This is a genomic window from Hydrogenophaga sp., assembly GCF_019264445.1.
In the GTDB taxonomy this organism is placed as follows: Bacteria; Pseudomonadota; Gammaproteobacteria; order Burkholderiales; family Burkholderiaceae_C; genus Hydrogenophaga.
The window spans coordinates 53,520-108,819 of sequence record NZ_JAHVAB010000069.1; the positions used below are offsets into that span (position 1 = coordinate 53,520).

Annotated in this window: 52 protein-coding genes and 1 pseudogene (2 of these 53 only partly in view); 23 read left to right on the top strand and 30 right to left on the bottom strand. The window is 68.8% G+C overall.

Annotated features, from left to right (window positions below; genetic code table 11):
* The 3 genes from KXJ60_RS15245 to KXJ60_RS15255 form a co-directional block, all read right to left on the bottom strand.
* Positions 1-235 carry the 5' portion of an AMP-binding protein gene (locus KXJ60_RS15245; RefSeq protein WP_291129713.1) on the bottom strand. Its footprint begins 1,211 nt before the window's first position, so the window shows 235 of its 1,446 coding nt (coding positions 1-235); its start codon is at positions 233-235; its stop codon lies beyond the left edge, outside the window.
* Complete coding sequence (locus tag KXJ60_RS15250; RefSeq protein WP_291129868.1) at positions 232-879, bottom strand: thermostable hemolysin; 648 nt, start codon at positions 877-879, stop codon at positions 232-234. The genes KXJ60_RS15245 and KXJ60_RS15250 overlap by 4 nt, the downstream gene beginning before the upstream one ends.
* A 151-nt stretch (positions 880-1,030) precedes the next feature.
* A complete protein-coding gene (locus tag KXJ60_RS15255; RefSeq protein ID WP_291129716.1) occupies positions 1,031-2,230 on the bottom strand; it encodes a Bcr/CflA family efflux MFS transporter in 1,200 nt (399 codons plus the stop codon).
* 118 nt (positions 2,231-2,348) lie between these two features.
* Here KXJ60_RS15255 and KXJ60_RS15260 point away from each other — a divergent pair, with 118 nt between their 5' ends.
* The 6 genes from KXJ60_RS15260 to KXJ60_RS15285 are packed head-to-tail and all read left to right on the top strand — an operon-like array spanning position 2,349 to position 8,520.
* Complete coding sequence (locus KXJ60_RS15260; protein WP_291129871.1) at positions 2,349-5,291, top strand: monovalent cation/H+ antiporter subunit A; 2,943 nt, start codon at positions 2,349-2,351, stop codon at positions 5,289-5,291.
* Entirely contained in the window at positions 5,291-5,635 is a 345-nt protein-coding gene (locus KXJ60_RS15265) for a Na+/H+ antiporter subunit C (protein ID WP_291129718.1), read from the top strand. Before KXJ60_RS15260 ends, KXJ60_RS15265 begins: the two co-directional genes overlap by 1 nt.
* Positions 5,636-5,646: 11 nt before the next feature.
* Complete coding sequence (locus KXJ60_RS15270; protein WP_291129719.1) at positions 5,647-7,353, top strand: monovalent cation/H+ antiporter subunit D; 1,707 nt, start codon at positions 5,647-5,649, stop codon at positions 7,351-7,353.
* Positions 7,350-7,841 carry a Na+/H+ antiporter subunit E gene (locus KXJ60_RS15275; RefSeq protein WP_291129721.1) on the top strand — a complete coding sequence of 164 codons (492 nt, stop codon included), beginning with the start codon at positions 7,350-7,352 and terminating at the stop codon, positions 7,839-7,841. The genes KXJ60_RS15270 and KXJ60_RS15275 overlap by 4 nt, the downstream gene beginning before the upstream one ends.
* Entirely contained in the window at positions 7,838-8,116 is a 279-nt protein-coding gene (locus KXJ60_RS15280) for a K+/H+ antiporter subunit F (protein ID WP_291129723.1), read from the top strand. Before KXJ60_RS15275 ends, KXJ60_RS15280 begins: the two co-directional genes overlap by 4 nt.
* Positions 8,113-8,520, top strand: a complete 408-nt coding sequence (locus tag KXJ60_RS15285; protein ID WP_291129726.1) for a Na+/H+ antiporter subunit G — start codon at positions 8,113-8,115, stop codon at positions 8,518-8,520. Before KXJ60_RS15280 ends, KXJ60_RS15285 begins: the two co-directional genes overlap by 4 nt.
* 39 nt (positions 8,521-8,559) lie before the next feature.
* On the opposite strand, the gene KXJ60_RS15290 is transcribed toward KXJ60_RS15285, so the two are convergent.
* Both KXJ60_RS15290 and KXJ60_RS15295 read right to left on the bottom strand, forming a co-directional pair.
* The gene (locus KXJ60_RS15290) at positions 8,560-9,330 is read right to left on the bottom strand and encodes an alpha/beta fold hydrolase (RefSeq protein WP_291129728.1); all 771 of its coding nucleotides are present in this window, start codon (positions 9,328-9,330) and stop codon (positions 8,560-8,562) included.
* Between the two features lie 10 nt (positions 9,331-9,340).
* Positions 9,341-10,264 (bottom strand): LysR family transcriptional regulator, encoded by a 924-nt coding sequence (locus tag KXJ60_RS15295; protein ID WP_291129731.1) that lies wholly within the window; start codon positions 10,262-10,264, stop codon positions 9,341-9,343.
* A gap of 109 nt (positions 10,265-10,373) precedes the next feature.
* On the opposite strand from KXJ60_RS15295, the gene KXJ60_RS15300 reads away from it, so the two are divergent.
* The 4 genes from KXJ60_RS15300 (at position 10,374) to KXJ60_RS15315 (ending at position 14,938) form a co-directional block, all read left to right on the top strand.
* Positions 10,374-11,600, top strand: a complete 1,227-nt coding sequence (locus KXJ60_RS15300) for an FAD-dependent monooxygenase (RefSeq protein ID WP_291129732.1) — start codon at positions 10,374-10,376, stop codon at positions 11,598-11,600.
* 181 nt (positions 11,601-11,781) lie between these two features.
* Positions 11,782-12,831 carry a TRAP transporter substrate-binding protein gene (locus KXJ60_RS15305; RefSeq protein WP_291129735.1) on the top strand — a complete coding sequence of 350 codons (1,050 nt, stop codon included), beginning with the start codon at positions 11,782-11,784 and terminating at the stop codon, positions 12,829-12,831.
* Positions 12,832-12,867: 36 nt separating this feature from the next.
* On the top strand, positions 12,868-13,959 hold the full coding sequence (locus KXJ60_RS15310) for an aromatic ring-hydroxylating dioxygenase subunit alpha (protein WP_291129738.1): 1,092 nt from the start codon (positions 12,868-12,870) through the stop codon (positions 13,957-13,959).
* Positions 13,960-13,990: 31 nt separating this feature from the next.
* Positions 13,991-14,938 (top strand): PDR/VanB family oxidoreductase, encoded by a 948-nt coding sequence (locus KXJ60_RS15315; RefSeq protein ID WP_291129741.1) that lies wholly within the window; start codon positions 13,991-13,993, stop codon positions 14,936-14,938.
* A gap of 36 nt (positions 14,939-14,974) precedes the next feature.
* Here the strand turns inward: KXJ60_RS15315 and KXJ60_RS15320 are convergent, their stop codons facing one another.
* Both KXJ60_RS15320 and KXJ60_RS15325 read right to left on the bottom strand, forming a co-directional pair.
* Positions 14,975-15,508, bottom strand: coding sequence for a MarR family transcriptional regulator (locus KXJ60_RS15320; RefSeq protein ID WP_291129750.1), 534 nt, complete (start codon positions 15,506-15,508; stop codon positions 14,975-14,977).
* A gap of 78 nt (positions 15,509-15,586) precedes the next feature.
* Positions 15,587-16,714: an epoxide hydrolase family protein gene (locus KXJ60_RS15325; RefSeq protein WP_291129753.1), complete on the bottom strand. Its 1,128-nt coding sequence runs from the start codon at positions 16,712-16,714 to the stop codon at positions 15,587-15,589.
* A gap of 171 nt (positions 16,715-16,885) precedes the next feature.
* On the opposite strand from KXJ60_RS15325, the gene gloA reads away from it, so the two are divergent.
* Complete coding sequence (gene gloA / locus KXJ60_RS15330) at positions 16,886-17,305, top strand: lactoylglutathione lyase (protein WP_291129760.1); 420 nt, start codon at positions 16,886-16,888, stop codon at positions 17,303-17,305.
* Between the two features lie 11 nt (positions 17,306-17,316).
* Positions 17,317-17,937 carry a glutathione S-transferase N-terminal domain-containing protein gene (locus KXJ60_RS15335; RefSeq protein WP_291129763.1) on the top strand — a complete coding sequence of 207 codons (621 nt, stop codon included), beginning with the start codon at positions 17,317-17,319 and terminating at the stop codon, positions 17,935-17,937.
* A gap of 16 nt (positions 17,938-17,953) precedes the next feature.
* Here the strand turns inward: KXJ60_RS15335 and KXJ60_RS15340 are convergent, their stop codons facing one another.
* Positions 17,954-18,670 (bottom strand): hypothetical protein, encoded by a 717-nt coding sequence (locus tag KXJ60_RS15340; protein WP_291129765.1) that lies wholly within the window; start codon positions 18,668-18,670, stop codon positions 17,954-17,956.
* A gap of 190 nt (positions 18,671-18,860) precedes the next feature.
* Between KXJ60_RS15340 and KXJ60_RS15345 the strand changes: the two genes are divergently transcribed.
* A complete protein-coding gene (locus KXJ60_RS15345) occupies positions 18,861-19,820 on the top strand; it encodes an aldo/keto reductase (RefSeq protein ID WP_291129768.1) in 960 nt (319 codons plus the stop codon).
* Positions 19,821-19,829: 9 nt separating this feature from the next.
* Entirely contained in the window at positions 19,830-20,501 is a 672-nt protein-coding gene (locus KXJ60_RS15350) for a DUF6064 family protein (RefSeq protein WP_291129771.1), read from the top strand.
* On the opposite strand, the pseudogene KXJ60_RS15355 reads toward KXJ60_RS15350, so the two are convergent.
* The 7 genes and pseudogenes from KXJ60_RS15355 to glgB form a co-directional block, all read right to left on the bottom strand.
* Positions 20,495-21,202, bottom strand: a pseudogene (locus KXJ60_RS15355) (ABC transporter ATP-binding protein); the annotation flags it as partial. The gene KXJ60_RS15350 and the pseudogene KXJ60_RS15355 sit on opposite strands and share 7 nt — an antisense overlap.
* A gap of 205 nt (positions 21,203-21,407) precedes the next feature.
* Positions 21,408-23,876, bottom strand: coding sequence for a glycogen/starch/alpha-glucan phosphorylase (locus tag KXJ60_RS15360; RefSeq protein ID WP_291129773.1), 2,469 nt, complete (start codon positions 23,874-23,876; stop codon positions 21,408-21,410).
* A gap of 55 nt (positions 23,877-23,931) precedes the next feature.
* Positions 23,932-25,452: a glycogen synthase GlgA gene (gene glgA / locus KXJ60_RS15365; protein ID WP_291129775.1), complete on the bottom strand. Its 1,521-nt coding sequence runs from the start codon at positions 25,450-25,452 to the stop codon at positions 23,932-23,934.
* Positions 25,449-26,708, bottom strand: a complete 1,260-nt coding sequence (glgC, locus tag KXJ60_RS15370; protein ID WP_291129778.1) for a glucose-1-phosphate adenylyltransferase — start codon at positions 26,706-26,708, stop codon at positions 25,449-25,451. The genes glgA and glgC overlap by 4 nt, the downstream gene beginning before the upstream one ends.
* A gap of 72 nt (positions 26,709-26,780) precedes the next feature.
* Positions 26,781-28,286, bottom strand: coding sequence for a 4-alpha-glucanotransferase (gene malQ / locus KXJ60_RS15375; RefSeq protein ID WP_291129780.1), 1,506 nt, complete (start codon positions 28,284-28,286; stop codon positions 26,781-26,783).
* Positions 28,283-30,460 carry a glycogen debranching protein GlgX gene (gene glgX, locus KXJ60_RS15380; protein WP_291129783.1) on the bottom strand — a complete coding sequence of 726 codons (2,178 nt, stop codon included), beginning with the start codon at positions 30,458-30,460 and terminating at the stop codon, positions 28,283-28,285. The genes malQ and glgX overlap by 4 nt, the downstream gene beginning before the upstream one ends.
* Positions 30,457-32,370: a 1,4-alpha-glucan branching protein GlgB gene (gene glgB / locus KXJ60_RS15385; protein WP_291129873.1), complete on the bottom strand. Its 1,914-nt coding sequence runs from the start codon at positions 32,368-32,370 to the stop codon at positions 30,457-30,459. The genes glgX and glgB overlap by 4 nt, the downstream gene beginning before the upstream one ends.
* A gap of 92 nt (positions 32,371-32,462) precedes the next feature.
* Between glgB and KXJ60_RS15390 the strand changes: the two genes are divergently transcribed.
* Both KXJ60_RS15390 and dtd read left to right on the top strand, forming a co-directional pair.
* On the top strand, positions 32,463-33,392 hold the full coding sequence (locus KXJ60_RS15390) for a cation diffusion facilitator family transporter (RefSeq protein WP_291129794.1): 930 nt from the start codon (positions 32,463-32,465) through the stop codon (positions 33,390-33,392).
* Positions 33,389-33,832 (top strand): D-aminoacyl-tRNA deacylase, encoded by a 444-nt coding sequence (gene dtd, locus KXJ60_RS15395; RefSeq protein WP_291129804.1) that lies wholly within the window; start codon positions 33,389-33,391, stop codon positions 33,830-33,832. The genes KXJ60_RS15390 and dtd overlap by 4 nt, the downstream gene beginning before the upstream one ends.
* Positions 33,833-33,848: 16 nt before the next feature.
* Here the strand turns inward: dtd and ybeY are convergent, their stop codons facing one another.
* The 3 genes from ybeY to KXJ60_RS15410 are packed head-to-tail and all read right to left on the bottom strand — an operon-like array spanning position 33,849 to position 35,711.
* Positions 33,849-34,304, bottom strand: coding sequence for an rRNA maturation RNase YbeY (gene ybeY / locus KXJ60_RS15400; protein WP_291129807.1), 456 nt, complete (start codon positions 34,302-34,304; stop codon positions 33,849-33,851).
* Entirely contained in the window at positions 34,304-34,714 is a 411-nt protein-coding gene (locus KXJ60_RS15405) for an MliC family protein (protein WP_291129810.1), read from the bottom strand. Before KXJ60_RS15405 ends, ybeY begins: the two co-directional genes overlap by 1 nt.
* A gap of 13 nt (positions 34,715-34,727) precedes the next feature.
* Positions 34,728-35,711 (bottom strand): PhoH family protein, encoded by a 984-nt coding sequence (locus tag KXJ60_RS15410; RefSeq protein WP_291129812.1) that lies wholly within the window; start codon positions 35,709-35,711, stop codon positions 34,728-34,730.
* Between the two features lie 29 nt (positions 35,712-35,740).
* Here KXJ60_RS15410 and ruvA point away from each other — a divergent pair, with 29 nt between their 5' ends.
* Positions 35,741-36,319 carry a Holliday junction branch migration protein RuvA gene (ruvA, locus tag KXJ60_RS15415; RefSeq protein ID WP_291129815.1) on the top strand — a complete coding sequence of 193 codons (579 nt, stop codon included), beginning with the start codon at positions 35,741-35,743 and terminating at the stop codon, positions 36,317-36,319.
* A complete protein-coding gene (gene ruvB / locus KXJ60_RS15420; RefSeq protein ID WP_291129818.1) occupies positions 36,320-37,372 on the top strand; it encodes a Holliday junction branch migration DNA helicase RuvB in 1,053 nt (350 codons plus the stop codon). It abuts the gene before it with no gap.
* Here ruvB and KXJ60_RS15425 read toward each other — a convergent pair.
* A complete protein-coding gene (locus tag KXJ60_RS15425; protein ID WP_291129821.1) occupies positions 37,315-39,075 on the bottom strand; it encodes a lysoplasmalogenase family protein in 1,761 nt (586 codons plus the stop codon). The two genes, ruvB and KXJ60_RS15425, sit on opposite strands and share 58 nt — an antisense overlap.
* 102 nt (positions 39,076-39,177) lie before the next feature.
* Here KXJ60_RS15425 and KXJ60_RS15430 point away from each other — a divergent pair, with 102 nt between their 5' ends.
* On the top strand, positions 39,178-40,314 hold the full coding sequence (locus KXJ60_RS15430; protein ID WP_291129824.1) for an SPOR domain-containing protein: 1,137 nt from the start codon (positions 39,178-39,180) through the stop codon (positions 40,312-40,314).
* A gap of 12 nt (positions 40,315-40,326) precedes the next feature.
* Here KXJ60_RS15430 and KXJ60_RS15435 read toward each other — a convergent pair whose 3' ends face one another.
* Both KXJ60_RS15435 and KXJ60_RS15440 read right to left on the bottom strand, forming a co-directional pair.
* The gene (locus KXJ60_RS15435) at positions 40,327-41,511 is read right to left on the bottom strand and encodes a DSD1 family PLP-dependent enzyme (RefSeq protein ID WP_291129826.1); all 1,185 of its coding nucleotides are present in this window, start codon (positions 41,509-41,511) and stop codon (positions 40,327-40,329) included.
* Complete coding sequence (locus tag KXJ60_RS15440; protein ID WP_291129829.1) at positions 41,495-42,136, bottom strand: histidine phosphatase family protein; 642 nt, start codon at positions 42,134-42,136, stop codon at positions 41,495-41,497. The genes KXJ60_RS15435 and KXJ60_RS15440 overlap by 17 nt, the downstream gene beginning before the upstream one ends.
* Positions 42,137-42,241: 105 nt before the next feature.
* On the opposite strand from KXJ60_RS15440, the gene KXJ60_RS15445 reads away from it, so the two are divergent.
* Positions 42,242-44,605: a PAS domain-containing protein gene (locus tag KXJ60_RS15445; RefSeq protein WP_291129831.1), complete on the top strand. Its 2,364-nt coding sequence runs from the start codon at positions 42,242-42,244 to the stop codon at positions 44,603-44,605.
* Positions 44,606-44,618: 13 nt separating this feature from the next.
* Here the strand turns inward: KXJ60_RS15445 and KXJ60_RS15450 are convergent, their stop codons facing one another.
* Genes KXJ60_RS15450 through KXJ60_RS15465 form a run of 4 tightly spaced genes read right to left on the bottom strand, consistent with a single transcriptional unit; the run spans position 44,619 to position 47,482 of the window.
* The gene (locus tag KXJ60_RS15450; protein WP_291129834.1) at positions 44,619-45,317 is read right to left on the bottom strand and encodes a hypothetical protein; all 699 of its coding nucleotides are present in this window, start codon (positions 45,315-45,317) and stop codon (positions 44,619-44,621) included.
* A gap of 41 nt (positions 45,318-45,358) precedes the next feature.
* Positions 45,359-46,288, bottom strand: coding sequence for a tRNA 2-thiocytidine(32) synthetase TtcA (gene ttcA / locus KXJ60_RS15455; protein ID WP_291129837.1), 930 nt, complete (start codon positions 46,286-46,288; stop codon positions 45,359-45,361).
* A 10-nt stretch (positions 46,289-46,298) separates the two neighbouring features.
* Complete coding sequence (locus KXJ60_RS15460; RefSeq protein WP_291129841.1) at positions 46,299-46,673, bottom strand: dihydroneopterin aldolase; 375 nt, start codon at positions 46,671-46,673, stop codon at positions 46,299-46,301.
* 17 nt (positions 46,674-46,690) lie between these two features.
* A complete protein-coding gene (locus KXJ60_RS15465; protein ID WP_291129844.1) occupies positions 46,691-47,482 on the bottom strand; it encodes an SDR family oxidoreductase in 792 nt (263 codons plus the stop codon).
* A 28-nt stretch (positions 47,483-47,510) separates the two neighbouring features.
* Between KXJ60_RS15465 and KXJ60_RS15470 the strand changes: the two genes are divergently transcribed.
* From KXJ60_RS15470 to glk, 3 genes are read left to right on the top strand one after another with little or no spacing between them, the layout of a single operon-like run.
* The gene (locus KXJ60_RS15470) at positions 47,511-48,623 is read left to right on the top strand and encodes an SAM-dependent methyltransferase (RefSeq protein ID WP_291129846.1); all 1,113 of its coding nucleotides are present in this window, start codon (positions 47,511-47,513) and stop codon (positions 48,621-48,623) included.
* Positions 48,624-48,631: 8 nt separating this feature from the next.
* Positions 48,632-48,826: a DUF2905 domain-containing protein gene (locus KXJ60_RS15475; protein ID WP_291129848.1), complete on the top strand. Its 195-nt coding sequence runs from the start codon at positions 48,632-48,634 to the stop codon at positions 48,824-48,826.
* 39 nt (positions 48,827-48,865) lie between these two features.
* Positions 48,866-49,858, top strand: a complete 993-nt coding sequence (gene glk / locus KXJ60_RS15480) for a glucokinase (RefSeq protein WP_291129849.1) — start codon at positions 48,866-48,868, stop codon at positions 49,856-49,858.
* Here the strand turns inward: glk and KXJ60_RS15485 are convergent, their stop codons facing one another.
* The 5 genes from KXJ60_RS15485 to otsB form a co-directional block, all read right to left on the bottom strand.
* Positions 49,859-50,269 carry a hypothetical protein gene (locus KXJ60_RS15485; RefSeq protein WP_291129851.1) on the bottom strand — a complete coding sequence of 137 codons (411 nt, stop codon included), beginning with the start codon at positions 50,267-50,269 and terminating at the stop codon, positions 49,859-49,861.
* Positions 50,270-50,360: 91 nt separating this feature from the next.
* Positions 50,361-51,266 (bottom strand): mechanosensitive ion channel family protein, encoded by a 906-nt coding sequence (locus tag KXJ60_RS15490; protein ID WP_291129853.1) that lies wholly within the window; start codon positions 51,264-51,266, stop codon positions 50,361-50,363.
* Positions 51,267-51,332: 66 nt separating this feature from the next.
* Positions 51,333-52,715 (bottom strand): alpha,alpha-trehalose-phosphate synthase (UDP-forming), encoded by a 1,383-nt coding sequence (otsA, locus tag KXJ60_RS15495; protein ID WP_291129856.1) that lies wholly within the window; start codon positions 52,713-52,715, stop codon positions 51,333-51,335.
* A gap of 112 nt (positions 52,716-52,827) precedes the next feature.
* A complete protein-coding gene (locus KXJ60_RS15500) occupies positions 52,828-54,645 on the bottom strand; it encodes a glycoside hydrolase family 15 protein (RefSeq protein ID WP_291129859.1) in 1,818 nt (605 codons plus the stop codon).
* Positions 54,642-55,300, bottom strand: the 3' portion of a protein-coding gene (gene otsB / locus KXJ60_RS15505) for a trehalose-phosphatase (RefSeq protein WP_291129862.1). It continues 85 nt past the right edge of the window; 659 of the gene's 744 nt are visible here — the last part of the coding sequence; its start codon lies beyond the right edge, outside the window; it ends in the stop codon at positions 54,642-54,644. The genes KXJ60_RS15500 and otsB overlap by 4 nt, the downstream gene beginning before the upstream one ends.

The window sequence follows — 55,300 nt, forward strand, 5'->3', positions numbered from 1 at the left end:
CGTGACCGATCTGCTGGGCCGTGAAAAAGACGGGCAGTGGCACATGCACGAGGCCGGCCTGCGCAGCGGCGAGATCGGCCATCACCCAGGCGGGGCCGTTGTCCATCAGGGTGGCGATCACCCGCGTGCCCTGCGCGCGCAGCACATCGGCCAGGGCATTCACCTCGGCATCGAGTTCAGCGCGGCTGAACGATTGCCGCCCGTTGGAGAGCAGCGGGGCTGGTGCGGCGTTCATGGCAGGGTCTCCCGACGCGGCTGGCGCCGTGCCAGCAGGCGAAGCGCCTGCCGCAGATGGCCCGCGAGCACCACAGGGCGGTGGTCGTAGTAGCTGCCCCACTGCGCCACGTCGGTGCCGAGCACGGCGGGGTCGGCGCGGCCCAGCGCCAGCGGCGCGATGCCCAGGCGCACAAAGAGGTGGCGCAGCTCTTCGGTGAGCGTGCTCACCACCCACTGCGCGCCTTCGGCGGCCAGGTGGGGGCCGAGCAGGAAGATGAGGCGCCGGCCCTCGCCCGCGCGGTCGGCCGCCAGGTGGCCCACTTCAAAGATGCCGTCGCGGCGGGCCATCGGTGCGCCCGACTGTGCCGCGAGCAGCGTCTCCACCGGTGCATCGAGGTAACGCTCCAGAAAGAGCGGACTCTGCCGGGCCGAGCGGTACCCCGCTGCGGCGAGGATGCTGCCGTCCAGCGGGTCGCGCAGGCTCACCAGCGTGGGCGCGAAAGACCGCACCTGGGCGCCAAACCGGCGCGCATACACGCGGCCGATGAACGCCTCCACCTCGGCGCGCTGCGCGTCGTCTTCGTCGTGCACAACCAGGCGGGGGCCTGGCCATGGCTCGTTGTTCGGCAGGGGGCTTTGGCCCTGCACATATCGGGTCACCATCAAGATGCTCACTCCTTGCAGAAGCTCCTCGCCACGTGGGGGAGCTCATCTGGGGCGGATGTTGATGGCCGTGGATTAACGGCAAATTAACCCGGACACCGCTCATCGGCGGACACGGGCGACCAGCGGAAATGGCCTGAAAACACCAGCCTTACAAGGCCTTCGGGCGTGGCGCAGGGCGCTGCAGCAGGGCCATCGAGACCGCCGCGCTCGCCGAGAGCGCGAGCATCAGCCAGCCCAGGTTCACCGCGCCGTCGTGCGGCACCAGCCCCACCACGAAGCCGCCCACCGCACCCATGAGCTGCTGCATGAGCCCCGCCACGGCGGCGGCCGCGCCGGCCAGCGCGGGCAGCAGGCCCACCGTGCCGATCAGCGTGGGCGGCACCAGCAGGCCATGCCCCAGGCCCAGCAACAGCAGTGGCAGCGACAGCGCCAGCGCGGTGTCCACACCCGCCAGCGCGAGCGCGAGCATGAGCGCAATGCCCACCAGCGCACAGGCCTGCCCCACGCGCATCACCCGGCGCTCGCCCACGCGGTGCACCAGGTGCGTGGTGAGGTAGTTGCCCACGATGTAGGACAGCGGCACCACCATGATGTGGTACCCGATGCCTGCCGGCCCCACGCCATAGCTGCCCAGCACGATGGGTGCACCGGCCAGGAAGGCATAGAAGGTGGCGGTGGTCATGGAGAGCAGCGCCACGTACAGCAGGAAGCTGGGCTCGCGCGCCAGTCGCGCATACGACGAGGCCATGTCGCGCAGCCAGTGCGTCTGTTGCGGCTCGGTGCGTGCGGGGTGATCGGGCAGGCCGCGCCAGGCCGCCACGAACATCACCACCGACAACACCGTGAGCAACACGAAGTTGGCCTGCCAGCCCACGCGCACATGCAGCTGCCCGCCCAGGATGGTGGCCAGCGGCGGCACCAGCCCCATGGCCATGCCGATGTAGGCCATCACGCGGGTGCGCTCGGGGCCATCGAAGAGGTCCTGCACCATCGCGCGGCCCACCACCATGCCGGCCGCGCAGCCTGCGCCCTGCAGCACGCGCGCGGCGGTGAGCAGGGTGAGGTCGGTGGCCAGCGCGGCCAGCAGAGAGCCCAGGCCACCCAGCGCGATGCCCAGCAACAGGATCTTCTTGCGCCCGAGCCGGTCCGACAGCGGCCCGTACAGCAGCTGCAACCCGCCATACGCCACCACATAGCCGCTGAAGGTGAGCTGCACCGCCGCCTGCGTGGAACCGAAGATCGCGCCCCATTCCTGCATCGACGGAATGCAGATGGTCATGGCGAGCAAGCCGAAGGCGAGCTGGGCAACGAGGTTGGCGATCAGGGGTCCGTGGCGGGGCGATGACATGGGGCGTGAGGTGAAAGCGAGCGGCGCATCCTGCCACAGATGACGCCCTTCGAACCATCGCTGCGGAACCCCCGGGGGGTATGCGCACTCATGCCACTAAACTCGAACGCCCATGCATGTGTCCCTGATCTTCCTTGTCGCCCTGCCTTTCGTGGGCAGCCTGCTTGCAGCGCTGCTGCCCGCGAACGCGCGCAACACCGAATCCACACTCGCTGGCGCCATCGCACTGTTCTGCGCCGTGCAGGCCGCGATGTACTTCCCCGAAGTGGCCAACGGTGGCGTGATCCGGCAGGAATTCGTCTGGCTGCCTTCGCTCGGTTTGAACTTCGTGCTGCGCATGGACGGCTTTGCGTGGATGTTCTCCATGCTGGTGCTGGGCATCGGTTCGCTGGTGGTGCTGTACGCGCGCTACTACATGTCGCCCGACGACCCGGTGCCGCGCTTCTTCTCGTTCCTGCTGGCCTTCATGGGCGCCATGAGCGGCGTGGTGCTCTCGGGCAACCTCGTGCAGCTGGTGCTGTTCTGGGAGCTCACCAGCCTGTTCTCGTTCCTGCTGATCGGCTACTGGCACCACCGGCGCGACGCGCGCCGCGGTGCGCGCATGGCGCTGACCGTGACCGGCGCGGGCGGCCTGTGCCTGCTGGCCGGCGTGCTGGTGCTCGGGCACATCGTGGGCAGCTACGACCTGGACGTGGTGCTGCGGGCGGGCGATGTGGTGCGCGCCCATCCGCTCTACAGCACGGCGCTGATCCTCATCCTGCTGGGTGCACTCACCAAGAGCGCGCAGTTCCCGTTCCACTTCTGGCTGCCACACGCCATGGCCGCGCCCACACCGGTCTCGGCCTACCTGCACTCGGCCACCATGGTGAAGGCGGGCGTGTTCCTGCTCGCGCGGCTGTGGCCCGTGCTCGCCGGCACAGACGAGTGGTTCTGGATCGTCACCTGCTCGGGCCTGGTCACGCTGCTCATTGGCGGCTTCGCGGCGATCTTCCAGAACGACCTCAAGGGCCTGCTGGCGTACTCCACCATTTCGCACCTCGGCCTGATCACCACCCTGCTGGGCATGAACAGCCCGCTGGCCGCCGTGGCCGCCGTCTTCCACATCATCAACCACGCCACCTTCAAGGCCTCGCTGTTCATGGCCGTGGGCATCATCGACCACGAGGCCGGTACGCGCGACATCCGGCGCCTCTCGGGTCTGGCGCGCTACATGCCCGTGACGGCCACGCTCACCATGGTGGCCGGTGCCGCCATGGCCGGCGTGCCGCTGCTCAACGGCTTCATCTCCAAGGAGATGTTCTTCACCGAAGCGGTGTTCGTGAGCGCGGCGCCCTGGTTCCAGAAAGTGCTGCCCACGGCAGCGGTGGTGGCGGGCATGTTCAGCGTGGCGTACTCGCTGCGCTTCACCGCGCGCGTGTTCTTCGGCCCCGACACCTGCGCCAGCCTGCCGCGCGTGCCCCACGAGCCGCCGCACTGGATGCGCGTGCCCATCGAGGTGCTGGTGCTGGCCTGCCTGGTGGTGGGCATCGTGCCGCAGTGGTCGATCCAGCACATCCTGGGCACGGCGGCACTGCCGGTGGTGGGTGGCGCACTGCCCGAGTTCGACCTCGCGGTGTGGCACGGCTTCAACCTCCCGCTGTGGATGAGCTTTCTCGCGCTGGCCGGCGGCATCGTGCTGTACCTGATGCTGCGCCGCCCGATCCAGAGCGGGCGCATCCAGCGCACGCCGCTGGTGGGCCTGCTCAATGGCAAGCGCATGTTCCTGCACACCATGGCCCGCCTGACGGCCGCCAGCCGCAGCGCCCTGCGTCTGCTGGGCACGCGGCGCCTGCAGCCCCAGCTCTTCCTGCTGGTGCTGGTGACGGTGGTGGCCGCCGTGGTGGCCTTCCGCACGGCCGTGCCCGACCCCGCGCTCACGCTGGGAGACCGCACGCTGCTGACGTTCTCGCCGATGTTCGCGCTGCTGTGGGTGGTGGGCGTGGGCGCGGCGGTGGGCGCGGTGTGGCAGGCCAAGTACCACCGGCTCACGGCGCTGGCGCTCATGAGCGTGTCGGGCCTCACCACCGTGATCACCTTTGCCTGGTTCTCCGCACCCGACCTGGCGCTCACGCAGCTTTCGGTGGAGGCCGTGACCACCGTGCTCATCCTGCTGGGCCTGCGCTGGCTGCCCAAGCGGCTCGAAGTGCAGGACCAGCGTGAACCGCTGTGGGAGCGTGCGAAAGCGCGCACACGGCGCACCCGCGACCTGCTGCTGGCGCTGGGCGCCGGTGGCGGCATGGCCCTGCTGTCGTATGCCGTGATGACGCGCAACTTCCCGCAGAGCATCTCGCCGTTTTTCCTCGAGCGCGCACTGCCCGAGGGCGGTGGCACCAACGTGGTCAACGTGATGCTGGTGGACTTCCGCGGCTTTGACACGCTGGGCGAAATCACCGTGCTGGGCATCGTGGCGCTCACGGTGTATGCGCTGCTGCGCCGCTTCCGCCCCGCGCCCGAAAGCGCGGAGCTCACCGCCCAGCAAAAGGCCCTGCCGGCCGACCTGGACACCGACCTGGTGAACCCGCAGCTGGCCGAAGACACCGCCATGGGCTACCTCATGGTGCCCGCCGTGCTGGTGCGCCTGCTGCTGCCCATTGCCGCCGTGATCGCGGTGTACCTGTTCATGCGCGGCCACAACGAACCCGGCGGCGGCTTCGTGGCCGGTCTGGTGCTCTCCACCGCCTTCATCCTGCAGTACATTGTCTCGGGCACGCAGTGGGTCGAGGCCCACATGCAGCTCATGCCGCAGCGCTGGATTGCCGCAGGCCTGCTGATCGCCACCGCCACCGGCCTGGGGGCGTTCTGGTTCGGTTATCCGTTCCTCACCACCCACACAGCCCACCTGGACCTGCCGCTGCTCGGCGAGATTCACGTGGCCAGCGCGCTGTTCTACGACATCGGCGTCTTCACCCTGGTGGTGGGCGCCACCCTGCTCATCCTCACTGCGCTGGGCCACCAGTCGGTGCGCGGCCACCGCCGTGCCAAGGCGGCCGAGCAGGACACCGCACAAGAAGGAGCTGCCTGATGGAACTCGTCATGGCCCTGGCCATCGGGGCCCTCACCGCCTGCGGCGTGTGGCTGATGCTGCGCCCGCGCACCTACCAGGTCATCATGGGCCTGTGCCTGCTGAGCTACGGCGTCAACCTGTTCATCTTCAGCATGGGCCGCCTCTCGGTCGACAGCGAGCCGGTGCTCACCCCGGGCCTGGAAGCCACGCTCATGCAGTACGACGACCCGATGCCGCAGGCGCTGGTGCTCACCGCCATCGTCATCGGCTTTGCCATGACGGCACTCTTCCTCGTCGTGCTGCTCGCGCAGCGCGGCTTCTTCGGCAATGACCATGTGGACGGACAGGGGGACGCCGAGTGAGTGGAGGACCGATGCAGTCGATCACCGCGGCGCTCATGCCGCACCTGATGATCGCCCCCATCCTGGTGCCGCTGATCACGGCCTGCCTGATGCTGTTCCTGCGCGAAGGCAAGCACCGCACCAAGGCCACGCTGAGTCTGTCGGCCGCGGTGCTCAACCTCGTGATCGCGGTGGCGCTGCTGCTGTGGGGCAAGCAAAGCGATGGCCCCAGTGCGTTTGGCGTGTACCTGCCCTCGAACTGGGACGTGCCCTACGGCATCGTGCTGGTGCTGGACCGCTTCTCGGCGCTGATGCTGCTGGTGGCCGCCATCGTCACCCTCATGGCATTGCTGTTTGCGCTGGCGCGCTGGCACAAGGCCGGTGCGCACTTTCACCCGCTCATCCAGATCCAGATCATGGGCCTGAACGGTGCTTTCCTCACCGGGGACCTGTTCAACCTGTTCGTGTTCTTCGAGGTCATGCTGGCCGCCTCCTATGGCCTGCTGCTGCATGGCTCGGGCCCTTCGCGCGTCAAGTCGGGCCTGCAGTACATCGCGATCAACCTCGCGGCGTCCTCGCTGTTCCTGGTGGGCGCGTCCATGATCTACGGCGTCACGGGCACGCTCAACATGGCCGACCTCGCCGCGCGCATTCCGCAGGTGGCCGCGGCCGACCGCGCGCTGCTGCACACGGCCTGCGCCATCCTGGCCGTGGCTTTCCTGGCCAAGGCCGCCATGTGGCCGCTCAACTTCTGGCTGGTGCCCGCCTACTCGAGCGCGAGCGCGCCTTCGGCCGCGGTGTTTGCGTTGCTCACCAAGGTCGGCGTGTATGTGCTGCTGCGGCTCTCCACCCTGCTCTTTCCGCCCGAGGCCGGCAGCTCCGCCGGCTTTGGCAGCCAGTGGCTGCTGTGGGGCGGCATGGCCACGCTCGCCTTTGGCGCCATCGGGCTGCTGGCCTCGCAGCGGCCGGCGCGCCTGGCGGGCTACGCGGTCATCGTGTCTTCGGGCACGCTGCTGGCGGTGGTGGGCTTTGCACGGCCCGAGCTCACGGCGGCCGCGCTGTATTACCTGCCCAGCTCCACGCTGGCGGTGGCGGCGTTCTTCCTGCTGGGCGAGATCATGGAACGCTCGCGCACCGATCCCCACAGCCAGCGCGCACCGGAAGACGAAGAAGACCACCTGCCGTTCGCCCTGGCCGATCTGGAGATCGCCCGCACCGCCAACCTCGATGAAGACGAAGAGGTGCTGATCGGCCGCGCCATCCCCGCCTCCACCGCGCTGCTGGGCCTGGCCTTCATCTGCTGCACCGTGCTGGTGGCAGGCCTGCCGCCGCTCTCGGGCTTCATTGGCAAGTTCGCCATGCTCTCGGCCCTGCTGCCGCTGCCTGTGGAAGCCCCGCGTGTCGGCCTGGCCAGCTGGACCCTGCTGGTGCTGGTGATCGTCTCCGGCCTGTTTGCACTGGTCGCGCTCTCGCGCACCGGCATCCGCTTTTTCTGGGCCCCCATGGAGCGCGGCGGCCACCTGCTGCGCGTGGCCGAGTTCGTGCCGATCGCCGTGCTGATCGCCGCCTGTGTGCTGTTCACCGTGCGGGGCGAGGCCCTGATGCGCTACGCACAGGCCACCGCCACGTCGCTCTACCAGCCGCGCGGCTACATCGACGCGGTGTTCTCCACCAAACCCCTGCCCACCCCCACCAACGCCGAGCGCCTGGGCGTGCCGGTTTCGGAGACACGGCCATGATGCGGCGCCTCTTCCCTGCCCCGCTGCTGTCGCTGGCGCTGGTCGCGCTGTGGCTGGTGCTCAACAACCCCTACAGCCTGGGCCAGTGGCTCATGGCGCTGCTGCTGGGCGTGGTGGTGCCCTTGCTCACGCAATCGCTGCGCCCCACCCGCGCGCGCTTTCGCCATCCCTGGGTGGCCTTCAAGCTGTTCATGCACGTGGGTATGGACGTGATCGTGTGGAACTGGCGCGTGCTGCGCGGCACGCTGGGCCGGGGCCAGCGCATGCCCCAGGGTGGGTTCGTCACCGTGCCGCTGGACCTGCGCGACCCCAGCGGCCTGGCGGTGCTCGCCGCGATCATGTGCGTGATCCCGGGCACCATCTGGTCGGAACTCGCGCTCGACCGCAGCGCGCTGCTGGTGCACATGTTCGACCTCGAAGACGCGCAAGGCGAAATCGAGCTCATCAAGCACCGCTACGAGCGCCCTTTGATGGAGATCTTCGAATGAGCCCCTTCCTGTTCGGCGCCATCGTCTTCACGCTGGCCTGCTATGTGCTCGCCATGGCGCTGGCGCTCCTGCGCCTGTACCGCGGCCCGTCGGCCCAGGACCGCGTGCTGGCCATGGACCTGATCTACACCATCGGCATGCTCGTGCTGATGGTGCTGGCCATCCGCTACCGCAGTGCGATGTATTTCGAGGCCGCACTGCTGATTTCCGTCTTCGGCTTCGTGAGCTCGGCGGCCATGGCCAAATTCCTGCTGCGCGGCGAGGTGATCGAATGATGATGCCCGCCGGCGTGTCCCTCTGGGCCGAGATTCCCGTGGCGCTGCTGCTGGTGCTCAGCGGCCTGTTCACGCTCACCGCCGCCATTGGCGTGGTGCGCTTCAAGACCTTCTTCCAGCGCATGCACCCGCCGGCGCTGGCCTTCAGCTTCTCGGCCTGGTGCGTCACGCTGGCCAGCATCATTTACTTTTCGGCGCAAGACGAGCGGCTCTCGCTGCACGCCTGGCTGATCATCATCTTCCTCGCGCTGACGGTGCCCGTCACCACCATCCTGCTGGCGCGCACCGAGCTGTTCCGCCGCCGCAATGGCCACCCCGGCACGGACGACATCCCGCCCTCGATCACCCAGGTGAAGCCGCCGCCGGCCCGCGCCGCCGACGACGCCACGCCGGAGACACGCTGAGGCCGCACCACCCCGCTGGCCGGGGCGGCGCCGAACGGCTCAGCGAGCCAGGTGCGCCAGGAGCAGGCGCGCGAATTCGGCCGGCCGTTCCACCGGGGGAAAGTGCCCGCAGTCCAGCAGCACCGCTTGGGCCGACGGCAGCGCATCGGCCAGTGCGTGCTGTTTCTCGGGTGGGCACAGCGGGTCGTCCTGCCCGGCCACCACCATGGTGGGGGCGCGCACATGCGCCAGCCGGTCTGTCAGGTCCGCATCGCGCAGCACGGCCACCGCACCCGCGTAGCCCACCGGGCTCATGGTCTCGAACACCTCGCGCAGCGTCGCCACCATCGGGTCGGCGCGCTCGCGGAAGGCCGCACTGAACATGCGCTCGACCATGGGCCCGGCCAGCGGCGCCATGCCCGACTGCAGCGCGGCCTGACGCCGCCCGTCCCAGCCGTTGGGCGGCGGCGCCACGCGCGGCGCACTTGAGCTCACCACGACGCGGTTCACGCGCTCGCCCGCACGCGCCGCCACCGCCAGGGCCACCATGCCGCCCAGCGACACCCCGCACAGGTCAAAACTCGCCAGGCCGTGGGCATCGGCCACGGCCAGCAGATCGTCGGCGAGCTGATCGATGTCGTAGTCCCCGGGCGTCACCGCGCTGGCGCCGTGGCCCCGCAGGTCGCAGCGCAGCACCGGCATGCGCCCTTGCAGGTGCGGCAGCAGCGGGTCCCAGAAGCGCAGCGAGGCGCCAATGGGGTGCACCAGCACGAGTGCGCGGCCCGGGCCAGGCGTGGTTTCGCTGTGCAGGTGGGGGGTCGGGTCGGTCACGGGGGTCTCCTCAGTGTTGAAGTTGGGGGTATTCGCGAAGCTGCGCGGTGAACGCCGCCAGAAAGGTGCGGGCCGCTTCGGTGGTGTGTGTGCCTTTGCGGGACAGCGCGTAGAAGTCCAGCGGCACTTCGGGATCGGTCATCACGGACACATGCACCGCATAACGGCTGCAGGCACCCTGCACAAAGGCGGGCATCACCGCAGCGCCATAGCCGGCCTCGACCATCGCCACCACGCTGTGCAGGTGGTTGAAGGTGGTGCGCGCTTCGTTGGCCCGGCCCATCTCGCGCAGCCGCAGGTCGATCAGTTGCTGGATCGGGTTGCCCACGGGCAGCCCGATCAGGGGCACCTCGGCCAGGTCGGACCAGCTCACGCGGCTGCGCTGAAGGCGCCTGGGCGCACCGCCTGCGACAGGCCATTCGCGCGGGCTCACGCACACCAGCGGCAACGAGAGCAGCCGCTGCCGCCGCATGCCCGAGCCCGCCTTGAACTGGATGCCCAGCGCCATGTCGACCTCGCCCGAGAGCACCAGCGCCTCGATCTGGCTTCGGTCCACATCGCGCACCTGCACCCGAATGCCGGGCTGCGAGGCTTGCAGGTTGCCGAGCACCACCGGCATGACGCTGGAGCACACCAGGGGCGTGGCCGCCACCGTGAGCGAGCGCGCCACATCCACCGAAAGCTTGTCGAGCCGGCCGGCGATGTCGGACCACTCGCGCAGCATGCGCTCGGCCACCGGTACCAGCTGGCGACCGCCTTCGGTGAGCGTCACCGAGCGGGTAGTGCGGTCAAACAGACGCAACCCCAGCTGCGTTTCCATTTCGCGCAGCAGCAGGCTCAGCCCGGCCTGCGACAGGTGGACCTGCTCGGCCGCTCGGGTCACGCTTTGCAGGCGCGCCACGGCCAGAAACGCCTGCAGTTGTCGGGTGCTCACATTCATAAGCGATGCAAATCAATCCATTTCATAAACCAACTTCCCCTATGGACGTCATGGTGGTGCAATTCGGTTGATGTTGCAACCATATCAAGAAAGTTCAGGAACCATGGACCGAAAGACCCGCATCGCCATCTCCGGCGCCGGCATCGGCGGGCTCACCGCAGCGCTGGCCCTGCTGCAGCGCGGCTTCGAGGTGGAGGTGTTTGAACAGGCGCGCGCGTTTGGCGAGGTGGGTGCAGGCATCCAGATCAGCGCCAACGGCACGCGCTGCCTGTTTGCGCTCGGCCTGCAGCAGGACATCCTGCGGTGCGCGAGCCAGCCCAGCGCCAAAGAAATCCGGCACTGGAACAGCGGCAACACCTGGCGCCTGTTCGACCTGGGTGCCGAGTCGGTCGAGCGCTACGGCTCGCCCTACCTCATGATGCACCGCGCCGACCTGCACAGCGTGCTGGTGCGCGCCATCCAGGCCCTGCGGCCCGAGGCGCTGCACCTGGGCGCGCGCCTCACCGACTTCACACAAGACGCCGACGGCGTGGCCCTGCGCTTTGAAGACGGATCGGCACGCCGGGCGCACGCCCTGATCGGTGCCGACGGTGTGCACTCGCGCGTGCGCCAGCGGCTGCACGGCGACGACGACCCGCAGTACACCGGCTGCATGGCCTGGCGCGGCGTGATCCCGGCCGAGGCATTGCCCGCACACCTGCGGCGCCCGGTCGGCACCAACTGGGTCGGGCCGGGCGCGCACGTCATCACCTACCCGCTGCGCAACGGCGAGCTGATGAACTTTGTGGGCATCGTCGAGCGCGCGGCCTGGCAAAAGGAGTCGTGGACCGAGCAGGGCACGATGGACGAATGCCTGGCCGACTTCAATGGCTGGCACGCCGATGTGCTGGGCATGATCGAGCGCCTGGGCCGGCCCTTCAAATGGGCGCTGATGGGCCGCGATCCCCTGCCCCGCTGGGGAATGGCGCGCGTCACGCTGCTGGGGGATGCCTGCCACCCCACCCTGCCCTTCCTGGCGCAGGGCGCCATGATGGCCATCGAGGACGGCGTGGTGCTGGCGCGCTGCATCGACGGCTGCCCCGATGACGTGGCCACGGCGCTGCAGCGCTACGAACGGCTGCGCCAGACCCGCACCGCCGCCATCGTGCTGAAGTCCGCCGAGAACGCGCGGCGATTCCACAACCCCGCGCTCGCCTCCACGCAGGGTGCGGACACCTACATCGAGACCGAATGGGCACCCGAGAAGGTGCGTGCCCGCTACGACTGGCTGTTCGAGTACGACGCGCTGTCGGTGGATGTGGGCGCACAGGCGCTGGCAGAGGCGGCATGACAAATAGCACCTGTCCGCCACCTCGTCAAGGGAGCTTCCGCTAAGTTGCAACGTCAACTCAATACTGGCATCGTTCCCATCTGAGTTGCTATTGCAACCAAATTGACTGAAGGCCGACCCAGAATCGACCGCAGTGCGACCGGTACCGAAGACACCGTTTCATCCACCACAGGAGACAGACATGATTCAACGACGCACCCTGCTCAAGACGGGCACGGCCATCGCCCTGGGCACCCCCGCCTTTCTTTCCCACGCGCAGCAGGTCGTGACGCTGAAGTTCCACACCTTCATGGCGCCCACGTCCAACGTCTGGCTGCTCATGCTCAAGCCCTGGATGGAGAAGGTGGAGAAGGAGTCGGGCGGCCGCATCAAGTTCGAGGGCTACCCGGCCATGCAGCTGGGCGGCACGCCACCCCAGCTCTACGACCAGGCCCGCGATGGCGTGGCCGACATCATCTGGACCCTGCCCGGCTACTCGGCAGGCCGCTTCCCGCGCGGCGAGGTGTTCGAAATGCCGTTCATGATGACCGAGGCCAAAGCCACCTCGCGCGCCTACTGGGAGTACATCCAGACCAACGCGCCCGACGAGTTCAAGGACACCAAGGTGCTGGCGTTGCATGTGCACGGGCGGGGGGTGTTCCACAGTGCCGACAAGCTCATCAAGTCGCCCGCCGACCTCAAGGGCATGAAGGTGCGTGCGCCCAGCCGCCCGGTGACCAGCATGCTCGCTTCGCTGGGCGCCACACCCGTGCCGCTGCCGCTGCCCGCCACCCCGGATGCGCTGTCCAAAGGCGTGATCACCGGCCTGGCCATGCCGTGGGACGTGGTGCCATCGGTCAAGGTGCACGAGCTCACCAAGTTCCACAGCGAGTTCCCGGCCAGCAGCCCCGCGCTCTACACCGGCACCTTCGTGATGGCCATGAACCGGGCGAAGTACGACAGCCTGCCGCCCGATCTGAAGCAGGTGATCGACGCGAACTCCGGTATCGAAACCTCGGCACTGTTTGGCAAGACCACGCAGGACAGCGACGCGATCGGCCTCAAGGCCGCGAAGGACCGGGGCAACACGATCATCACCATCGGCGCGGCCGAGACGCAGGAGTTCATCAAGCTGTCGTCGCACGTGGAAGAAGCGTGGGTGGCCGACATGAACAAGCGCGGCTTTGACGGCCCCAAGCTGCTGGCCTCGGCCAAGTCGCTGATCGCCAAGCATTCCAAGAGCGGCGCGTAACACGCCGCGGCATCCCAAGAGAGACAGGAGACCCCCATGTTCGTCCTCAACACCTGGTACATCGCCGCCTGGAGCGAAGATGTGGCCGACAAGCCTTTCCCGCGCCGCATCTGCAACGAGGCCATCGTGTTCTTCCGCGACAAGCACAGCGGCAAGATCGCCGCGCTGGCCGACATGTGCTGCCACCGCGGCGCCCCGCTCTCGCTGGGCACGGTGGTCGAGGAGGGCCTGGAGTGCGGCTACCACGGCGTGGTGCACGACTGCTCGGGCAAATGTGTGCACATCCCGGGGCAGGACCGCATTCCCGAGAAGGCCCGCGTGCGCGCCTACCCGGTGGTGGAGAAGAACGAGTTCATCTGGATCTGGATGGGCGACCCGGCACTGGCCGACGAGAGCCTGATCGTCGACTACCCGTACAACGACGACCACAAGAACTGGCCCCACAAGCACGGCTTCTATCACATCAAGTCGGGCTACATGCTGATGGTCGACAACCTGATGGACCTCACCCACCTGGGCTATGTGCACAAGACCACCATCGGCGGCAACCCGATGACGCACGTGAAGGCCGAGATGGACGTCACACGCGACGAGAAGAGCCTGAAGTACGTGCGCTGGATGATCAACTCCGTGCCGCCACCCACCTACACCAAGGCGGTGGACTTCGGCGGCAGCAACGTCGACCGCTGGCAGGAGTTCGCGTTCTCCGCGCCGAGCAACATCCTGCAGTGGAGCGGCGCGGTCAAGACCGGCACCGGCGCGCGCGAGCACAACCGCCGCGAGGGCGGCTTCTCGCTGCGCATCTTCCACGGCCTCACGCCCGAGACCGAGAACACCTGCTTCTACTTCTTCACGCCGGCCAACGGCTACAAGCAGGACGATCCGCAGGCCACCGAGCTGCTGTTCGACCACATCGCCGAAGCGTTCATGGAAGACAAGATCTTCTGCGAGGGGCAGCAGGCGAACATCGACGAGAAGGGCGAGGCCCACTTGGTCGACATGGTGTGCGATGCCACGCGCGTGCAGCTGCGCCGCATCATCAAGCGCATGTTCGACGAAGAACAGACCCAGGCCGTGCCCGTGAGCGCCCCCACGCGCCACGAGATTCCCATCAGCGTGGCCAAGTGATCCGGCGGGCCTGGATGCCCGCCCACCCTTCATGACGCTTCTTGACCTTCAGATCACCGAGCGGCGCGTGGTGGCGCAGGGCATCGTGAGCCTGGAGCTGCGCGACCCGCAGCGCCGGCCGCTGCCCGCGTTCACCGCAGGCGCGCACATCGACGTGCACATCACCCCCGTGATCACGCGCCAGTACTCGCTGTGCAACGCGCCCACCGACACCGACCGCTATGTGCTGGGCATCCTGCTGGAGCCCAACTCCCGCGGCGGCTCGGCGGCCATGCACCAGCGCTTTGCGCAGGGCGACACGATCACCGTGGGCACACCGCGCAACCTCTTTGCGCTCGCCCCGGCCCGGCGCACGCTGCTGTTTGCCGGGGGCATCGGCATCACGCCCATGCTGAGCATGGCCGAGGCGCTGTGGCAGACGCACGAGGACTTCGAGCTCATCTACTGCGCGCGCTCGGCCCGCCACGCCGCCTTTCTGGACCAGCTCACCGTGGCGCCGTACGCCGCACGCACGCGGCTGCACCTGGACGACGGCGCCCCCGAACAACGCCTGCAGATGGACCGCCTCGCGCAGGAAGACCCGGCCGGCACGCACCTGTATGTGTGCGGCCCCAAGGGCTTCATCGAGCATGTCTGCCAGGCCGCCCGCGCACACGGCTGGCCCGAAGCCCACCTCCACGTCGAGCACTTCTCGGCTGTGTCTGCGGCCTCGGGCCAAGCCTTTTGCGTGGAGATTGCCTCGACCGGTCAGCGCATCGAGATCGGCCCGCAGGCGTCGATCACCAGCGCGCTGGAGCGCCATGGCGTTTGCATTCCCGTGTCGTGTGAACAAGGCATCTGCGGCACCTGTGTCACGCGCGTGGTCTCGGGGGACATCGAGCACCGCGACAGTTTCCTCACAGCTTCCGAGCGCAGCCGGGGTGACCAGATCACGCCGTGCTGTTCGCGCGGTCGCGGCACGCTGGTGCTGGACCTCTGACCACAGGGCAGCGCCTTGAAAGCCGGCGGGCGCTCCTCAGGCCTTCTTCTTGCGCGCGACGGGGCTCTGCGCCTCGGCAGGTGGCTCGTACTCGTTGACGAAGGGGATGTTGGCCGTCGTGCGCACCAGCAGGTTCAGCAGCGTCTCGACTTCTTCGGCCGACAAGCCCTTGAGCAGGCGGCGCTCGCGCTCCAGCGCCGTGCGGATGATTTCGTCGTGAATCGCATAACCCTGCGGCGTGAGCTCCAGCGTGCGCCGGCGGGTGCTCTCGGGGTCTTCGTCGATGGAGAGGTAGCCCTTGGCTTCGAGCTTGCGCATCTCGCGGCTCACCGCCCCTTTGTCCAGGCCAATGATCTGGCAGATGCGCACTGGCGAGATGCGGGGCTCCACCGCCAGCATGGCCATGACGCGCCACTCGATGATGCCGATGTCGTAACGCTTGAGGTACAGGCGGGACGCCCCACTGGAGAGCTTGTTGGCCAGCACCGTGAAATAGAAGGTGACGTACCCCGAGAGGTTGAGCACCTTGCGCCCTTGTCGCACCGCCGTGTTGCCGCGCCGTGTCGCCATCGTGAATCCACTTTCCGGGAGATTGAAACAGGCCGCTACTTTACCTGTTGCCACTGCAACCCGGGCTCCTCCAGCGCCTTACAACGCCTGCGCGAAGGCCCGCAGATCGGCGCCCAGCAGGTCGGGCGCTTCGTACCCGGGAAAGTGCCCGCCGTGCGCGTAGTCGCTCCAGCGCTCCACGCGGTACACGCGCTCCACCAGCGAGCGCGGCGGCGCGGGAAAGGCCGGGTCGCGCATGGCGGCAATGGCCACCGGCACGTTCACCCGCCCGCCCTGCGGAAAGCCCGGTGCGCCCTCCACCGCCAGCCCCCGGTAGATCAGCGTGGCGGACGCTGCGGTACCGCTCACCAGCTGCAGCCAGGTGTTGAGCACGAGGCGGTCTTTCCAGGCGGGCTGGGCGATCTTCTCGCTGGCGCTGCCCAGGGCCGGGTCGGACCAGGCCATGAACTTCTCGGCCTGCCAGGCCATCAAGCCCACCGGACTGTCGGCCAGCAAGAAGGCCAGCGTGTGCGGCCGCGACGTCTGCTGGCGGAAGTACGCGCCGTCGTCCTCGAAGCGTTCACGAAAGCCGGCCAGCCATTGCTGCTCCTCGGGGCCCTGCACCGCGCCCGCCACGAAGCGCGGGCTGATCATGCTCATGTGAATGCCCGCCACCTCGGCCGGGAAGTCGTTGCCCAGCCAGCTCGCGAGGATGGACCCCCAGTCGGAGCCGTGCGCCACATAGCGGGTGTAGCCCAGCACCCCGGTCATGAGCGCGTGCACCGCGTGCGCCATCGCGCGCGGGCCCATCAGCGTGGCGGTCTGTTCAGAAAACCCCGTGTTGGGCAACGACACCACCACCACGTCGTGGTCCCGCGCGAGCGCTTCGGCCACGTCCAGGTACTCCAGGTAGCTGCTGGGCCAGCCGTGCAGCAGCACCAGCGGAAGCCCCCGGTCGCCCTGGCCCCGGTGGTGCACAAAGTGCAGGCCGACGCCGCCGGCCTGCGCGCGGTACTGCGGCTGGCGGTTGAGCCGCTGCAGCTGGGCGGCGGCGTCAAAGCCATGCAGCCAATGGTCCACCAGCCCACGCAGGCCGGCCTCGTCCATGCCCATCTTCCAGGGCTCACCGCCCGGCAGGCGCGGCCATTCGTAGCCTTCAAGCCGCTGGGTGATGCGGTCGGTCATGGCCTGCGGCACGTCTATCTGAAATGCATCGGCTTGCGTCATGGTGTCTCCTCGGTCTTTGGCGGAAATGCCCACATTGTTGACATGACAACCCGTGAACACAAGTCAGTCAAAACACGGTTGACATGGCAACTCACAATCGTTAGGCTTTGAGTTGATACTGCAACTCAAAGGCAGAAATCGAACCACGATGAACCCCGACGGAGACGACACATGACCTCTTCCACCACCCCGCACCGCGTGATGCACACCATGATCCGCGTGCGCGACCTCGACGCCTCGCTCGACTTCTACACGCGCCTGCTCGGCATGAAGCTGCTGCGCCGCAAGGACTACCCCGAGGGCCGTTTCTCGCTGGCCTTCGTGGGCTACGGCGCCGAGATCGACCACGCCGTGATCGAGCTCACCCACAACTGGGACCAGCCCACCGACTACGACCTGGGCAACGGCTACGGCCACATCGCCATCGCCGTGGAAGACATCTACAAGGTGTGCGACGAGCTCAAGGCCAAAGGCGCCAAGGTCATCCGCGAGGCGGGCCCCATGAAGAACGACACCCTGGTGCTGGCCTTTCTGCAAGACCCTGATGGCTACAAGATCGAGCTGATCGACGCCAAGACCGTGGCCGCCTGAGGAGCCCCGACATGATCGACTTCTACACCTGGCCAGGCCCCAACAGCCGCAAGGCGCAGATCATGCTGGAGGAAGCCGGCGCCGAGTACACGGTGCGCACCGTGGACATCACGAAGGGCGAGCAGTTCGCGCCCGCCTTCCTGAAGATCTCGCCCAACAACAAGATCCCGGCCATCGTCGACCACACGCCCACCGGGCCGGTGGCGGTGTTCGAAACCGCCGCCATCCTGCTCTACCTGGCCGAGGCATCGGGGCGCCTGCTGCCCACCGAGCCCGCCGCGCGCGCCAACACCATGGCGTGGCTCATCTGGGGCACCAGCAGCCTGGGCGGTGCGCTGCCACAGCTGCACCACTTTGTGGACGCACCCGAGCAGCTGCCCTCGGCCATCGAGCGCTTCACCAGCGACTGCGTGCGCATGTTCAAGGTGCAGGAAAAGCGCCTGTCGGAAGTCGAATTCCTGGCGGGCAACTACTCCGTGGCCGACATCCCGTCGTTCTGCTCCACCGCCGGTTGGCTCAAACGCGTGAAAGACCTCTCCCGAGGCGCGCTGGGCGACACCCCTGCCACCGACCGCTGGCTCAAGGCCGTGGGCGAGCGCGCGGCGGTGCGCAAGGTGATGGCAGGCGGCTGAGCAAGGCAGCGCCGCGTTATCTGGCGCACTGCTTCAGTTTCTCGATCACCGGCGCGGCGCTGTGCCATTGGAGGTCCAACAGCAGTTTCCCGTTGTCGGACAACCTGAATCTTTGCGTGTCGCTCATGCCATTGAGCATGGCGATCAGCCCGGGCACAGCAAACATGATCGTGCCCACCTCCCTGGACTCCCGGTAATTGAACACCTGCAGGGTCTGGGCAGGTTCCTCGTCCTGCTGAAGGGTGATCCGGATCTTCTCGACTTGGGGTGACTTGGGCAGCCCCACACCATGAAAAATCAGCCATGCATCGGGCTTGGGGTTCTGGAATCCCATGATGGTTACGAGCCCGCCATGCTCCGGCTTGTACTCCCGGTATTCGAAGGTGTATTTGGAGAACACCGCCGCGCACAGATTCCCTTCTGGTGTGGGCAGGGATTCGACCGCCCAGACGCCCTGCGCAAGCACCTTCCTTTTTTCCTCTTTTTCTTTTTCCCGCTGCTTCATGTTCTCGTCGAGTTTGCGCGCCTGCTCGGCGGTGAGCGGCGGGCCGGAAGGCTGACGATGGGACCCAATGGCCTCGATGGCCGCCCGCCGGTCGCGCATCAAGTCCCAGCCGGTGTACTCGTACGGGGGGCTGCAGCCGTTTCCGTTGAACTGCATGCCGATGGGGCACGCGACGGCGGCCAGCGGCCAGCACAGGCCCGCCAAAGACAGCGTTACTGGACATTTCATGTGGCGTGTTCCTGAAGGGCTCGGCTCATCCGCGTTTCTGGTGGGACGGCCTCGCTGCTGTCTGATCAACGCAGTATAAAAACCGGGGGCAACGGCAGGACCCGACTCAAGTCGGGTGTGCCAGCGGCGAGAAGCCTGACCATGAGACCCCGGCGGCGGAACTTCGGGGCCCACATCACGTCCGATCGGCATGAAGACACCCCCCACCTGCGCACCTGCGCTTTTCGCACCCGGCCGACGGCACTGGCTGGGCGGCGCACTCGGTGCCGCTGCACTGACCATCGCTTGGCCGATGGTGTCGAACGCGCAAGCCACCGCGGGTGGCCTGATCACCCGCCGCATCCCCTCCAGCGGCGAAGCCCTGCCGGTGGTGGGCCTGGGCAGCTGGATCACCTTCAACGTGGGCAACGACGCGCGGGCGCGCGATGCCTGCGCGGAGGTGGTGCGCGCCTTCTTCGAGGCGGGTGGGCGTCTCATCGACAGCTCGCCCATGTACGGCTCGTCGCAACCGACCATCGGCCACGCGCTGGCCAAACTGCAGCAGCCCGCCACGCTGTTTTCCGCCGAGAAGGTCTGGGTGGGCGACGCGGCGCGCGGTGCCGCGCAGATGGAAGCCTCGCGCGGCTTCTGGGGCGTGCCCCGGTTCGACCTGATGCAGGTGCACAACCTGCTGGCCTGGGAGGCGCACCTGCCGCGCCTGTTCGACATGAAGGCCCGTGGCCGCCTGCGGTATGTGGGCATCAGCACCTCAGAGGGGCGGCGCCATGCCGAGCTCGAACGCATCATGCGCACGCAGCCCATCGACTTCGTGCAGCTCTCCTACAACCTGCTGGACCGCGAGGCCGAGCAGCGCCTGCTGCCGCTGGCGCAGGAGCGCGGCATCGCGGTGCTGGTGAACCGCCCGTTTCGCGAAGGCGCCCTGCTCGACCAGCTGGCGCGCCACCCGCTGCCGGGCTGGGCGAAAAACCTCGGCTGCGAACACTGGGCGCAGGTGGCGCTGAAGTTTGTGGTGTCGCACCCGGGCGTGACCTGCGCCATTCCGGCCACCAGCCAGGTGGCCCACCTGCGGCAAAACATGGCCGCCGCGCGCGGCCCCCTGCCCGACGCCGCGCTGCGCGCACGCATGGCGCGCGATGTGGCCGCGCTGTAGGCCCGCGCCATGAGCGAGTGGTGGACCTACCGGCCTTCTGACTTTCTGATGTTCGCGCCGCGCACGTACTGGCGGCTGTTCGAACTGCACAACGAAGCGTGGTGGCCGGCGCAGGCGATCTTCTGCGCGCTGACAGCGCTGCTGGTCGTGGGGGTGTGGCGGCGCCACGGGCCGACGCTGCGGGTGGGGGTGTTCGCCGCTGCGGCGGCATGGGTGTTCGTGGCGTGGGCTTTCATGTGGCAGCGGTACGCGCCCATCAACTGGGCCGCCAGTGGCTTCGCGTGGGGCTTTGCCGCGCAGGCGCTGGGGCTGCTGGCGCTGTCGTCGCGCAGCGCGTTGCACGCCGCGCCGTCGCGCGGGCGCCGCGCCGGTGGGCTGGCCCTGCTGCTGTGGGCGCTGCTCGCGCACCCCGCGCTGGGCCTGCTGTTTGGGCGGCCCTGGTCGCAGGCCGAGGTGATCGGCCTGGCGCCCGACCCGACCGCCATCGCCACGCTGGGCCTCTTGTTGTGCGTGGGCGGCGGGCCGCGCGTGTGGCAAGGCTTGCTCGTGGCAGGCGCCATGGCCTGGCTCGCGGTGAGCGCGGCCACGCTGGCCACCATGGGCTCGGCGCAGGCGGCCGTGCCTGCGGCCGCTGCGCTGCTGGCGGGCGCTGCGCTGTGGCGCGGCCGCGCGGCTCAGTGAGCGCCCAGGTACGCCTTGGCCAGCGACGCGTCGGCCGCGATCTCGGCCGAGCTGCCCTGGGCCACGATGTGGCCACTCTCCATCACGTAGGCGCGGTCGGCCAGCGCGAGCGCCAGGCCCGCCATCTGGTCCACCAGCAGCAGGGTCATGCCTTCGCTGCGCAGGCGGTCGAGCGAGGCAAACAGCTCTTCGATCACCTTGGGGGCCAACCCCAGCGAGGGCTCGTCGAGCAACAGGATGCGCGGTCGCGACATGAGCGCGCGCGCAATCGCCAGCATCTGCTGTTCACCGCCTGAGAGCAGGCCCGCCCTCTGGTGCAGCCGCTCGCGCAGGCGCGGGAAGCGCTGCAACATCTCTTCCACCCGCGCCTCTCGGCCTTCGGGGTGCAGGAAGGCGCCCAGGCGGATGTTGTCGAGCACGCTCAGCTCGGGGAACACCTGTCGGCCTTCGGGCACCAGCACCATGCCGCGCGCCACGATGGCTTCGGTGCCGGCCTGCGACAGGTCTTCACCCTCCAGGTGAATGCCACCGCCCGACAGCGGCCGGTGCAGCCCGCTGAGCGCGCGCATCAGCGTGGACTTGCCCGCGCCATTGGCGCCCAGCAAGGCCACGGCCTCGCCCCGCCGCACCGCCAGCGAAATGCCATGCAGCACCGGCTCCGCGCCATAGCCCGCCACCAGCTGCCCCACACCCAGCATCTCCACTTTGATCGGCTCCGACGCAGCGTGGGGGTCAGCGGGCCAGCCGCCGGGCCGCCCCAAGGCAGGCCCAGCCCCCTCGGGGGGCAGCGACCCGCGCAGCGGCGGAGCGTGGGGGCAATACCCTCCAGGGCCAGCCGCCGGGCCGCCCCAAGGCAGGCCCAGCCCCCTCGGGGGCAGCGACCCGCGCAGCGGCGGAGCGTGGGGGCTACTGGAACAGCGGCTTGACGTTCCAGATCTCGCTGGCGTATTCGCGGATGGTGCGGTCCGACGAGAAGGCGCCCATGCCCGCCACGTTCATCACGGCGTGTCGGGTCCACTCAGCAGGGTTGCGGTAGAGCGCGTCGACCTTGTGTTGCGTGGCCAGGTAGTCGGTGTAGTCGGCCAGCAGCAGGTAGTAGTCGGACTCCAGCAGCGTGTGCGTGATGTCGTGAAAGCGGCCAGGTTCTTCGGGGCTGAACGCGCCCTCGGCGATGCGGTCGATGGCGGTCTTGAGGTCGTAGTTGTGGTCGTAGTAGCGGCGCGGGTTGTAGCCGCTGGCGCGCAGGGCGGCCACCTGTTCGGTGCGGTGGCCGAAGATGAAGATGTGCTCCAGCCCCACGTGTTCGGCGATCTCGATGTTGGCGCCGTCCCAGGTGCCGATGGTGAGCGCTCCGTTGAGCGCGAACTTCATGTTGCCGGTGCCCGAGGCCTCGGTGCCGGCGGTGGAAATCTGCTCGGACAGGTCGGCCGCGGGGATGATCACCTCGGCCAGCGACACGCGGTAGTTGGGGATGAACACCACCTTGAGCTTGTCGCCTATGCGCTTGTCGTGGTTGACCACGCGCGCCACGTCGTTGATGAGCTTGATCACCAGCTTGGCCATGTAATAGGCCGAGGCCGCCTTGCCGGCAAACACCACCGTGCGCGGCACCCAGTCGGCGTTCGGATTCGCCAGGATCTGCTGGTAGCGCGTAACCACGTGCAGTACGTTGAGCAGCTGGCGCTTGTACTCGTGCATGCGTTTGATCTGCACGTCGAACAGGCTGTTGGGGTTGACGATCACGCCGGTCTCGGCGCCGATGCGCTCGGCCAGCCGGCGCTTGTTCTGCGCCTTGGCGTCCTGGAAGGCGCTGACGAATTCGGGGTCGGTGGCGAACGCGCGCAACTGCGAGAGCTCGTCGAGGTTGCGCCGCCAGGTGGTGCCGATGCGCGCATCGACCAGGGCGGCCAGCGGCCGGTTGGCCTGCGAGAGCCAGCGCCGGGGCGTGATGCCGTTGGTCTTGTTGCAGAAGCGCTCGGGGTAGAGACGCGCGAAGTCGGCAAAGATGGTCTGCACCATGAGCTGGCTGTGCAGGGCCGACACGCCATTGACCTTGTGGCTGGCGAGCACCGACAGGTACGCCATGCGCACGCGGCGCTGGCCGCGTTCGTCGATCAGCGACACGCGGCGCAGCAGGTCGTTTTCGCCGGGAAAACGCGCGTGCACCTCGGCCAGGAAGTTGGCGTTGAGGTCGTAAATGATGCGCAGGTGGCGCGGCAGCAGGCGGCCCATCAGATCGACCGGCCAGGTCTCCAGCGCTTCCTGCATCAGGGTGTGGTTGGTGTAGCTGAACACCCGTTTGCAGATGTCCCAGGCGGTGTCCCATTCCAGGCCTTGCTCGTCGACCAGCAGGCGCATGAGCTCGGGCACGGCCAGTGCCGGGTGCGTGTCGTTGAGGTGGATCGCCACGCGGTCGGCAAAGATCGCGAAGTCGCCCTGGTGCCGCTTGAAGCGGCGCACGATGTCTTGCAGCGAGGCGCTGACGAAGAAGTACTCCTGGCGCAGGCGCAGCTCCTTGCCGTGGTCGGTGCTGTCGTCCGGGTAGAGCACGCGCGAGACGTTTTCCGAGGCGTTCTTCGCCTCCACGGCGCGCATGTAGTCGCCCTTGTTGAAGGCGTCGAGGTTGATGCCGCTGGTGGCGCGCGCGGTCCACAGCCGCATGGTGGCCACGCTGCTGAGCTCGTGGCCGGGCACGCCGGTGTCGTACGCGGTGGCGATCACGTCGTCGGTTTCGACCCAGCGCACCTGGTCGGCCGACTGCACCAGGCGCCCGCCGAACTGCACCGTGTAGCTGAACTCGGGGCGCATGAATTCCCAGGGGTTGCCGTTCATCAGCCAGTAGTCGGGCTCTTCCACCTGCCGGCCGTCCACGATGCGCTGGGCAAACATGCCGTAGTCGTAGCGGATGCCGTAGCCCATGCCGGGCACGCCCACCGTGGCCATGGAGTCGAGGAAACACGCGGCCAGGCGGCCCAGGCCGCCGTTGCCCAGGCCGGCATCGGTTTCCAGATCGATCAGCGCATCGAAGTCGGCGCCCAGCTGGGTGCAGGCGGTGCGGGCGTCGTCCAGGATGCCCACCGAGAGCATCGCGTTGGTGAGCGCGCGGCCGGTGAGGAATTCCATCGAGAGGTAGTACACACGCTTGGCGTCGCTGTCCTGTGCGGTGGCGAGCGTCTCGCGCCAGCGGTGCATCATGCGGTCGCGCACGGCGTGGAACAGGGCAAAGAGCCAGTCGCGCCGGGTGGCCGAGCGCGGATCGCGGCCCACCGAGTAGATCAAGCGGTTGGCGATCGACTTTCGCAAGGCGTCCACGCTGTTGTCCAGGTGGTCGTATTCGAACGGGACGGGATCGTGGGTGGGCGTGGTGTCGGACATGGCGGTGGGGATGCGGGTGGGTGCGAAAGGCAGAAGCAATAAACGTGCTGACCGCTCAGGCGCGGGCTGGGGCGGGCATCGCGGCGCGGTAGACGCTCAGGTACTCGGCGGCCGCGCGCGCCCAGTCAAAGCGCAGCGCCATGGCGTGCTGCTGCACGGCAAGCCATTCGGCCGGGCGGCGCTGCAACGCGAAGGCGCGCTTCACGGCCGCCGTCAGCCCGGGCACGTCGAGGTCGCGGAAGACGAAGCCGCTGGCGCTGCCATCGGCCAGGTTTTCCAGGCTGCAGTCGACCACGGTGTCGGCCAGCCCGCCCACGGCGCGCACCAGAGGGAGCGTGCCGTAGCGCAGGCCGTAGAGCTGGGTGAGGCCACAGGGCTCGAAGCGCGAGGGCAGCAGGATCACGTCGGCGCCAGCGATCACGCTGTGCGCCAGCGCCTCGTCGTACCCCACGGTGAGGGCGACCTGTTCGGGGTGGCGCTGGGCACAGGCGCGCAGCGCCTGCTCGATGGCCGCATCGCCCGAGCCCAGCACCGCGAGTTGCCCGCCGCGACCCACCAGTTCGTCGACCACCGCGGGCAGCAGGTGCAGGCCCTTTTGCTCGGTGAGTCGGCTCACCACCGAGAACAGCAGCGCATCAGGCCGCGGCTGCAGGCCCAGGCGTTGTTGCAGCCGGGCCTTGGCCTGGGCCTTGCCCTCCATGTGCCCGGCCTCAAAGCCCGGTTGCACCAGTGGGTCGGTTTGTGGGTTCCACACCGCGTCGTCCACGCCGTTCAGGATGCCGTGCAGCTGCGCCTGCCGCTGGCGCAACACGCCGTCAAGCCCGCAGCCCTGCTCGGGGCCGGTGATCTCGCGCGCATAGGTCGGGCTCACGGTGGTGATGGCGTCGCTGTACTTCAGCCCCGCCTTCATGAAGCTGATGTGGCCGTGGAACTCCAGCCCCTGCAGGTGGAAGAGGCTGTCGGGCAGCCCCAGGCGCGGGCGCAGGCTGGCGTTGAACACGCCCTGGTACGCGAGGTTGTGCACGGTGAAGACGGTGGCCGGGCGGTGCTCCGCCGTGCGCGCCAGCTCGCGCAGGTAGGCGAACGCCAGGCCGGTGTGCCAGTCGTGGCCGTGCACCACGTCGGGTCGCCAGGCGGCGCTCAGCCCGGTACCGAGCAGGGCTGCGGCCCAGCCCAGCCAGGCGAATTGCTCCGCGCTGTCGGGCCAGGGCTGGCCCGAGGCGTCCAGGTAGGGGTTGCCGCTGCGCTCGTAGAGCCCGGGCGCGTGCAGCAGCCACACCGGCACGCCGCTGTCGGTGATGCGCCCGGCGCGCAGCCAGGGCGTGGGCCCGTGGGCCGACGTGGCCTGCGGGCCGAGACCTGAAGGCAGGCCCGGGCTGCCCCCGGCGGGCACGAGCAGCGTGGGGCCTTCGGGCGTGACGCCTGCGACCACGCCGGGGAAGGCCGGCAGCAATAGGCGCACGTCGGCGCCCAGGGCCCGCAGGGCGGGCGGCAAGCCTGCGCTCACATCGGCCAGCCCGCCGGTCTTGAGCAGCGGGAACACCTCGGAGCAGACGTAGAGGATCTTGGGGTTCATTCCAGTTTGTCGAGCATGGCGCGGGTGACGAGCACCACGCCGTTGTCGGTGCGGAAGAAGCGCCGCGCGTCTTCTGCCGCGTCCACGCCGATCTTCATGCCATCGGGGATCACACAGCCGTTGTCGATCACCACCTTGCGCAGTTCGCAGCTGCGTCCGATGTCGACCTCGGGCAGGATCACGGATTCTTCCACGGTGGCGAACGAGTGGACGCGAACCTTGGAAAACAGCACCGAGCGGCGCACCAGCGCGCCCGAGATGATGCAGCCACCCGAGACCAGCGAGTCCACCGCACAGCCCCGGCGGCCGTCGTCATCAAACACGAACTTGGCCGGTGGCAGCTGCTCCTGGTAGGTCCAGATCGGCCATTCGCGGTCGTACATGTCGAGCTCGGGAATCGTGCCCGTGAGGTCGAGGTTGGCCGCCCAGTAGGCGTCGACCGTGCCCACATCGCGCCAGTAGGCTGGCGCCTCGGGCGAACTCTTCACGCACGACATGCCGAAGGGGTGGGCCACCGCCTCGCCGGCGGCCACCATGGCCGGGATGATGTCCTTGCCGAAATCGCGGCTGGAGCCGGCGGTGCCCGAGTCGCGCTGGAGCGCCTCGAACAGGTGCTCGGTGTTGAACACGTACACGCCCATGCTGGCCAGCGCGGTGTCGGGCTTGCCCGGCATGGGCGGCGGCTGGGCCGGCTTCTCCAGGAAGCGCACGATGTGGCGGTTGGCGTCGATGTCCATGACGCCGAAGGCCGTGGCCTCGGCCAGGGGCACCTCGATGCAGGCCACGGTGCACTTCTTGCCCATGGCCACGTGGTCGGCGATCAGGTCGGCGTAGTCCATCTTGTAGATGTGGTCGCCTGCGAGCACGAGGATGTAGTCGGGCTTGTGGGCGCGCAGGATGTCCAGGTTCTGGTAGACCGCGTCGGCCGTGCCCAGGTACCAGCTCTCGTCGTCCATGCGCTGCTGGGCGGGCAGCAGGTCGATGAATTCGTTGAACTCATTGCGCAGGAAGCTCCATCCGCGTTGCAGGTGGCGCAGCAGGCTGTGCGACTTGTACTGCGTGAGCACGCCGATGCGGCGCACGCCCGAGTTCAGGCAGTTGGAGAGCGCGAAGTCGACGATGCGGAACTTGCCGCCGAAGTAGACGGCGGGCTTGGCGCGCCGGTCGGTCAGGGCGTGCAGGCGCGAGCCGCGTCCGCCCGCCAGCACCAGGGCAATGGTGCGTTTGGCCAGTTGCTGGGGCGAGTTCTTTTCCATGCGTGTCTCCGGTGGGGGTGGTGGGTGTGCGTCTTGGTGCGCAGTGGAAATGGTGGAAGGGGTGCGGGGCGTTCAGGGTATTCGGCCGTGTGCCCGCACCATGGCCAGCAGGCGCTCGGCCGGGCGGTGGTCGATCTGGCGCCAGTCGAAGCGCCACTCCCAGCAGCCGGTGGCCTGTCCGGGTGTGTTCATGCGGTGTTTGCCATCCAGGCCCAGGACATCCTGGAACGGCAGCACCACGGTGTGTGCCACCGTCTGCGACAGCGCGTGGATCAGCGTCCAGTGCGGCTCGGTGTCCACCGCCGGGCCGAGGTAGGCGCGTGCGGTGGCCTTGTCGTGGCTGGACGCGGTGCGCCACCAGCCCAGCGTGGTGTCGTTGTCGTGCGTGCCGGTGTAGGCCACGCAGTTGGGCTCGAGGTTGTGCGGCAGGTAGGGGTTGCCCGGGCCACCGCCAAAGGCGAACTGCAGGATGCGCATGCCGGGGTAGCCGCAGGCCTCGCGCAGCGCGTTCACCTCGGGCGTGATCAGGCCCAGGTCTTCCGCGATGATGGCCAGCGGCCCCAGCTCTTGCTGCAGCTCGGCAAAGAACGGCAGGCCCGGGCCGGTTTGCCACTGCCCGGCCACGGCGGTGGGTTCGCTGGCCGGGATTTCCCAGTGCGCCTCGAAGCCGCGGAAGTGGTCCAGCCGCACCACATCGACCTGCTTGAAGAGGTGCGCCACGCGGTCCTTCCACCAGCGGTAGCCGTTCTGCGCCATCGCTGGCCAGTTGTAGAGCGGGTTGCCCCAGCGCTGGCCGGTGGCGCTGAAGTAGTCGGGCGGCACGCCGGCCACCACCTGGGGCTCGAAGTCGTCATCGAGCAGGAACTGGCCTGCGTGGGCCCACACATCCGCGCTGTGGTGCGCCACAAAGATGGGCGCGTCGCCCACGATCTGCACACCCCGGCTGTGCGCGTAGCCGCGCAGCGCCTGCCACTGCACCCAGAAGCGCCACTGCACGAACTGCCAGAACCCGAGCGCCTTGGGCGATTGCTGCCGCACCTCGTCCAGCGCCTGCGCGTCGCGCCGGGCCAGCGGTGCGGGCCACTGCGGCCAGCTGCCGACATGTCGTTCGCTGAGCACCATGAAGAGGGCGTAGTCGTCGAGCCAGTGGGCGTGTTCGGTGCAGAAGTCGGCCAGCGCCGCGCGGCTCTCGGGCGTGGCGCGCAGGTTGAAGCCGTCCCAGGCCTTGCGCAGGCTGGCCATGCGCCAGGGTGCCACGCGCTCGAAATCGCAGCGGTGGTGGTCGAAGCCCTGCGTGGGCATCCAGGGCAGCCAGCCCATCTGCACCAGGTCTTCGAGGTCGACGAGGAGCGGACTGCCGGCAAAGGCCGAGACGCTCTGGTACGGCGAGTTGCCCGGGCCGGCGGGCGACAGCGGCAGGATCTGCCACAGCGACTGGCCGGCGGACACCAGCCAGTCCACGAAATGGCGCGCACCCACGCCGAAGTCGCCCGAGCCGTGGGGGCCGGGCAGGCTGGTGATGTGCAGCAGCACACCGCTGGTGCGGCGCGAAAGCAGGGGGTGGACGGTGGTGTTCATGAACGGCCGGGGGAATGACCCTCGGGCACATGCAAGCCTTGGACCAGCACGCGCACGCCGGTCTCGTTGAGCGTGGTGTGGCCGGCTTCGGTGGCGGGGTGGTCGAGGTTCACGGCGGCGTCTGCGCTGTCCATCACCACGGTCCATTTCCCGCCGGGGAGCGGCAAGGTGATGGTGCCGGGACCGGCATGCCAGACCACGCACAGGCGTTCCGTGGGCGCGGCTCCGTCGTCGCCCACGGTGATGAGGGCCGTCAGGGTGCGGCGGTCGTGGGCCTGCCAGGCCTCGGGCGTCATGGGATGGCCGTCGGTGTCGAGCCAGGCGATGTCGGGCGGGGCGGTGTGGGGCGGGGCGGTGTGGGGGGCGTCGCCCGGGCCTTCAAACCAACACGCGTGGCGCAGGCCCGGGTGCTGGCGCCGCAGTGCGGCCAGGCCGGCCACGAAACCGGTCAGCGAGGCGTCGGCCTGTGCCCAGTCCAGCCAGGTGATGGCGTTGTCCTGGCAATACACATTGTTGTTGCCCTGCTGGCTGTGGCCGAGCTCGTCGCCGGCCAGCAGCTGGGGCGTGCCCTGTGCGCAGAAGAGCGTGGCCAGGAGGGCGCGCCGCCAGAGGGCGCGGCGGTGCAGCACGGCAGGGTCGTCGGTGGTGCCTTCCACGCCGCCGTTGGCGCTCAGGTTGTGGCCGTGGCCGTCGCGGTTGTCCTCGCCGTTGGCGGCGTTGTGCTTGTGCTGGTAGGCGGTGAGGTCGGCGAGGTTGAAGCCGTCGTGCGCGGTGACCATGTTCACGCTGGCGGTGGGCAGGCGGCCCTGGCGGTGGAACAGGTCGGCGCTGGCGCAGGTGCGGGTGGCGAGCTCGCCGCGCGTGCCCGCGTGGCCGAGCCAGAAGGCGCGCACGCCGTCGCGAAAGCGGTCGTTCCACTCCAGCCAGCCAGCGTCGAACCCGCCGGTGTGGTAGCCGCCCGGGCCCACGTCCCACGGCTCGGCGATGAGTCGCACGCTGCGCAGAACCGGGTCTTGCGCCATGGCGCTGAGCAGGGCGCTGCGCGGGTTGAACGCATGGCCAAGGGCTGCGTCGCGGCCGAGCGAGACGGCGAGGTCAAACCGGAAACCGTCTACACCGAAGGCCTGTACCCACCAGCGCAGGCTGTCCATCACCCACTGCAGCACGCGCGGTTCGCTGAACGCCAGGCTGTTGCCGGTGCCGCTGAAGTTGTGCGGCACGCCGCGCTCGCCCATGGCGTACCAGCGGTTCTGAGCGAGGCCGCGCCAGCTCAGCGTGGGGCCATTCAGATCGCTTTCGGCGGTGTGGTTGAACACCACGTCGAGCACCACCTCGATGCCGGCGCGGTGCAGGGTGTCGACCATGTGGCGGAACTCGGCGCGCACGGCGGCGGGGTCGTCGGCTGGGGCGGCCGCGTAGGCCGGCTCGGGGGCGAACGCGTTGAGCGTGTTGTAGCCCCAGTGGTTGCTCAAGCCCCGTTCGAGCAGGTGGCGCTCGCTGATGTGCTGGTGCACCGGCAGCAAGCACACGGTGGTGATGCCCAGGCGCTGCAGGTGCTGCACCACGGCTGGGTGCGCCAGCGCGGCGTAGGTGCCGCGCTGCTCCTCAGGCACCTCAGGGTGCAGGCGGGTGAGGGCTTTCACATGCGCCTCGTAGATCACCACGCGGTCACGGGCAATGGCGGGGCGGGGCGCGATGCGCTGCGCGGCGCTCAGCTCGGCCTGCGCGTCCACCACCACGCAGCGCGGCATGTGGGCGGCGTTGTCGGCCGGGTCGGGCTGGTGCTCGCCCCAGGGCTGCGTGGGGTGCAGCGGATCGGCGCAGGCATGGCCGGTCTGCAAGGCCAGGCGTTCGGTGTCGCCCACCAGCGCCAGCGCCCAGGGGTCGAGCAGCAGGCGCGCCGGGTTGAAGCGGTGGCCCGCCTCGGGCTGCCACGGGCCGCTGGCGCGCAGGCCGTAGTGCTGGCCGGCGGCCAGGCCGGGCACGAAGGCCGCCCAGAGGCCGTCGCCCGCTGGCCGCAGGGCCACGCGCCGGCTTTCGCTGGCTGCGCCGGGTTCGAAGAGGCACAGGTCGATGCCGTGCGCATCGGGGGCCCACACCGAGAAGTTCACGCCGTCGATGCCGGCCTGCTGGCGCAGATGGGCACCGAGGGCCGGCGCGGTGCCGGCGGTCATGCACCCACCTCCGGTTGCAGCCAGAGCACGCCGAGCGGTGGCAGCGTGAAGCTGGCCGACCAGCGCTGCCCGTGTTGCGCGTTGTCTTCAGCTTGCACGCGGCCGTGGTTGCCCACGTTGCTGCCGCCGTAGTGGCTGGAGTCGGTGTTGAGCCGCTCCTGCCAGTGCCCGCCGTGCGGCAGGCCCACGCGGTAGCCGTGGCGCACCAGGGGCGTGAGGTTGGCAATGACCACCACCGTGTCTTCGAGCGCGTGGCCGTAGCGCGCGAAGGCCAGCACCGAGTGGTCCGCGTCGTCCACCACCAGCCACTGGAAGCTGTGGGGGTCGGTGTCGCGTGCGTGCAGGGCCGGGGCGCTGCGGTAGACGTGGTTGAGGTCGCGCACGAGGTGCTGCATGCCGGCGTGCGCCGGCTCCTGCAACAGGTGCCAGGGCAGCTCGGCGTCGTGGTTCCACTCGGTGGGCTGGGCCAGCTCGGCGCCCATGAAGAGCAGCTTCTTGCCCGGGTGCGCGTACATCCAGGCGTACAGCGCGCGCAGGTTGGCCAGCTGTTGCCAGCGGTCGCCGGCCATCTTGTGGAGCAGGGAGCCCTTGCCGTGCACCACCTCGTCGTGCGAGAGCGGCAGCACGTAGTTTTCGGTGTGCGCGTACATCATCGCGAAGGTGAGCTTGTGGTGATGCCAGCGGCGGTGGACCGGGTCGAGCGCGAAGTACGACAGCGTGTCGTGCATCCAGCCCATGTTCCATTTGTGGTCGAAGCCCAGGCCGCCTTCGGACAGGGCGCCGGTCACGCGCGGGAAGGCGGTGGACTCTTCGGCGCAGGTGATGGCACGCGGGGCCTGCTGGTGCAGCACCTCGTGCACCTCGCGCAGGAAGGCGATGGCCTCCAGGTTTTCGCGCCCGCCGTGCGCGTTGGGCACCCACTCGCCGGCCGGGCGGCTGTAGTCGCGGTAGAGCATGGAGGCCACCGCGTCCACCCGCAGGCCGTCGATGCCGTACTGCTCCACCCAGAACAGCGCGTTGCCCACCAGGAAGTTGCGCACTTCAAAGCGGCCGAAGTTGTAGATGAGGGTGTTCCAGTCGCGGTGGAAGCCTTCGCGCGGGTCGGCGTGTTCGTACAGCGCCGTGCCGTCGAAGCGGGCCAGGGCGTGTTCGTCGGTGGGGAAGTGCGCGGGCACCCAGTCCAGGATGAGCTTCAGGCCGGCGGTGTGTGCCGTCTCTACGAAGCGGCGAAACGATTCGGGTGAGCCGTGGCGCGCGGTGGGGGCGTACAGGCCGGTGGGCTGGTAGCCCCACGAGGCGTAGAACGGGTGTTCGCTCACCGGCATCAGTTCGATGTGGGTGAACCCCATCTCCACCACATAGGGCACGAGGTGCGTGCTGAGTTCGTCCCAGGTGGGGACGGTGTGCGGCCCGCCGGGCCGGCGCCAGGAGCCGGCGTGCACCTCGTAGATGGCCATGGGCAGGTCAGGCCGCTCATGGGCAGCGCTGCCTCGCTCGGGCGTTGGACGCAAGGGCTCGCACACGCGCGCCGCGTTGCCCGGCGGCAGCTCGGTTTCGCGGGCGTAGGGGTCGGTCTTGAAGACGTGGCGGCCGTCGCTGCCCTGCACCTCGAATTTGTACCAGTCGCCCACCGCCGCGCCGGGCACGAACAGCTCCCACACCCCGCACTCGGGGCGCAGGCGCATGGGCTGCGCGCGCCATTGGTTGAAGTCGCCCACCAGCGCCACCTGGCGCGCGTGCGGCGCCCAGACGGCAAAGGCGGTGCCGCGCTGCCCGTCCAGCGTGGTGGCGTGGGCGCCCAGCTTCTGCCAGGGGCGCAGGTGCTTGCCCTCGGCCAACAGCCAGACATCGGTCTCGCCCAGCCAGAAGCTGTGGGAGGGGCTTTCAGGGGGGTGGGGTGTGGGTGTCATGTGCGCGGCCTGTCGGGTCATTCTGGCACTGCTTGCACAGGATCGCCTCTGGCCTTCAGCTTCAGGCAAGGGAGGTGCATGACAATCCAGGCATGACCCCTGCCCAAGCGCGACGCCTGACCCCCCAACGCCTGCTCATGGCGTCGGTGGTGGTCGCCCTGCTGACCATCGCACTCAAAACAGGCGCCTGGCTCATCACCGACTCGGTGGGGCTGTTGTCGGACGCGATGGAGTCGCTGGTGAACCTGGCCAGCGCGATCTTCGGCCTGGTGATGGTGACCATCGCCGCCCGCCCGGCCGACGAAGACCACCCCTACGGTCACCACAAGGCGGAGTATTTCTCGTCGGGCTTCGAGGGCATCCTCATCATTGCGGCGGCGCTGGGCATCATCTGGGTGGCCGGGCACCGGCTGCTGGACCCTCAACCGATCGAGCAGGTGGGCTGGGGCCTGGCGCTGTCGGTGCTGAGCTCCGCGCTCAACGGCCTGCTGGCCTGGGTGATGTTTCGTGCGGCGCGCGAGCACCGCTCCATCGCGCTGGAGGCCGACGGCAAACACCTGGTCACCGACGTCTGGACCTCGGTCGGTGTGGTGGTCGGCATCGCCCTGGTGCACTTCACGGGCTGGCTCTGGCTCGACCCCCTGGTGGCCATGGCGGTGGCGGCGAACATCCTCAAGGAAGGTTTTCACCTCATGTGGCGTTCCTCACAAGGCCTGATGGACGAGGCGCTGGAGCCCGAGGTGATCGCCTCCATCCAGCAGACGCTGGACGGCTTTGCGTCCGCCGAGGGTGAAGCCAGCATCATCCGTTTCGACCACGTCAGCACGCGCAAGGCCGGCCAGCGGCGCTTTGTCGACCTGCACATGCATATGCCGGCGAGCTGGTCGCTGGGCCGCGCGGCCGCCGTGCGCACCAGCGTGGAGCAGGCGCTCATGAGCGCGGTGCCGGGCTTGCGCGCCACCATCCAGCTGCTGCCCAGCGATGTGGAAGCGCACTTCGACGATGAAAAGGACCTGATTTGATTGCCCTGTTGCAGCGGGTGGCCCAGGCACGCGTGGAGATCGCCGGGGAGGTGGTGGGGCAGATCGGAGCGGGCCTGCTGGTGCTGTTGTGTGCCGAACCCGATGACACCGAAGCGGTGGGCGAGAAGGTGCTCGCCAAGATCCTCAAGTTGCGCATCTTCGGCGACGCCGCCGGCAAGATGAACCTGAGCTTGCAGGACACCGCAGGCGGCTTGTTGATCGTGAGCCAGTTCACCCTGGCCGCCGACACGAAGAGCGGCAACCGGCCCGGCTTTACGGGGGCGGCCCCTCCCGCGCTGGGCGAGGCGCTTTACGACGCCTTCGTGAAGGCCGCGCGCGCGGCGCACCCGGTGGTGCACACCGGCCGCTTTGGTGCCGACATGCAGGTGCACCTCGTCAACGACGGACCGGTGACGATCCCTCTGCGGATCACCGCCTGACGCCGAACGGGGGTGCTCAGGCGTAGGGATTCGGCTGACCGAGGCCCGCGAGGATCTCGGTCTCGCGCGCTTCCATTTCCTCGGCATCGGCCTCGCTGGTTTCGTGGTCCCAGCCCTGGGCGTGCAGGGTGCCGTGCACCAGCAGGTGCGCGTAGTGCTGCGCCAGCGGCTTCTTGAGCTCGGCGGCTTCGCGGGCCACCACGGGCGCGCAGAGCACCAGGTCGGCCATCACCAGCGGTTCGGTGGCGTAGTCGAAGGTGAGCACGTTGGTGGCGTAGTCGCGCTGGCGGTAGTCGCGGTTGAGCGCCTGGCCTTCTTCGGCGTCGACGATGCGCACGGTGATTTCGGCGTCCGCGTCGAGCGCGTGGCGGATGCAGCGCGCGACGAAGTGGCGCGGCAGCGCGGCGCGGTGCGGTGCGGCGTCGGTGAGCTCACCGAACTGCAGGGACAGACTGAGGGCGTGCAGGGGCATCAGCGCTTGGCCGGTTGGGCAAAACAGTTGGACATCAGGATCTGGTCTTGCGCGTTCGCGTCGGCAGCGATGGCGCTCAGCTCGCCCTTCATGCCCTGGGTGTACCAGCTCAGGCGCGACTGGTCGTCCAGCGCAAAGAAGCGCACGCCAGTGGTGGCGCGGCGGCCCTGCAGCAGCAGCGTGCGGTCGTTGTGGTGCAGCGCCGCGAAGGTGGTGCCGTTGCTCAGGTTGAGGTAGGCCAGCTCGATCTCGCTGCCGCCGTCGCACTTGTAGCGCACCGCCTGGCTGCTGAAGATGAGCTGCGGTGCCGGTGCGGCCGAAGGCGCGGGCGTGGTGGCGACCTGGGCGGTGGCTCCGAAGGCCAGCAGCGTGGCCAGGCTGGCCAGCAGACAGCGAGCGGGTGAGGGCATCGGCAGGGGCATGTCAGGTGGGGCTGCGGCGCGCGCGCTTGACCGGCGCCACCGCGTCGTCGATGGCCGGGGAGCGGGCTTCGTAGGCGTCCACGATGCGCGCGACCAGCGGGTGGCGCACCACGTCGGCACTGGAGAGGCGGGTGATGGCGATGCCCTGCACGCGCTTGAGCACGCGCTCGGCGTCGATCAGGCCGCTGAGCTGTGTGCGCGGCAGGTCGATCTGGCTCACGTCGCCGGTGATGACGGCCTTGGCGCCAAAGCCGATGCGGGTGAGGAACATCTTCATCTGCTCGACCGTGGTGTTCTGCGCTTCGTCGAGGATCACGAACGCGTGGTTGAGCGTTCGCCCGCGCATGAAGGCCAGTGGGGCAATTTCGATCTGCTGCCGCTCGAAGGCCTTCTGCACCTTGTCGGCGCCCATCAGGTCGTAGAGCGCGTCGTACAGCGGGCGCAGGTACGGGTCCACCTTCTGACCCAGGTCGCCGGGCAGAAAGCCGAGCTTCTCGCCGGCCTCCACGGCCGGGCGCGTGAGCACGATGCGCTGCACCGCGCTGCGCTCCAGCGCATCCACCGCGCAGGCCACGGCGAGGTACGTCTTGCCGGTACCCGCCGGGCCGATGCCGAAGGTGATGTCGTGGGTGGCCATGTTCTCCAGGTAGCGCGCCTGGTTGGGCGTGCGCCCGCGCACCTCGCCGCGCCGCGTCTGCATGGCCAGGGCGCCGTCGCCCGGGTCGGCCAGCGCGGTGTCGCCACTGAGCATGAGCTGCACCTGCTCGGCGGGGATCGGCTTCCTCGCCATTTCGTACAGCGCCTGCAGCGCTTCCAGCGCCTGCGTGGCCTTGGCCTTCGGGCCTTCGATGCGGAACTGCTCGAAACGGTGGGCCACCTTCACCTGCAGGGCGGCCTCGATGCTGCGGATGTGGCTGTCCATCGGCCCGCAGAGGTGCGCCATGCGCGTGTTGTCGGGCGGAGAGAAAGTGTGTCTGAGAATCAAGCCGATAATTCCTCGAAAAGGATCCCTCGATGATAGGCAAGTTGACCGGTACGCTGCTGGAGAAAAACCCACCCCAGATCCTGCTGGACTGCCACGGCGTCGGTTATGAGGTGGACGTGCCCATGAGCACGTTTTACAACCTGCCTGCCACCGGTGAAAAGGTGGCCCTGCTCACCCACTTCGTGGTGCGCGAAGACGCCCAGATTCTCTATGGCTTTGGCACCGCACCCGAGCGTGAGGCCTTTCGCCAGCTCATCAAGATCAGCGGCGTGGGCCCGCGCACCGCGCTCTCCGTGCTCTCGGGCATGAGCGTGACCGATCTGTCACAGGCCATCAGCGCGCAGGACAGCGGGCGCATCATCAAGGTGCCCGGTATCGGAAAGAAGACCGCCGAGCGCCTGCTGCTCGAACTCAAGGGCAAGCTCGGTGCCGACCTCAACCTGCCGGGCGCGACCGCCGCGCAGGGCGACGCAGCGGGTGATATCCAGCAGGCTTTGGTGGCATTGGGCTACAGCGAGAAAGACGCCGCCGCAGCGCTCAAGGCCCTGCCCAAGGATGTGGGTGTCAGCGACGGCATCAAGCTCGCGCTGAAAGCATTGGCCAAGTAAATGACGATCCAGACCGACGACTTCGCCCCCGCGCCCCGCATGGTGTCGGCCGCGCCCGCTTCGCCCAAGGAAGAGGCCATCGAGCGCGCGCTGCGCCCCAAGCTGCTCGACGAGTACGTGGGCCAGGTGAAGGTGCGCGAGCAACTGGAGATCTTCATTGGCGCGGCCAGGAAGCGCAGCGAAGCGCTGGACCACGTGCTGCTGTTTGGCCCACCCGGCCTGGGCAAGACCACGCTCAGCCACATCATTGCGCAAGAGCTCGGCGTGAACCTGCGCCAGACCAGCGGGCCGGTGCTGGAGAAGCCCAAAGACCTGGCCGCGCTGCTGACCAACCTCGAAGCCAACGACGTGCTCTTCATCGACGAGATCCACCGGCTCAGCCCGGTCGTCGAGGAAATCCTGTACCCCGCGCTGGAGGACTACCAGATCGACATCATGATTGGCGAAGGGCCGGCGGCGCGCAGCATCAAGCTGGACCTGCAGCCCTTCACGCTGGTCGGTGCGACCACGCGCGCGGGCATGCTCACCAACCCGCTGCGCGACCGCTTCGGCATCGTGGCGCGGCTGGAGTTCTATACCTCGGAAGAGCTGGCGCGCATCGTCACGCGCAGCGCCGGGCTGCTCAACGCGCCGATGGACGCCGAAGGCGGCTTCGAGATCGCGCGGCGCTCACGCGGCACGCCGCGCATTGCCAACCGGCTGCTGCGCCGCGTGCGCGACTTTGCCGACGTGAAGGGCACGGGCACCATCACCAAAGACATCGCCAACCGCGCGCTCGCCATGCTCGACGTGGACCCGCAAGGCTTCGACCTGATGGACCGCAAGCTGCTCGAAGCCGTGATCCACCGCTTTGACGGCGGGCCGGTGGGGCTGGACAACATTGCAGCGAGCATTGGCGAGGAGCGCGACACGATCGAAGACGTGATCGAGCCCTACCTGATCCAGCAGGGCTTTCTGCAGCGCACGCCGCGCGGGCGCATCGCCACACTGGCGGCCTACCGGCACCTGGGCGTGGCGCCACCGGCACCGGATGGCGCGCTGTTCGGCGAGTAGCCTCGCAACACCCCCACCACGATCAGCACCTGCGCCGCGTAGTAGGTGCCCAGCACCCAGACCTGCGACATCGGCAACGGCGATACGAAGCGGTTAATCGCCAGCAGGGTGTCGCTGAGCATGAAGAAGCCCGCGCCCAGTGCTACCGCGAACGACGCGCCGTCGCGCAGCAGGGTGGCGCGGCCAATGGCCTGCGCGGCCATGAGGGCGATCACCAGCACGTAGGCCGCCACCGGCGCACGCAAGCCGGCCGGCAGACCGCCCTGCCAGAGGAAGGCGTACATGGCCACGCCGATGCCCACTGTGGCGGCCAGCGCGCGCCGGCTCGGGAACCACGGCAGGCCCTGGCGGAACAGCGCGATGTAGGCCAGGTGCGCCAGCAGGAAGGAAACCAATCCGGGGATGAAGTAGCCCGGGAACATCAGGAAGGCGTCTCCGGCCAGCGACAGCGCGAGCGCGCCCATCAGCAGCCCATCGGCGCGCCGAAGGCCGCCGCGACCCGAGGCGTGTGCCGCGACCACGGCCAGGGCGATCAGCATGGTCAGCGGTTTGAACACGCGGTGCAGCTCGGTGGCGCCCAGCGCGGCGGTGGCCATGGCGAGCGCGCCGCTCTCGATCATGAGCGCCTCGCCCATGGAAATGCGGCCCTGCATCACCGCACCGATGGCCCACAGCGCCACCACCAGCACGGCGAACACCACCGCGCTGCGCGAGAGTGGCCAGCCATCGGTGAACCACAGGAAGCCGGCCACGCCGGCCAGCAGCAGCGCGAACTGCGCGGCGGCAAACGCCTGCACGCCGCGGCTCATGGGGGGCGCATACCGCTGCACGTGGCCGATGTCGAAGGCGGGAGAAGGAAAGCGCGCCGCCACATCGGCGGGGCGCCAGCCGGGCGGCTTGAACCACACGCGCAGCTTGTCGGCCCAGCGGCGCGTGTGCCAACTGTCCTTGAGCAGGCCCCAGTACACCTCGCCGTTGGCCCAGAGCGGGTCCCAGCTGTTCAGGGGTTTGCGGGTGCCGTAGACGCAGGTGTCGTCTTCCTCCTTGAAGCTGCCGAAGAGCCGGTCCCACACGATCAGGATGCCGCCGTAGTTGCGGTCCAGGTAGTGGTCGTTCACGGCGTGGTGCACGCGGTGGTTGGACGGGCTGCAGAACCAGCGGTCAAACCAGCCGAGCTTGCCCACCTGCTGCGTGTGCACCCAGAACTGGTAGAGCAGGTCGACGAGGGCGACCACGCCGAACACCAGCGGCGGCACCCCCGCCACGGCCATGGGCAGGTAGAACACCCAGCCGACCAGTGCGCCCGAGCTCGTCTGGCGCAGGGCGGTGGAGAGGTTGTAGTCCTGGCTCTGGTGGTGCACCACGTGTGCCGCCCAGAAGAGGGCGCTCTCGTGCCCGGCGCGGTGCAGCCAGTAGTAGCAGAAGTCGTAGAACACCAGCGCCGTGAGCCAGCCGGTCCAGGTGGTCCAGAAGGGATGGTCGGGCCAGATCGCCACCGCCGAATACACCGCGGTGTAAATGCCCACGCGCAGCAGCCGGGTGAACACCGCGCTGATCTGGCTGAGCATGCCCAGGCCGATGCTGCTGATGGCGTCGTCCAGCCGGTAGGTGTTGCGCTGGCGCTTGAGGCCGATGGCGTATTCCACCGCGATGAGCACGAAGAACACCGGCGTGGCCAGCACGATGATCTGGCTCGGGCTCATGGGTGCACGCAAGGGGTGGACAAACGCATGCCGGCATTGTGGGCAGAACACCCGGCCAGCGCCCTTGGCAACAACCCGCATGCCCGTGCCAGAATCGCGGCCATGCCCGCCCCCTCGCCGCCCGCCGCGACCGCCCCCGAGAGTGCCACCACCGCGCTGTACCGCGCGGCGCTGGGCCCGGTGCACACCGCGCACTACCTGGCCGTGTTCGAGCGCTTTGACGAAGCGGGCCGCGCCAGCCCTGTGTGGAATCCTGTGGCGGGCCTGCTCACGCTGAACTGGATGGCGTTTCGCCAGCTTTGGGGCGCGGCGCTGGTGTACCTGGCCTGCGCCGAGGGCCTGGCCTTGCTGGTGCTGGCCCTGAGCCGGCGCTTTCTGCACTGGCCGCCTTCCGTGGAATGGGGGGTGTTGCTGGCGCTGCTGCTGTTGAGCGTGGCGATTCCCGGTGCCTATGGCAACGCCTGGCTGCATGCCGACACCCGCCGGCGCATGACGCGCGCGGTGCGCGAAGCCCGCACGGTGCGCGAGGCCTGCACCGCGCTGGAGGAGCAGGCCAGTTCGAAGCGGCGCCTGTGGGGCCTGGTGCTGATCAATGCGTTGCTGGTGGCGGGCGCCGTGGGGCTGTACCTCGGGCTCAGGCCGGCCACGTTCTCTGGGTGGGCGCCCACACCGCAAGCGGTCGTGCCCGCCGAGCCTGCCCTGAAGGAGGCCGCGCCGGTGTCTGCTGCTGAACCTGCAACGGTGGCGGCCGAGCCCGTGTCCGTGGCCTCGGCGCCAGGGCCCGCCGCCGCTTCGGCGACACCCGAGCCGGTGCGTGAGCCTGCGCCGGTCATCGTGTCGCCGCCGGTGGTGGCCGCGCTGGAACCCGCTGCGCCCCCGGCGCCCGAGCCAGTCGCCTCCATCCTGCGGGAAGACCCGCCTCCCCGCGAAGAGCCGCCGCGTGCCAGCCAGGCGGTGCCCGCCGCGCCGGCCAAGACGCGCGCGCCGAAGGAGGCGGCTGTGGCGGCGCCGCAGGCACACGGCATCAATGTGGGTTTGTTCGCCGACCCCGCCAATGCCGAGAAGGCGCATGCGCGGCTGGTCGAGGCCGGTTTCCCGGCCATCCTGCAGAAGGTGGAGTCGCCCAGGGGCGAGCGCACCCGGGTGCGCGTGGGACCGTTTGCGGGCCGTGCGCAGGCCGACGAGGCCGCAGCGCGCATTCGCGCCATGGGGCTGGACGCGGTGGTGTTCGCGCCCTGAAGGCCGGGCCGCTCAGCCCAGCGCGCCGCGCGTGTCCACGCGGATCAGGCGCTCCACCGTGCCCGTCGACAAGCCGCCGCGCACGCCCAGCATCACATCGTGCAGGTTGACCGTGGGGTCGCAGTGGCCCGGCACGAGCCACACCGTGTCGCCCAGGTTGGGCAGCGGGTGGCCGGCGTGGGCGGCGCGCAGCAGGCCGTGCTCGTCACCGCCGTTGGCAAACACCAGGCCCGAGGGGCTCCACACGGCGGGCAGGCCGCTGTCGATGGCGTGGCTCTTGTGGCCGGCGTCGCACACGGCATGCTGGGTGCTGCGGCTCATCACCTGCGTCTTGACGAACAGCGCGTGCTCGAACACCGGCGCCAGTGGCGCGCTCTCGTTGCGCGCGTAGTCCGCGTCCATGAACAGGTAGGAACCCACCTGCACCTCGCCCCAGATGCGGCTGGCGGTTTCCAGCGCAAAGGTGCCCGTGCCCGCGCCCGTGATCAGGGGCACGGCAAAGCCGGCGGCTTGCAGGCGCTCGCGCGTGAGCGCGGCGGCCCAGGCCGCCTCGCCGATGGCCCTGGCGCGCTCGCCCGGGTCGCGCAGGTGCTGGGCGCGCCCGTGGTAGGCCTGCAGGCCGGCAAACCGCAGCACCGGGTGCTGCGCAATGAGCCGCGCCAGGTCCACCGCCGGTTCGCCGGGGGGCACGCCGCATCGGCCATGGCCCACATCGACTTCCACATACACATCCATGCGCTCTTGCCCGCCCACACCGGCGGCCTCCAGCGCGTGCGCCAGGCGCAGCACGCCCGCGGCGCTGTCCACGGCGATGCCAAAGCGCGTGTCGGGCAGCGTGAGCACCGCCTGCGCCAGGCGCTGCAGCTTGGCGGGCGCGATCACTTCGTTGCTGATGTAGATGTCGGTCACGCCGCCACGGGCCAGCACCAGCGCTTCGTCCGTCTTCTGCACGCACACGCCCACCGCGCCGTGCGCCATCTGCAGGCGCGCGAGTTCGGCGCTCTTGTGCATCTTGGCGTGGGGCCGCAGGCGCAGGCCGTGCGCGCGCGCATAGGCCGCCATGTGCGCGAGGTTGCGCTCCATCGCGTCCAGATCGATCACCAGCGCGGGCGTGTCGATGGCGGCCACGCTCTGGCCGATCAGCGCCTGCGCGTGGTGCCAGTGCGCGGGCAAAGGGGCATCAGACGCTGCGTTCATCCAGCGGTTCTCCGGTTTGCAGATGGTTCGTGTCCGCCCAGCCGACCAGGCTCAACCCCTCGGGCGACCAGAGCAGGCGGTTGATGGCGGTGTTGGGCAGTTCCCAGCTGCGCGGGGCGTTGAGCTCCAGGCGCATGGCGGCGCGGTAGAGCATGTCCATCACCCCGCCGTGCGCCACCATCAGCACCTGCTCGCCCGGGTGGCGCGAGGCGAGTTCGATCACGGTGGGAATCACGCGGCGCTGCAGCTGTTCCAGCGACTCACCGCCTTCCGGCGCGAAGTCGGGCATGCGCTTGCGCCAGGCCAGCGCTTCGGTGGGCCAGCGCTGCTCCAGCTCGGCCCAGGTGCGGCCCTCGAAGCGGCCGAAATGGCGCTCGCGCAGGCCTTTGTGCGGGGTGACCTCCATGCCCTTGACGCGGGCCACCGCCTGCGCGGTCTCGAATGCGCGGCCCAGGTCGCTCGCGTACACGGCGGCGATGGGTTCGTCCTGCAGCGCCTGGGCGAGCTGCGCCGCCTGCCAGCGGCCGCGCTCATTGAGGGCGATGTCGGTGTGGCCCTGGATGCGGGTGTCGCGGTTCCAGGCGGTTTCACCATGGCGCACGGCCAGGATGCGGGTGACTTGCAAAGCGGGTCCTTGAACTCGGGCAGAAGACCGCAACTGTACCGGTGCCGCCACTCCCGCACACGTTGGGAGGCCGCGAAATCAAGGCTTTGCGACACAATCTGCGCCATGACCTCGCCACCGTCGCCCGCCGATGGAGACTTCTCCACCCTCTTCAATTTCCTGCCGATCGGGGCGTACCGCAGCTCGCCCGACGGCCGGATGCTGCGGGCCAACCAGGCGCTGGTCAGGCTCAACGGCTATGACACCGAAGAGGAACTGCTGGCAGCGGTGAACGACATCGCGCTGGAGTGGTACGTGGAGCCGGCGCGCCGGGCCGAGTTCAAGCGGCTGCTGGAGAGCCAGGGCTATGTGCGTGGCTTTGTCTCCGAGATCCACCGGCACCGCACACGCGAACGCGTGTGGATCAGCGAGAACGCGCACGGCGTGCGCGACGCCTCGGGCGTGCTGCGCTATTACGAAGGTACCGTGGAGGACATCACCGAGCGCATGCGCGGCCAGAAGGCGTTGCGCGACAGCGAAGAACAGTTGCGCCTGATCACCTCGCAGGTGCCCGGCGCGGTGTTCTCGGTGCATGTGCGGCGCGATGGCGAGCGCGAGTACCGTTTTCTCAGCGCAGGCGTTCGCGATATCTACGGCTTCGAGGCCGAAGACCTGATGCGCACGCCCTCGCTGCTGGCGCGCCACTTTCACCCGGAAGACCAGGCCCTGCTGGAGCAGGACCGCCAGGCCATCCTCGCGGGGCAGGGCAACCTGGAGACCGAGTTCCGCGTCGTGCAGCCCGATGGGACCATCAAGTGGGTCAGCAACCGCTCCAGCGCGGTGTCCTCCGACGCCGAGGGCTTCCTGCGCGTGGGCATGCTGCTCGACATCACCGACCGCAAAGCCGCCGAGACCGCGCTGCATGCCAGCGAGGCGCTGTGGAAGCTCGCGCTGGAAAGCGCGGGAGACGGCGTGTGGGACTGGAACCTCGCGACCGGCGAGGAGTTTTTCTCGCGCGGCATCAAGTCCATGTTTGGCTATGACGAGGAAGACATCCCCAATCTTTCGGCCGAGATGGATGCGCGCACCCACCCGGACGACGTGCCCCAGATGGTGGCCGATCGGCAAGCCCATTTCGAAGGGCGCACGCCCGTGTACCGCAACGAGCACCGCATTCTCTGCAAGGACGGGCGCTGGAAGTGGGTGTTGTCGCGCGGCATGGTGATCGCGCGCGATGAAGACGGCAAGCCGCTGCGCATGGTGGGCACGCACACCGACATCACCGAACACAAACTGGGCGAGGCGCAGCAGCGCGCGCTGGAGACGCAGCTGCGGGAGTCGCAGAAGATGGAAGCTATCGGCACGCTGGCCGGTGGCGTGGCGCACGACTTCAACAACCTGCTGGCCGCGATTCTGGGCAACCTGGTGCTGGCGCGCGAAGACGTGGGCGAGCACCACCCGGCGCAGGAAAGCCTGACCGAGATCAGCCGCGCGGCGATTCGCGCCCGCCAGCTGGTGCAGCAGATCCTGACCTTCAGCCGCCGCCAGACGCAGGAAATGCTGCGCCAGCCGCTCACGCCGCTGGTGGAGGAAGCGCTGGGTCTGATGCGCTCCCTGCTGCCGGCCAGCATCAAGCTCAACGTGAGGCTGTCGGCGGCTTCGCTGCCGGTGCTGGCCGATGCGACCCAGATGCAGCAGGTGCTCATGAACCTGTGCACCAACGCTTGGCAGGCCATGGAGGGCCGTTCCGGCGAGATCACGGTGGCGCTGCGCGAGGTGACGCTCGATGCCTCACAGGGCCTGCGGCTGGGCGGGCTGGCCAGTGGCTCCTATGCCTGTCTGAGCGTGGCCGACAACGGCCCGGGCATGGACGACGCCACGCAGCAGCGCATCTTTGAACCCTTCTTCACCACCAAGGCGCCGGGCGCGGGCACCGGGCTGGGGCTGGCCGTGGTGCACGGGATCGTCAAGGCCCACCGCGGCACGATCGCACTGAACAGCCGCCCTGGCGAGGGTGCGCGTTTCGACGTCTACCTGCCCCTGGCTTCCGGCAGCGACGCGATGCCGCCCACGCTCGCTGAGGCACCGGCCGCGCCGGCTGCGGCCCCGCAGGGCAAGCATGTGATCTACATCGACGATTACGAGGCGCTGGTGTTTCTCGTCGGGCGGCTGCTGCGCAAGCAGGGCTACCGGGCCAGCACGTTCGAGTCGGGCGAGGCCGCGGTGCAGTGGCTGCGCGACCACCCCGGCGAGCCGGTGGACCTGGTCGTGACCGACCAGAACATGCCCGGCATGTCGGGCGTGGATGTGGCGCGGGAGGTGCGGCAACTGCGGCCGGACCTGCGCGTGGCCATCGTCTCGGGCCACGTCAACGACAAGTTGATGAACGACGCCCACGACGCAGGCGTGAGCGACGTGCTGGGCAAGCAGGACAGCATGGACGCGCTGGGCGAATCCATTCGCGGGCTGCTCGAGCGCGAGGCGCGCTGAAGCGCCGCTGCGCTCAGCGCGGCACTTCGATGTTGACCTGGCGCACGCCTTCGGGCGGTGCAGGGAAATCGCGCAGCGCAGCGTCCAGCATGGCCGACCACAGGCCGTTGGAGCTGTTCCAGCGGCCGTCGTGCGCGGCGCGGGTTTCGTACACCACCTTGCCACTGGCGGCGTGGCGAATCACCAGCGTGACCTCGCGCTTGTAGTAGGGCGTCTCGATGCGGGGGAACACGGGCATCCATACGACCTGGCCGTTGCCCGTCACGATGTAGTCGCGCCCGGGCATGGCATAGCCGTAGCCGGGCCCGAAACCGCCGTAGCCGCCCCAGAAGTTGTCGTAGGGGCTCTCCCAGGGGGCGCGCGGCAGGCGCAGCGTGCTCGCGTCGACCTGCACCAGCCAGGGGGAGGCGGTGCCGTCGGCCGCGCGCGTCCAGCCCACCTTGGCCAGCGCGAGCGCCGCCAGGGTTTCGAGCTGGTCCTGGCCGGTGCCGCTGCGGCCGTCGCGCTGCGAGGGCAGGCGGTCAAAGCGGAAGATTTGCGGCGCCTGGGGCACCGCCACGGGGGTGCCCGGTTTGGCGGCCTGGTCGGCCCAGCGCGGGAAGCTCTGCACCTGGTTGTCGACCAGGTACACGGTGGCACAGCCGCTGAGGGCGAGCGCCGCCAGGGCGGCACCCAGAACGCGCGCGGAGCGCAAGAGCATTTGAATGGTCATGAGGCCTCCTGGGTGGATTGCGGCCGCCGCACCTGGGTGGCTCAGTGGGCGGCTGCGATCGGTATGACTGCTTTGGGCATGCCGGCGTTCCCTTCTTCGGTGGGCCACGCCGTCGCCGCCGCCACCGGGGCCTGGGTGCCGGGCAGTGGCTCGTCGTCAAAGGCCTTGTCGCCGTCTTCGCTGGCCTCGCCGGTGGCCCGAATGGTTTCAAAAGGAAACAGCGAACGGTCCATCAAGTGGCTGGGCACGATGTTCTGCAGCGCGGAGAACATGTTTTCCACGCGGCCGGGGAAGCGCTTTTCCCAGTCCTTGAGCATCAGACCCACCTGCTTGCGCTGCAGGTTTTCCTGGCTGCCGCACAGGGTGCAGGGAATGATGGGGAACTGGCGCAGCTCGGCCCAGCGGGTCAGGTCGGTCTCTGCCACGTAGGCCATGGGGCGGATCACCACATGCTGGCCGTCGTCGCTCACCAGCTTCGGGGGCATGCCCTTGAGCTTGGCGCCAAAGAACATGTTGAGCAGCAGGGTTTGCAGGATGTCGTCGCGGTGGTGGCCCAGCGCGATCTTGGTAGCACCGAGCTCGCCGGCCACGCGGTAGAGGATGCCCCGGCGCAGCCGGCTGCACAGGCTGCACATCGTCTTGCCTTCAGGAATGACGCGCTTGACGATGGAGTAGGTGTCCTGGTTCTCGATGTGGAACTTCACGCCCAGCTTGGTGAGGTACGCGGGCAGGATGTCGGCCGGAAAACCGGGCTGCTTCTGGTCGAGGTTGACGACGATGAGCTCGAAGCTGATGGGCGCGCGCGCCTGCAGTTTCTGCAGGATGTCCAGCATGCCGTAGCTGTCCTTGCCGCCCGAGAGGCAGACCATCACGCGGTCGCCTTCTTCAATCATGTTGTAGTCCACGATCGCGCGACCGACCTCGCGGCACAGGCGCTTTTCGAGTTTGTGGTTTTCGAGTTCGATGTTCATGAGGGTGTCCTTACCACTGCCCGCTTTCCATGCGGATGGCCACTTCGCAGTCGTCGAAGATTTCCAGCTTGGCGATCTTCACGCGCACGCCGATCACGCCCGGGAGCAGCATCAGCCGGCGCGTGAGCTTGCCGATCAGGCTCTCCAGCAGGTTGACGTGCTCGGCGGTGCACTCGTCAATGATGATCTGGCGCACTTTGCGGTAGTCCAGCACGTGGCTGATGTCGTCGTCGTGCGGCAGCAGCGGTTGTGTGCCCTGGTGGAGTTCGGCGTCGACCTGGATCGGCTGCGGCGCCGACTTCTCGTGGTCGAGGATGCCCAGGTTGGCGTTGAAGCGCAGGCCCGTGAGGGTGAGGATCTGGTTGCCGGCGGCGGTGGCGTTCATGGTGGGCGTGCGCTGGATCACATCAGCGAAAAATCGCGCTCGAAGCGCATCAGGTGCTGGCCGCCATCGACCAGCAGGGTGGTGCCGGTGATGGATCGGTTATCCAGCGCGAAGGCCACCGTGGCGGCCACGTCCTGCGGGGTCGAGGAGCGGCCCAGTGGCGACTGGCGGTGCAGCTCGGCGAACTTGTCGTCGCTGAGCATGTGGCTGGTGAGCGTGAGGCCGGGGGCCACGCCCACCACGCGCACGCGCGGCGCCAGCGCCAGCGCCAGCATGGTGTTGGCGGCTTCCAGCGCGGCCTTGGAGAGCGTGTAGCTGAAGAAGTCCGGGTTCATGTTCCAGAGCTTCTGGTCGAGCAGGTTCACCACCGCGCCGTCGGCGCCGCGGGCGTCGGTGTGGGCGTGCAGCGCCTGGGCCAGCAGCACGGCCGCGCCGGTGTTGGCGCGCAGGTGCTGTTCGAGCGCAGCAAAGCCGAAGGTGGCTGCGCTGTCGTGTTCGAAGGTGGAGGCGCTGTTGACCACGGCGTCCACCTGGCCATAGTGCGCCACCACGGCGGGCAGCAGGGCGCGCACGCTGGCCTCGTCGCCCAGGTCGGCAAAGAAGGGCTGGGCGCTGCCGCTGCGGCCGGTGCGGGCGTCGCAGTCGGCGGCGGTTTGCTGTGCGTCGGCCACGGAGTGGCGGTGGTGCACCGCCACGTTCCAGCCGGCCTGCGCCAGCGTGAGTGCGATTTCGCGGCCCAGGCGCTTGCCCGCGCCGGTGACGAGCACGGTGCGCGGGGCGCTGCGGGCGGCGGACGTGGGGCTGGGCATGAAGGACAATCCGGGGGTGCGGACCCCCATGGCAACAGAACACGAGAGTTTAACGAGCCCCCTTCTGGCGCGGGTGCGCGAGGCCATCGCGCAAGCCGGCGGCTGGCTGCCTTTTGACCGCTTCATGGCCCTGGCCCTGTACGAGCCCGGGCTGGGGTACTACGCCAACGCCACGCCCAAATTCGGGGCCTTGCCGCAAGGCGGCAGCGACTTCGTGACCGCCCCGGAGCTCACGCCCCTGTTCGGCCAGGCGCTGGCGCGCCAGGTGGCACAGGCGCTGGTGGCCACCGGCACCGACGAGGTGTGGGAGTTCGGCGCGGGCACCGGCGCACTCGCGCTGCAGGTGATCGAGGCGCTGGCCGAGCTGGGCCAACCGGTGCGGCGCTACACCATCGTGGACCTTTCGGGCAGCCTGCGCGAACGCCAGCGCGCCACGCTGGGCGCGCATGCGCAGCGGGTGCACTGGGCCGACGCCCTGCCACCGCAGATGCAGGGCGTGGTGCTGGGCAACGAGGTGCTCGATGCCATGCCGGTGCAGCTGTTGGCGCGCCGGGGCGGTGTGTGGCACGAGCGCGGGGTGGCCATGACCGAAGCGGGTGCGCTGGCCTGGGCGGACCGCGCCACCGCGCTGCGCCCACCGCTGGAGGTGGACGGTGAACACGACTACGTGACCGAAATCCACCCGCAGGCCGAGGCCTTCGTGCGCACGCTGGCCGACCGGCTGCTGCGCGGTGCGGCCTTCCTGCTCGATTACGGTTTTCCCGAAGCCGAGTACTACCACCCGCAGCGCGCCATGGGCACGCTGATCTGCCACCGGGCGCACCGCAGCGACAGCGACCCGCTGAGCGATCTGGGCCTCAAGGACATCACCGCACACGTGAATTTCACCGGCATCGCCCTGGCCGCGCAAGACGCCGGGCTGGAGGTGCTGGGCTACACCAGCCAGGGCCGCTTTCTGCTGAACTGCGGGCTGCTGGAGCTGGCGCAGCGCGCCGACGCGCGCCAGAACGCGATGATGCAGAAGCTCGTGAACGAGCACGAGATGGGCGAGCTGTTCAAGGTGATCGCGCTGGCGCCGACGGCGGGCACCGCCTGGGTGCCCATCGGCTTTGCGGCGGGCGACCGCACACACCGGCTGTAGGAGCGCGCTTGATCCGCTGGATGATCGTCATCTTCCTGGCCCTGCTGCTCATCAGCTGGTTCACGCCCATGCTGCGCAAACTGGGCTTTGGCCGGCTGCCGGGCGATGTGCGCTTCAAGGCCTTTGGGCGCGACTGGAACCTGCCCTTTGCCACCACCATCGTGCTGAGCATGCTCGCCAGCCTGATCGGGTACCTGATCTGATCGTTTCGCGGTGGGGCCAGACCGGGTAAGGTGTGGCCGATGAGCGAGACCACGAACCCGACCGCCCCATCCTCCCACGCTGGCCGGCTGCTGGCCGATGTGGGCGGCACCCACGCCCGACTGGCCTGGCAGGCCGGTGCCGACGCCCCTGTTGAACATGTGCAGGTGCTGCCGGTGGCGGCCCACGCGAGCCTGCGCGATGCCATCCGTGTTTACCTCTCCGGCATCGGCCGGCAGCCGCGCGAAGCGGCCATTGCGATGGCCAACCCTGTCACCGGCGACCTGGTGCGCATGACCAACCACCATTGGTCGTTCTCGCAGGCGGCGCTGCGCGACGAGCTGGGCCTGACCCGGCTTCGCGTGCTCAACGACTTCACCGCGCTGGCCCTGGCCCTGCCGCACCTGGCGCCGGGGGAGCGCCGCCAGGTCGGCGGCGGCGCGCCGGTGGCCGATGCCGCCATCGCCCTGCTCGGGGCGGGCACGGGCCTGGGCGTGTCGGGCTTGTTGCCGGATGGGCAGGGCGGCTGGGCGCCCATTGCCGGCGAGGGCGGGCACGTCACGTTGCCAGCCGCCACCGCGCGGGAGCGGCTGGTGATGGACGCGCTGGTGCGCCGCCACGGCCATGCCTCGGCCGAGCGCGTGGCCAGCGGCACCGGCTTGCTGGACACCTGCCTCATCCTGTGCGAGGCCGATGGCGTGGATGCCCACGCGTTTGACAGCGCCGCCGCGGTGAGTGAGGCCGCTCTGAGCGGGTCGCACCCGCAGGCGCTGGAGGCCTTGCAGATGTTCTGTGGCGTGCTCGGCTCGGTGGCGGGCAACCTGGCGCTGACCCTGGGCGCGCGCGGGGGCGTGTACATCGGCGGTGGCGTGGTGCCGCGGCTCGGCACCTGGTTCGATACCTCGCCGTTTCGCGGGCGCTTTGAGGCCAAGGGCCGCTTCGAGAACTACCTGCGCGACATTCCTGTGTGGGTGATCACCTCGGCACAGTCGCCCGCGCTGCTGGGCGCTGCCCGTGCGCTGGACGCGCGCTGATCAGCCGTCTTCCAGGTTCCACCGAAAGCCGCAGCGCTTGCAGCACACCGGCACCCAGTTCGCCTGGGGGCGGTGCCGGGCTTCTTCGAGCTGCAGCAGCCCGTAGGCCTTGCACTGCTGGCAGTTGGCCTGATTGGCCATTTCTTCGGCGTGCATGAGCAGGTAGAGATAGCGCCGCAGCGACCAGAGCGCGATCACGCCGCAGACCACCACGAACGCCACATCCATCAGCTTCTCGCTGGCGGTGCCCCCGCCCAGCGCTTCCAGGCTGGCGAGCACCGCCACCACCGAGAGCAGCGCCAGCAGCATGTGCGCGTGGCTCGAGAGCAGCTCGCGCTCGTACCACTTGCGAAAACCCACCCGGCGAATGCCGTCCGCCAGCGTGCGGTTGAGGGGGTTTCTGGCCGGCATGGTGGTGTGTCGTGTGGGTGGCGCATCGTGGCACAAGCGCCTGTGGCCACCAACCCGCCACGCCGATATCCCACGGCGGCCGTGGGATTCCTCAGCTTTCCTGCAACTGCCGCAGGGCAAAGGCGGGGGCTTTTCCGTCCCGGTCCTGCCCGGCGTACACCGTCATGTGCGGGTACGGAATCTCGATGCCCTTGGCGTCGAAGGCCGACTTCAGGCGGCGCAGGTATTCGCGCTTGACGCCCCACTGCTCAATGGGCAGTGTGCGGATGCGGCAGCGAATGACCACCGCCGAGTCGCCCCAGCTGTCCACGCCAGCGATTTCGAGGTCGGCCAGTATCTTGCTGCCGTAGGCCGGTTGGGCGCGCATTTGCGCGGCCACGTCGCGCATCACGGCCATCACATCGTCCACGTTCTCGCGGTAGGCCACGCCAATATCCATCACCGCGTTGCTGAAGCCGCGCGTCATGTTGATCACGGTGGTGATGGTGCTGTTGGGCACATAGTGCACGTTGCCGCTGTAGTCGCGCAGCTGCACATAGCGCAGGGTCACTTCTTCGACCGAGCCGGAGTGGTTGCCCAGTTGCACGACATCACCCTGGCGGATCTGGTTTTCCAGCAGCAGAAAGAAGCCCGTGAAATAGTCTTTGACGAGGCTCTGTGCGCCAAAGCCGACGGCCAGGCCCACCACGCCAGCGGCGCCAAGAATGGGTGCCACCGACACGCCCAGTTCCGACAGGACGAGCATCGCCGTGATGAGGCTGATGACCACAGCGATCAGATAGCGCACCACCCGCCCCAGCGTTTCAGCGCGCTGGGAGGATTCCCTGTCGTCCATGCGGCTGGCGATGCGCTCGCGCAGCCGGCGCACGGCGCGCTGCAACAGCCCGGTGATCACCCAGGCTGCAACGACGATCACCGTGATGCGGATCGCCACCATGGCAAAGCCGCCGAAAACGCCCCACCAGCGGGTGGCCATCTCCAGGTATTGGTCATTCATGTACTTCTCCTAAGAAAACGAAAAGGCAGGCCAGGCCGCAAGGGCCCGCACCTGCCTTGAGAGGGATCAGTTGTTGGGGATGGCCGCGAGGGCGGCCAGGAAGCGCTCGCGCCACCAGTGCACGTCGTGCTCGCGTATGCCCTGCAGCAGGGCCTGGTGGCGGCGCTGGCGTTCTTCCAGCGGCATCTGCAGCGCACGCTGCATGGTCTCGGCGGTGCGCGTGGTGTCGTAGGGGTTCACCAGCAGGGCCTCGCGCATCTGCTCGGCCGCGCCCGCAAACCGCGAGAGCACGAGCACGCCCGGGTCTTCCGGGTCTTGCGCGGCGATGAACTCCTTGGCCACCAGGTTCATGCCGTCGCGCAGCGGAGTGACCAGTGCCACGCTGGCCGCACGGTACAGGCCGGGCAGGCGCTTGCGCGCCACGCTGCGGTGGATGTAGCGCACGGGCATCCAGTCGAGTTCACCGAAGTTGCCGTTGATGCCGCCGCACAGGCTCTCGAGCTCCAGGCGCAGGCTGGCGTACGCGTCCACCGACTCGCGGCTGGGTGCGGCGATCTGGATCAGCGTGGCGCTGCCGAGGTTTTCCGGGTAGTTCTGCAGCAACTGCCGGAAGGACTTGAGCCGCTGCGGCAGGCCCTTGGAGTAGTCCATGCGCTCCACACCCAGCAGCAGCCGGCGGCGCGAATACTCGTTGCGCATCTGCTCGAACATGTCTTGCGATTCGCGGGCCTGGCCCAGGCCGATGAACTCGTCCACGTCGATGCCGATCGGGAAGGCCTGCACCTGCAGCGTCTTGCCGAAGGCGCGGAACTCGTGCTCGCCCAGAATGTCGGCCGTTGTTTCGGTGCCCACGTAGCGCGAGAAGTGCGACACGTCGGCTTCGCTCTGGAAGCCGACCAGGTCGTACGCGAACAGCGAACGGATCAGCCAGTCGTGCTCGGGCACGGCGGCCAGCATCAGCGGCGGTGGCAGCGGGATGTGCAGGAAGAACCCCATGCGCTGCTGGCAGCCCATGGCGCGCAGCTCGGCGGCCAGCGGGATCAGGTGGTAGTCGTGCACCCAGATGATGTCGTCGGGCTTGAGCAGGCTGGCCAGCTTGTGCGCAAACATCTGGTTGACGCGCCGGTAGCCCGCGATGTAGCCGGCGTCGAAGTCGGCCAGGTCGAGGCGGTAATGGAACACCGGCCACAGCACGCCGTTGCTGTAGCCCAGGTAGTAGCTGTCGTGGTCTTCGCGGCTGAGGTCCACCGTGGCCAGCTGCACCTTGCCCGAGGTCTGCAGGTGCAGGTCGCCTTCGCCGGGTGTGCCGTCTTCCACGACCTTGCCGCTCCAGCCGAACCACAGCCCGCCCGAGGCTTCGAGCGCTTGCCCCAGTGCCACGGCGAGCCCGCCAGAGGCCGGCTTGCGCGGATCGGCGATCCGGTTGGAAATGACGACGAGGCGGCTCATGCAATGACCTTTGCGTGCGGGTGCGCTGTCCAGGGACACCGCAGAACCGGCTTTGCCGGGCTGCAGGTGTCGCCCCTTGAGGGGTAGCGCCGAAGGCGATGCGGGGGGAGCTTCATATCACCGTATCCCAGCGGGCCGAGAGGCGCACCGCAGCGTTGATGATGCCCACCATCGAATAGGTTTGCGGGTAGTTGCCCCACATTTCGCCGGTGGTGGCGTGGGTGTCTTCCGACAGCATGCCCAGCGGGTTGCGTGCCGCGAGCATGGTCTCGAAGATGGCGCGCGCTTCGTCGGCGCGGCCGGTGCGCGCGAGCGCGTCGATGCGCCAGAAGGTGCAGATGTTGAACGCGGTCTCGGGTTTGCCGAAGTCGTCGGCCGCTTCGTAGCGGCGCATGTAGGGGCCGTCGCACAGGTGCTTTTCGAGCGCGGCCAGTGTGGCGATGAAGCGCGGGTCCATCGGGTCGATCATGCCGACCTCCACCATCAGCAGCACGCTGGCGTCGAGGTCGCGCCCGCCGAAACTCTCGGCAAAGGCCTGGCGCTCTTCGCTCCACGATTCGCGCAGGATGCGCTCGCGCATGGTGGCGGCGCGCTCGGCCCAGTGCGTGGCCCGGTCGGGCAGCTCCAGCGTGTGGGCGATCTTGGCCAGCCGGTCGCACGCGGCCCAGCACATGAGCGCCGAGCTGGTGTGCACGCGTGCGCGGGTGCGCAGTTCCCACATGCCGGCATCGGGCTGGTCGTAGATGCTGGCCGCGCGCTCGCCCACCGCTTCGAGCTGTTCGAACTCGGCGCGCCCGGCGCGGTGCAGCAGGCGTTGGTCGTGAAAGGCCTGCGCAGCCGCCAGCACCACGTTGCCGTACACGTCGTGCTGAAAATGCTCCTGCGCCTGGTTGCCCACGCGCACCGGGCCCATGCCCCGGTAGCCGGGCAGGGTGTCGCAGATGCTTTCGGGCAGTTCGCGCTCCAGGCCAATGCCGTGCAGCGGCTGAATGTGGCCGCCACGGGCACCCATCACCACGTTGGACAGCCAGCGCAGGTAGTCTTCCATGGTGCCGACTTCGGACAGGCTGTTGAGTGCGCGCACCACAAAGAACGCGTCGCGCAGCCAGCAGTAGCGGTAGTCCCAGTTGCGCTGGGTGCCCGGCGCCTCGGGAATGCTGGTGGTCATGGCCGCGATGATCGCGCCGGTGTCCTCGTACAGCGAGAGCTTGAGCGTGATGGCCGCGCGGATCACCGCGTCCTGCCACTCCAGTGGCACCGCCAGGCGCTGGCTCCAGCCGCGCCAGTAGGACAGCGTTTCCTGCTCGAAGTGGCGCGCGGTGTCGCCAATGCCGCTTTCCAGCGTCTCGTCGGGGCCGAGCATGAAGTTGTGTTCGCGCACGAGCAGAAAGGGCTCGCGCGCCAGCACGTGGCTGATGGAGGCGTCGGTGTGCAGGCGCAGCGTCTGCTGCTCGCCCACATAGCGGATGTGGTTGCTGCCGGAGGTGATGGTGGGTGCGGAGCGGCCCCAGTCGAACCGGGGCAGCACGCTCACGCGCACGCGCGGCGCGCCTTTGAGCGGGCGCACGCGGCGCACCAGCTGGGTGGGCCTGAAGTAGCGCCCGCGCGAAAGAAAGCGCGGCGCAAAGTCGGTGATGGACAGGCCATTGCCGTGCCGGTCCCAGAGCTCGGTGACGAGCACCGCGGTGTTGGGTTCGTAGCGCTGGCGGGCTTCGGCCAGGTCTTCGATCTCGATGGCGAACGCACCTTGCTCGGCATCGTCGCCGCCCAGCAGCGCGTGGAACACCGGGTCGCCATCAAAGCGCGGCAGGCAGCTCCACACGACGCGGCCGTGGGGGTCAATCAGGGCGCTGAAGGCGCAGTTGCCGACCACGCCCAGCGAGAGCGATGCAGCAGCGGGCGGCGCGAAGCCTTGGGCGGGCATGTTCATGTCGGCGAGCTGGAGAGATGCAAGGCGTTGCCGAGCCATTCGCGCAGCGCCTGCGGGTGGGGGCAGCGGTGGCGGGCGCGCGTGGCGCCATCGCCCACCTTGATGCCGTCGCCGCCCAGGCGCTGCACCACGTCAAAGCCGGCTTCGTCGGTCACGTCGTCGCCCGCAAAAATCGGCACTCGGCCCTTGAAGGGGGCTTCCTGCATGAAGGCTTCGATGGCGGTGCCTTTGTTCACGCCGGCCGACTTCACTTCCACCACGGCCTTGCCGCGCAGCAGCTGCAGCCCCGGCTCTTGTGCAATGGCGCGGGCCAGGGTGTCCACACACAAGGTTTCCAAGGTCGGCGCGAGCCGGTAGTGCAGGGCGATGGAGGTTTGTTTGCGCTCCAGCAGCAGCCCGCCGTGGCGTGCCACGAGGTGTTCGGCGGCCTGCACCGCGCGCGACAGGCCATCGGGGCGGGTGTTGGCGTTGTCGCCGTGGAGGGACAAACGCACCGCGCCGTGCTCGAACGCGGCGGGCCAGGGCCAGGGCGATGCCAGCAGGGGTTCGAGGTCGTCTCGCGCGCGGCCCGTGACCAGCGCGAGCGCGCCATCGAGCCGCTGGTACAGGCCGTGCAACAGGTCCACCAGCTCCGGGTGGACTTCAACCGCGTCGG

Coding starts and splice junctions, on each gene's coding strand:
- KXJ60_RS15465 (WP_291129844.1), bottom strand. CDS start 47,482: ATGCCCAGCCCCACGTCCGCCGCCCGCAGCGCCCCGCGCACCGTGCTC.
- glk (WP_291129849.1), top strand. CDS start 48,866: ATGAGCGAGACCACGAACCCGACCGCCCCATCCTCCCACGCTGGCCGG.
- ruvA (WP_291129815.1), top strand. CDS start 35,741: ATGATAGGCAAGTTGACCGGTACGCTGCTGGAGAAAAACCCACCCCAG.
- KXJ60_RS15270 (WP_291129719.1), top strand. CDS start 5,647: ATGCAGTCGATCACCGCGGCGCTCATGCCGCACCTGATGATCGCCCCC.
- KXJ60_RS15445 (WP_291129831.1), top strand. CDS start 42,242: ATGACCTCGCCACCGTCGCCCGCCGATGGAGACTTCTCCACCCTCTTC.
- KXJ60_RS15250 (WP_291129868.1), bottom strand. CDS start 879: ATGGTGACCCGATATGTGCAGGGCCAAAGCCCCCTGCCGAACAACGAG.
- KXJ60_RS15325 (WP_291129753.1), bottom strand. CDS start 16,714: ATGACGCAAGCCGATGCATTTCAGATAGACGTGCCGCAGGCCATGACC.
- KXJ60_RS15315 (WP_291129741.1), top strand. CDS start 13,991: ATGACGCTTCTTGACCTTCAGATCACCGAGCGGCGCGTGGTGGCGCAG.
- glgX (WP_291129783.1), bottom strand. CDS start 30,460: ATGACCGCCGGCACCGCGCCGGCCCTCGGTGCCCATCTGCGCCAGCAG.
- glgB (WP_291129873.1), bottom strand. CDS start 32,370: ATGACACCCACACCCCACCCCCCTGAAAGCCCCTCCCACAGCTTCTGG.
- KXJ60_RS15285 (WP_291129726.1), top strand. CDS start 8,113: ATGATGATGCCCGCCGGCGTGTCCCTCTGGGCCGAGATTCCCGTGGCG.
- KXJ60_RS15335 (WP_291129763.1), top strand. CDS start 17,317: ATGATCGACTTCTACACCTGGCCAGGCCCCAACAGCCGCAAGGCGCAG.
- KXJ60_RS15340 (WP_291129765.1), bottom strand. CDS start 18,670: ATGAAATGTCCAGTAACGCTGTCTTTGGCGGGCCTGTGCTGGCCGCTG.
- KXJ60_RS15310 (WP_291129738.1), top strand. CDS start 12,868: ATGTTCGTCCTCAACACCTGGTACATCGCCGCCTGGAGCGAAGATGTG.
- glgA (WP_291129775.1), bottom strand. CDS start 25,452: ATGAACCCCAAGATCCTCTACGTCTGCTCCGAGGTGTTCCCGCTGCTC.
- KXJ60_RS15320 (WP_291129750.1), bottom strand. CDS start 15,508: ATGGCGACACGGCGCGGCAACACGGCGGTGCGACAAGGGCGCAAGGTG.
- ybeY (WP_291129807.1), bottom strand. CDS start 34,304: ATGCCCCTGCACGCCCTCAGTCTGTCCCTGCAGTTCGGTGAGCTCACC.
- KXJ60_RS15275 (WP_291129721.1), top strand. CDS start 7,350: ATGATGCGGCGCCTCTTCCCTGCCCCGCTGCTGTCGCTGGCGCTGGTC.
- KXJ60_RS15280 (WP_291129723.1), top strand. CDS start 7,838: ATGAGCCCCTTCCTGTTCGGCGCCATCGTCTTCACGCTGGCCTGCTAT.
- malQ (WP_291129780.1), bottom strand. CDS start 28,286: ATGAACACCACCGTCCACCCCCTGCTTTCGCGCCGCACCAGCGGTGTG.
- KXJ60_RS15345 (WP_291129768.1), top strand. CDS start 18,861: ATGAAGACACCCCCCACCTGCGCACCTGCGCTTTTCGCACCCGGCCGA.
- KXJ60_RS15450 (WP_291129834.1), bottom strand. CDS start 45,317: ATGACCATTCAAATGCTCTTGCGCTCCGCGCGCGTTCTGGGTGCCGCC.
- gloA (WP_291129760.1), top strand. CDS start 16,886: ATGACCTCTTCCACCACCCCGCACCGCGTGATGCACACCATGATCCGC.
- KXJ60_RS15305 (WP_291129735.1), top strand. CDS start 11,782: ATGATTCAACGACGCACCCTGCTCAAGACGGGCACGGCCATCGCCCTG.
- KXJ60_RS15360 (WP_291129773.1), bottom strand. CDS start 23,876: ATGTCCGACACCACGCCCACCCACGATCCCGTCCCGTTCGAATACGAC.
- KXJ60_RS15350 (WP_291129771.1), top strand. CDS start 19,830: ATGAGCGAGTGGTGGACCTACCGGCCTTCTGACTTTCTGATGTTCGCG.
- KXJ60_RS15265 (WP_291129718.1), top strand. CDS start 5,291: ATGGAACTCGTCATGGCCCTGGCCATCGGGGCCCTCACCGCCTGCGGC.
- KXJ60_RS15460 (WP_291129841.1), bottom strand. CDS start 46,673: ATGAACGCCACCGCCGCCGGCAACCAGATCCTCACCCTCACGGGCCTG.
- KXJ60_RS15405 (WP_291129810.1), bottom strand. CDS start 34,714: ATGCCCTCACCCGCTCGCTGTCTGCTGGCCAGCCTGGCCACGCTGCTG.
- ruvB (WP_291129818.1), top strand. CDS start 36,320: ATGACGATCCAGACCGACGACTTCGCCCCCGCGCCCCGCATGGTGTCG.
- ttcA (WP_291129837.1), bottom strand. CDS start 46,288: ATGAACATCGAACTCGAAAACCACAAACTCGAAAAGCGCCTGTGCCGC.
- KXJ60_RS15425 (WP_291129821.1), bottom strand. CDS start 39,075: ATGAGCCCGAGCCAGATCATCGTGCTGGCCACGCCGGTGTTCTTCGTG.
- otsA (WP_291129856.1), bottom strand. CDS start 52,715: ATGAGCCGCCTCGTCGTCATTTCCAACCGGATCGCCGATCCGCGCAAG.
- KXJ60_RS15435 (WP_291129826.1), bottom strand. CDS start 41,511: ATGAACGCAGCGTCTGATGCCCCTTTGCCCGCGCACTGGCACCACGCG.
- KXJ60_RS15300 (WP_291129732.1), top strand. CDS start 10,374: ATGGACCGAAAGACCCGCATCGCCATCTCCGGCGCCGGCATCGGCGGG.
- KXJ60_RS15500 (WP_291129859.1), bottom strand. CDS start 54,645: ATGAACATGCCCGCCCAAGGCTTCGCGCCGCCCGCTGCTGCATCGCTC.
- KXJ60_RS15430 (WP_291129824.1), top strand. CDS start 39,178: ATGCCCGCCCCCTCGCCGCCCGCCGCGACCGCCCCCGAGAGTGCCACC.
- KXJ60_RS15490 (WP_291129853.1), bottom strand. CDS start 51,266: ATGAATGACCAATACCTGGAGATGGCCACCCGCTGGTGGGGCGTTTTC.
- glgC (WP_291129778.1), bottom strand. CDS start 26,708: ATGGAAAAGAACTCGCCCCAGCAACTGGCCAAACGCACCATTGCCCTG.
- KXJ60_RS15470 (WP_291129846.1), top strand. CDS start 47,511: ATGGCAACAGAACACGAGAGTTTAACGAGCCCCCTTCTGGCGCGGGTG.
- KXJ60_RS15485 (WP_291129851.1), bottom strand. CDS start 50,269: ATGCCGGCCAGAAACCCCCTCAACCGCACGCTGGCGGACGGCATTCGC.
- KXJ60_RS15390 (WP_291129794.1), top strand. CDS start 32,463: ATGACCCCTGCCCAAGCGCGACGCCTGACCCCCCAACGCCTGCTCATG.
- KXJ60_RS15255 (WP_291129716.1), bottom strand. CDS start 2,230: ATGTCATCGCCCCGCCACGGACCCCTGATCGCCAACCTCGTTGCCCAG.